51 protein-coding genes and 4 pseudogenes (1 of these 55 running past the window's edge) are annotated in these 55,866 nt (G+C 70.7%); 22 read left to right on the top strand and 33 right to left on the bottom strand.

Going from position 1 to position 55,866, the window contains the following annotated elements; translation table 11 throughout:
* The 5 genes from G3I77_RS21215 to G3I77_RS21195 all read right to left on the bottom strand — a co-directional run.
* Positions 1-942, bottom strand: the 5' end (the start) of a protein-coding gene (locus G3I77_RS21215) for a galactose oxidase-like domain-containing protein (RefSeq protein WP_248506038.1). The gene continues 1,470 nt to the left of window position 1, outside the view; the window shows 942 of its 2,412 coding nt (coding positions 1-942); it begins with the start codon at positions 940-942; the stop codon falls past the left edge of the window.
* Complete coding sequence (locus G3I77_RS21210; RefSeq protein WP_248506037.1) at positions 939-2,132, bottom strand: glycosyltransferase family 2 protein; 1,194 nt, start codon at positions 2,130-2,132, stop codon at positions 939-941. Before G3I77_RS21210 ends, G3I77_RS21215 begins: the two co-directional genes overlap by 4 nt.
* The gene (locus G3I77_RS21205) at positions 2,129-3,778 is read right to left on the bottom strand and encodes a phospholipid carrier-dependent glycosyltransferase (protein ID WP_248506036.1); all 1,650 of its coding nucleotides are present in this window, start codon (positions 3,776-3,778) and stop codon (positions 2,129-2,131) included. The genes G3I77_RS21210 and G3I77_RS21205 overlap by 4 nt, the downstream gene beginning before the upstream one ends.
* Positions 3,775-5,064: a glycosyltransferase gene (locus tag G3I77_RS21200; RefSeq protein WP_248506035.1), complete on the bottom strand. Its 1,290-nt coding sequence runs from the start codon at positions 5,062-5,064 to the stop codon at positions 3,775-3,777. The genes G3I77_RS21205 and G3I77_RS21200 overlap by 4 nt, the downstream gene beginning before the upstream one ends.
* 146 nt (positions 5,065-5,210) lie before the next feature.
* Positions 5,211-7,244, bottom strand: coding sequence for a thioredoxin domain-containing protein (locus G3I77_RS21195; RefSeq protein ID WP_248506034.1), 2,034 nt, complete (start codon positions 7,242-7,244; stop codon positions 5,211-5,213).
* A gap of 170 nt (positions 7,245-7,414) precedes the next feature.
* Between G3I77_RS21195 and G3I77_RS21190 the strand changes: the two genes are divergently transcribed.
* A complete protein-coding gene (locus tag G3I77_RS21190; RefSeq protein WP_248506033.1) occupies positions 7,415-10,612 on the top strand; it encodes a tetratricopeptide repeat protein in 3,198 nt (1,065 codons plus the stop codon).
* A gap of 224 nt (positions 10,613-10,836) precedes the next feature.
* On the opposite strand, the gene G3I77_RS21185 is transcribed toward G3I77_RS21190, so the two are convergent.
* Positions 10,837-11,130 carry a hypothetical protein gene (locus G3I77_RS21185; protein WP_248506032.1) on the bottom strand — a complete coding sequence of 98 codons (294 nt, stop codon included), beginning with the start codon at positions 11,128-11,130 and terminating at the stop codon, positions 10,837-10,839.
* Positions 11,123-12,004, bottom strand: a complete 882-nt coding sequence (gene mca / locus G3I77_RS21180; RefSeq protein WP_248506031.1) for a mycothiol conjugate amidase Mca — start codon at positions 12,002-12,004, stop codon at positions 11,123-11,125. The genes G3I77_RS21185 and mca overlap by 8 nt, the downstream gene beginning before the upstream one ends.
* A gap of 147 nt (positions 12,005-12,151) precedes the next feature.
* Between mca and G3I77_RS21175 the strand changes: the two genes are divergently transcribed.
* Positions 12,152-12,550 (top strand): DUF4307 domain-containing protein, encoded by a 399-nt coding sequence (locus G3I77_RS21175; protein WP_248506030.1) that lies wholly within the window; start codon positions 12,152-12,154, stop codon positions 12,548-12,550.
* A 178-nt stretch (positions 12,551-12,728) separates the two neighbouring features.
* On the top strand, positions 12,729-13,226 hold the full coding sequence (greA, locus tag G3I77_RS21170; RefSeq protein WP_248506029.1) for a transcription elongation factor GreA: 498 nt from the start codon (positions 12,729-12,731) through the stop codon (positions 13,224-13,226).
* Positions 13,227-13,281: 55 nt separating this feature from the next.
* On the opposite strand, the gene G3I77_RS21165 is transcribed toward greA, so the two are convergent.
* A complete protein-coding gene (locus G3I77_RS21165; protein WP_248506137.1) occupies positions 13,282-14,019 on the bottom strand; it encodes an ABC transporter permease in 738 nt (245 codons plus the stop codon).
* Between the two features lie 138 nt (positions 14,020-14,157).
* The gene (locus G3I77_RS21160) at positions 14,158-15,555 is read right to left on the bottom strand and encodes a recombinase family protein (protein ID WP_248506028.1); all 1,398 of its coding nucleotides are present in this window, start codon (positions 15,553-15,555) and stop codon (positions 14,158-14,160) included.
* A 709-nt stretch (positions 15,556-16,264) separates the two neighbouring features.
* Here G3I77_RS21160 and G3I77_RS21155 point away from each other — a divergent pair.
* Positions 16,265-16,960 carry an alpha/beta hydrolase gene (locus tag G3I77_RS21155; RefSeq protein WP_248506027.1) on the top strand — a complete coding sequence of 232 codons (696 nt, stop codon included), beginning with the start codon at positions 16,265-16,267 and terminating at the stop codon, positions 16,958-16,960.
* 39 nt (positions 16,961-16,999) lie between these two features.
* Here the strand turns inward: G3I77_RS21155 and G3I77_RS21150 are convergent.
* The 5 genes and pseudogenes from G3I77_RS21150 to ilvA all read right to left on the bottom strand — a co-directional run.
* A pseudogene (locus G3I77_RS21150) lies at positions 17,000-17,164 on the bottom strand (replication initiator); the annotation flags it as partial.
* Between the two features lie 309 nt (positions 17,165-17,473).
* A complete protein-coding gene (locus G3I77_RS21145) occupies positions 17,474-18,274 on the bottom strand; it encodes an ABC transporter permease (protein ID WP_308311408.1) in 801 nt (266 codons plus the stop codon).
* The gene (locus tag G3I77_RS21140) at positions 18,271-18,474 is read right to left on the bottom strand and encodes an integral membrane transport protein (RefSeq protein ID WP_248506026.1); all 204 of its coding nucleotides are present in this window, start codon (positions 18,472-18,474) and stop codon (positions 18,271-18,273) included. Before G3I77_RS21140 ends, G3I77_RS21145 begins: the two co-directional genes overlap by 4 nt.
* The gene (locus G3I77_RS21135) at positions 18,471-19,448 is read right to left on the bottom strand and encodes an ATP-binding cassette domain-containing protein (RefSeq protein ID WP_248506025.1); all 978 of its coding nucleotides are present in this window, start codon (positions 19,446-19,448) and stop codon (positions 18,471-18,473) included. Before G3I77_RS21135 ends, G3I77_RS21140 begins: the two co-directional genes overlap by 4 nt.
* A 151-nt stretch (positions 19,449-19,599) precedes the next feature.
* Entirely contained in the window at positions 19,600-20,829 is a 1,230-nt protein-coding gene (gene ilvA, locus G3I77_RS21130) for a threonine ammonia-lyase (RefSeq protein WP_248506024.1), read from the bottom strand.
* Between the two features lie 163 nt (positions 20,830-20,992).
* Between ilvA and G3I77_RS21125 the strand changes: the two genes are divergently transcribed.
* From G3I77_RS21125 to G3I77_RS21115, 3 genes are all read left to right on the top strand, one after another.
* Positions 20,993-21,499: a MarR family winged helix-turn-helix transcriptional regulator gene (locus tag G3I77_RS21125; protein WP_248506133.1), complete on the top strand. Its 507-nt coding sequence runs from the start codon at positions 20,993-20,995 to the stop codon at positions 21,497-21,499.
* A 184-nt stretch (positions 21,500-21,683) separates the two neighbouring features.
* Positions 21,684-22,187 (top strand): sigma factor-like helix-turn-helix DNA-binding protein, encoded by a 504-nt coding sequence (locus G3I77_RS21120; RefSeq protein ID WP_248506023.1) that lies wholly within the window; start codon positions 21,684-21,686, stop codon positions 22,185-22,187.
* A gap of 25 nt (positions 22,188-22,212) precedes the next feature.
* A complete protein-coding gene (locus tag G3I77_RS21115) occupies positions 22,213-22,461 on the top strand; it encodes a hypothetical protein (protein ID WP_248506021.1) in 249 nt (82 codons plus the stop codon).
* Positions 22,462-22,479: 18 nt separating this feature from the next.
* Here the strand turns inward: G3I77_RS21115 and G3I77_RS21110 are convergent, their stop codons facing one another.
* On the bottom strand, positions 22,480-23,634 hold the full coding sequence (locus G3I77_RS21110; RefSeq protein WP_248506018.1) for a cystathionine gamma-synthase: 1,155 nt from the start codon (positions 23,632-23,634) through the stop codon (positions 22,480-22,482).
* Positions 23,635-23,752: 118 nt separating this feature from the next.
* Here G3I77_RS21110 and G3I77_RS21105 point away from each other — a divergent pair, with 118 nt between their 5' ends.
* The 5 genes from G3I77_RS21105 (at position 23,753) to G3I77_RS21085 (ending at position 27,982) form a co-directional block, all read left to right on the top strand.
* A complete protein-coding gene (locus G3I77_RS21105; RefSeq protein ID WP_248506016.1) occupies positions 23,753-24,871 on the top strand; it encodes a hypothetical protein in 1,119 nt (372 codons plus the stop codon).
* A gap of 81 nt (positions 24,872-24,952) precedes the next feature.
* Positions 24,953-25,621, top strand: a complete 669-nt coding sequence (gene msrA / locus G3I77_RS21100; protein ID WP_248506013.1) for a peptide-methionine (S)-S-oxide reductase MsrA — start codon at positions 24,953-24,955, stop codon at positions 25,619-25,621.
* 37 nt (positions 25,622-25,658) lie between these two features.
* Positions 25,659-25,970 (top strand): hypothetical protein, encoded by a 312-nt coding sequence (locus tag G3I77_RS21095; RefSeq protein ID WP_248506011.1) that lies wholly within the window; start codon positions 25,659-25,661, stop codon positions 25,968-25,970.
* 62 nt (positions 25,971-26,032) lie between these two features.
* Positions 26,033-27,163 carry an AI-2E family transporter gene (locus G3I77_RS21090; protein ID WP_248506009.1) on the top strand — a complete coding sequence of 377 codons (1,131 nt, stop codon included), beginning with the start codon at positions 26,033-26,035 and terminating at the stop codon, positions 27,161-27,163.
* A 123-nt stretch (positions 27,164-27,286) separates the two neighbouring features.
* Complete coding sequence (locus tag G3I77_RS21085; RefSeq protein ID WP_248505987.1) at positions 27,287-27,982, top strand: DUF4389 domain-containing protein; 696 nt, start codon at positions 27,287-27,289, stop codon at positions 27,980-27,982.
* 6 nt (positions 27,983-27,988) lie between these two features.
* Here G3I77_RS21085 and G3I77_RS21080 read toward each other — a convergent pair.
* From G3I77_RS21080 to G3I77_RS21065, 4 genes and pseudogenes are all read right to left on the bottom strand, one after another.
* Positions 27,989-28,333, bottom strand: a pseudogene (locus G3I77_RS21080) (IS200/IS605 family accessory protein TnpB-related protein); the annotation flags it as partial.
* A 21-nt stretch (positions 28,334-28,354) separates the two neighbouring features.
* Positions 28,355-29,116, bottom strand: coding sequence for an SDR family oxidoreductase (locus G3I77_RS21075; RefSeq protein ID WP_248505984.1), 762 nt, complete (start codon positions 29,114-29,116; stop codon positions 28,355-28,357).
* A 91-nt stretch (positions 29,117-29,207) separates the two neighbouring features.
* Positions 29,208-29,591: a VOC family protein gene (locus G3I77_RS21070; RefSeq protein WP_248505983.1), complete on the bottom strand. Its 384-nt coding sequence runs from the start codon at positions 29,589-29,591 to the stop codon at positions 29,208-29,210.
* 146 nt (positions 29,592-29,737) lie between these two features.
* A complete protein-coding gene (locus G3I77_RS21065) occupies positions 29,738-30,778 on the bottom strand; it encodes an NAD(P)-dependent alcohol dehydrogenase (protein ID WP_248505982.1) in 1,041 nt (346 codons plus the stop codon).
* A gap of 181 nt (positions 30,779-30,959) precedes the next feature.
* On the opposite strand from G3I77_RS21065, the gene G3I77_RS21060 reads away from it, so the two are divergent.
* The gene (locus G3I77_RS21060) at positions 30,960-31,874 is read left to right on the top strand and encodes a helix-turn-helix domain-containing protein (protein ID WP_248505981.1); all 915 of its coding nucleotides are present in this window, start codon (positions 30,960-30,962) and stop codon (positions 31,872-31,874) included.
* Between the two features lie 11 nt (positions 31,875-31,885).
* Here the strand turns inward: G3I77_RS21060 and G3I77_RS21055 are convergent, their stop codons facing one another.
* The 6 genes and pseudogenes from G3I77_RS21055 to G3I77_RS21030 form a co-directional block, all read right to left on the bottom strand.
* Entirely contained in the window at positions 31,886-32,398 is a 513-nt protein-coding gene (locus tag G3I77_RS21055) for a hypothetical protein (protein ID WP_248505980.1), read from the bottom strand.
* Positions 32,399-32,469: 71 nt separating this feature from the next.
* Positions 32,470-35,724, bottom strand: coding sequence for a S8 family serine peptidase (locus G3I77_RS21050; RefSeq protein ID WP_282573620.1), 3,255 nt, complete (start codon positions 35,722-35,724; stop codon positions 32,470-32,472).
* 267 nt (positions 35,725-35,991) lie between these two features.
* Positions 35,992-36,315 (bottom strand): annotated as a pseudogene (locus G3I77_RS21045) (ATP-binding cassette domain-containing protein); the annotation flags it as partial.
* 101 nt (positions 36,316-36,416) lie between these two features.
* Positions 36,417-36,578: pseudogene (locus G3I77_RS21040) on the bottom strand (ABC transporter permease); the annotation flags it as partial.
* 134 nt (positions 36,579-36,712) lie between these two features.
* Positions 36,713-37,963 (bottom strand): Ig-like domain-containing protein, encoded by a 1,251-nt coding sequence (locus G3I77_RS21035; RefSeq protein WP_248505979.1) that lies wholly within the window; start codon positions 37,961-37,963, stop codon positions 36,713-36,715.
* Between the two features lie 262 nt (positions 37,964-38,225).
* Positions 38,226-38,555, bottom strand: coding sequence for a hypothetical protein (locus G3I77_RS21030; RefSeq protein WP_248505978.1), 330 nt, complete (start codon positions 38,553-38,555; stop codon positions 38,226-38,228).
* 130 nt (positions 38,556-38,685) lie between these two features.
* Here G3I77_RS21030 and G3I77_RS21025 point away from each other — a divergent pair, with 130 nt between their 5' ends.
* Entirely contained in the window at positions 38,686-38,979 is a 294-nt protein-coding gene (locus G3I77_RS21025; RefSeq protein WP_248506129.1) for a hypothetical protein, read from the top strand.
* Between the two features lie 46 nt (positions 38,980-39,025).
* Here the strand turns inward: G3I77_RS21025 and hutH are convergent, their stop codons facing one another.
* The 3 genes from hutH to G3I77_RS21010 form a co-directional block, all read right to left on the bottom strand.
* Positions 39,026-40,564 (bottom strand): histidine ammonia-lyase, encoded by a 1,539-nt coding sequence (hutH, locus tag G3I77_RS21020; protein ID WP_248506127.1) that lies wholly within the window; start codon positions 40,562-40,564, stop codon positions 39,026-39,028.
* Positions 40,565-40,659: 95 nt separating this feature from the next.
* A complete protein-coding gene (locus G3I77_RS21015; RefSeq protein WP_248505977.1) occupies positions 40,660-41,808 on the bottom strand; it encodes a GGDEF domain-containing protein in 1,149 nt (382 codons plus the stop codon).
* 93 nt (positions 41,809-41,901) lie between these two features.
* Positions 41,902-42,702 carry an enoyl-CoA hydratase/isomerase family protein gene (locus tag G3I77_RS21010; RefSeq protein ID WP_248505975.1) on the bottom strand — a complete coding sequence of 267 codons (801 nt, stop codon included), beginning with the start codon at positions 42,700-42,702 and terminating at the stop codon, positions 41,902-41,904.
* A 218-nt stretch (positions 42,703-42,920) separates the two neighbouring features.
* Here G3I77_RS21010 and G3I77_RS21005 point away from each other — a divergent pair, with 218 nt between their 5' ends.
* Complete coding sequence (locus tag G3I77_RS21005; RefSeq protein ID WP_248505973.1) at positions 42,921-43,601, top strand: hypothetical protein; 681 nt, start codon at positions 42,921-42,923, stop codon at positions 43,599-43,601.
* A gap of 47 nt (positions 43,602-43,648) precedes the next feature.
* Here the strand turns inward: G3I77_RS21005 and G3I77_RS21000 are convergent, their stop codons facing one another.
* Together G3I77_RS21000 and G3I77_RS20995 are read right to left on the bottom strand one after the other, a co-directional pair.
* A complete protein-coding gene (locus G3I77_RS21000) occupies positions 43,649-44,755 on the bottom strand; it encodes an adenylate/guanylate cyclase domain-containing protein (RefSeq protein WP_248505971.1) in 1,107 nt (368 codons plus the stop codon).
* 237 nt (positions 44,756-44,992) lie between these two features.
* Positions 44,993-45,859, bottom strand: coding sequence for a biotin--[acetyl-CoA-carboxylase] ligase (locus G3I77_RS20995; protein WP_248505969.1), 867 nt, complete (start codon positions 45,857-45,859; stop codon positions 44,993-44,995).
* Between the two features lie 110 nt (positions 45,860-45,969).
* Here G3I77_RS20995 and G3I77_RS20990 point away from each other — a divergent pair, with 110 nt between their 5' ends.
* The 4 genes from G3I77_RS20990 (at position 45,970) to G3I77_RS20980 (ending at position 48,702) form a co-directional block, all read left to right on the top strand.
* On the top strand, positions 45,970-47,574 hold the full coding sequence (locus G3I77_RS20990; RefSeq protein WP_248505967.1) for an acyl-CoA carboxylase subunit beta: 1,605 nt from the start codon (positions 45,970-45,972) through the stop codon (positions 47,572-47,574).
* A gap of 25 nt (positions 47,575-47,599) precedes the next feature.
* Positions 47,600-47,809: an acyl-CoA carboxylase epsilon subunit gene (locus tag G3I77_RS20985; protein WP_184908978.1), complete on the top strand. Its 210-nt coding sequence runs from the start codon at positions 47,600-47,602 to the stop codon at positions 47,807-47,809.
* A 111-nt stretch (positions 47,810-47,920) separates the two neighbouring features.
* A complete protein-coding gene (gene mmpB / locus G3I77_RS40675) occupies positions 47,921-48,049 on the top strand; it encodes a morphogenic membrane protein MmpB (RefSeq protein ID WP_086025112.1) in 129 nt (42 codons plus the stop codon).
* A gap of 32 nt (positions 48,050-48,081) precedes the next feature.
* On the top strand, positions 48,082-48,702 hold the full coding sequence (locus G3I77_RS20980) for a nucleoside triphosphate pyrophosphatase (protein WP_248505965.1): 621 nt from the start codon (positions 48,082-48,084) through the stop codon (positions 48,700-48,702).
* Here G3I77_RS20980 and G3I77_RS20975 read toward each other — a convergent pair.
* On the bottom strand, positions 48,671-49,147 hold the full coding sequence (locus G3I77_RS20975) for a hypothetical protein (protein WP_248505964.1): 477 nt from the start codon (positions 49,145-49,147) through the stop codon (positions 48,671-48,673). The genes G3I77_RS20980 and G3I77_RS20975 overlap by 32 nt on opposite strands.
* A gap of 337 nt (positions 49,148-49,484) precedes the next feature.
* Here G3I77_RS20975 and G3I77_RS20970 point away from each other — a divergent pair, with 337 nt between their 5' ends.
* On the top strand, positions 49,485-51,257 hold the full coding sequence (locus G3I77_RS20970) for a biotin carboxylase N-terminal domain-containing protein (protein WP_248505963.1): 1,773 nt from the start codon (positions 49,485-49,487) through the stop codon (positions 51,255-51,257).
* A gap of 235 nt (positions 51,258-51,492) precedes the next feature.
* Here G3I77_RS20970 and G3I77_RS20965 read toward each other — a convergent pair whose 3' ends face one another.
* Both G3I77_RS20965 and G3I77_RS20960 read right to left on the bottom strand, forming a co-directional pair.
* Entirely contained in the window at positions 51,493-52,464 is a 972-nt protein-coding gene (locus G3I77_RS20965) for a DeoR/GlpR family DNA-binding transcription regulator (protein ID WP_308311407.1), read from the bottom strand.
* 165 nt (positions 52,465-52,629) lie between these two features.
* Complete coding sequence (locus tag G3I77_RS20960) at positions 52,630-54,078, bottom strand: NAD(P)H-quinone dehydrogenase (protein ID WP_248505961.1); 1,449 nt, start codon at positions 54,076-54,078, stop codon at positions 52,630-52,632.
* A gap of 96 nt (positions 54,079-54,174) precedes the next feature.
* Here G3I77_RS20960 and G3I77_RS20955 point away from each other — a divergent pair, with 96 nt between their 5' ends.
* Entirely contained in the window at positions 54,175-54,612 is a 438-nt protein-coding gene (locus G3I77_RS20955) for a gamma-glutamylcyclotransferase (protein ID WP_248505960.1), read from the top strand.
* Between the two features lie 107 nt (positions 54,613-54,719).
* Entirely contained in the window at positions 54,720-55,544 is an 825-nt protein-coding gene (locus tag G3I77_RS20950; protein WP_104777701.1) for a purine-nucleoside phosphorylase, read from the top strand.
* Positions 55,545-55,866: the final 322 nt, after the last annotated feature.

The raw sequence follows: 55,866 nt of genomic DNA, 5'->3' as shown, positions 1-55,866 counted from the left end.
GGTCTCCGGGTCGAAGACGTACGAGTCCTTGTAGCCCTGGTAGCCGACACGGCCGTCCGCCGTCGGGTAGCCCTTGTTGCCGCTCATCACGAGCACGCGCCCGTCCTGGAGCTGCACGTGCCCCGCGCAGAACATGTCCTTCGGCGTCGGGATGACCTTGTAGGAGCCGTCCGCCGGGTCGTACACCGCCGAGGTGAAGGTGCCGGCCTCGAACATCGACTCGTCGTTGCCGGAGCCCGCGATCAGCAGCACCTTGCCGTTGTGGAGCACGACGGAGTGCATGGAGCGCACCGGGTTCTGCGTGGGCAGCACGTCCCACTTGCCGTTCGCGCACTGTTCGGCGGTGCCCGTGCACTCCGGGGGCAGGACCGGGTCGGGGACCTGGTCCATCGTGTAGTCGTCGGTGGTGGCGGAGCCGGTGCCGTAGACGGAGACGCCCCAGGAGATGCGGTCGGTGCCGGCCGGGACCTCGGGCGTGCGGACCGTGGCCTCGGTCCAGTCGCCGGCCATGTCCAGCGTCTTCAGGTCGGTCCAGTACTGCCAGCCGGCCGTCGTGTCGTGCCGGAACAGGGTGATCGCCGCGTCCGGGGTCGTCGTCTTGTACCAGAGGCCGAGGTCGTACTGCTTGCCCGGCGTCACCACCGGGGCGCACGCGGCGGACTCGGTGATCAGCGCCTTGCGGTCGCCCTCGACGCGGCGGGTCAGCTCGACCTTCATGGCCTTGGCGCCGGTGTGCGCGTCGGCCGTGGTGGTGAAGGTGAAGTCGTTGTCACCCCAGCCGGACTTCTCCCAGCAGTACGGCATGTCGTCGGCGCCGGCGGTCTCGAAACCCGGGTTCTTGATGAGGTTGGCGGCGACGGCGGGCTGGGGTGCGGTCAGCAGGAGGCCGGCCGTGAGCGCGCCCACGCCGACGAGTGCGGTTCTTCTCCGGTACTTGTTCACACGGCTCTCCTTGCGGTGCGGCTGTCGCGCACGGGCTTCTCACGACCCCGGCGCGGCAGGTAGACCAGCGCTTCGGTCCCGGCGAAGCGCAGGACGAACGTCGTCACCAGCGCGAGCGCGGTGGCCGACAGCACGCCCAGGTCGAGCTGGTGCACGAACAGGGCGATCAGCGGGATGCGCAGCACCAGATCGGCGTTGGCGAGCAGCGCGAACCGCCCGGCCCGGTCCCACCAGCGCCGGTGCCGGCGCCGCTCGCGGAACAGCAGGTGCTCGATGAGCACGAAGTTCCAGGCGACACCGAGCTGGTTGGCGAGGATCTCCGCCGGTACGTAGTGCATGCCGGCGGCGGTCAGACCCCACAGGCCGAGCAGGTTCGGCAGGAAGCCGGTGAGCCCGATCAGCCCGAACCCGACCATGCGCGCGGCCGGAGAGGCGGTGCGCAGCCCGGCCAGATGGCGCAGGAAGCGGAAGCCTTCCTGCGCGGTCGACTTGGACTCCCCCGCGAACCGGTCCTGGAAGACGAACGGCACCTCGGTGACGCGGCGCGGGCGGCTGCGGACGGCGAGTTCGAGCAGGATCTTGTAGCCGAGCGGCTGGAGGACCTCGGCCGTGACCGCGCTGCGGCGGATCGCGAAGAAGCCGCTCATCGGGTCGCTGATGCCGTGCAGCCGACGCGGGAACAGCGCCTTGGTCAGCCAGGTCGCCCCGCGCGAGACGGCCACGCGGTAGCTGCCCGCGAGTCCGGCCCGGCTGCCGCCCTTGATGTACCGGGAGGCCACGACGAGCCCGGCGTTCGCCCGCTCGCCGGTGGCGACCAGGTCGGGTACGAGGGACGGCGGGTGCTGGCAGTCGCCGTCCATGACGACGATCCAGTCCGAGGTGGCCGCCTTCAGGCCCTCGACGACCGCGCCGCCGAGCCCGCCCACCGGCTCCTCGCGGTGCAGCACGGTCACCGGGAACGGGCAGTCCTGCGCCGCCTTCTCGATGACCTGGGGCGTGTCGTCGGTGGAGTCGTCCACGAAGACGACCTCGCAGGGCAGCCGCGCCGGGACGGCCTCGGTGATCTGGTGCAGCAACTGCCGTACGTTCGCCGACTCGTTGAACGTCGGTACGACGATGGTGACGGCGCCCGGCTCGGGGATCTCAGCGGTCTCGACGACCTCGGCGGGGACGGTGGACTCCTGGCTCATCGCGCGCCTCCGGCGGACGTCTGGATCTGGCGGATCTCGATGCGGTCCTCGCCCGTACCGAAGGTGGCGACCGGGTCCGAGTGCTCCATGGCGGCCTTGACGTTGGGCAGGTCGGCCGCGTCCCGCCGCACGGTCGGCGAGGCGACGACGTAGTCGAGGTCCTTCCAGCCGCGCGGCATCGTCTTCGTCACCGCCGGGTCGAGGTCGGCCTTGTAGAACCAGATGACGCCGAGGCCCGGCCGGTAGCCCTGGTGCACGAGGTCGAGCCAGAGCGCGTCGTCCACCAGCACCCGGGTGCGCTCCGGGTCCTCGACCTCCGTGGCCAGCCACTTGGAGGCGGCCTTGTAGGGGGCGTTGGCGTCGGTGGTGACGGCCGTGCGGGCCCCGTCGTACCAGTGCGGGACGACGTAGGCACCGGCGGCCAGGGCGAGGACGGCGGCGAGCGTGTACCGGCCCGCGCTGACGTACCGGTGCTCCGCCTCGGAGCGCCAGCGGCTCAGCACCGCGTGGGCGACGGAGGCGGTGCCTCCGGCGAGGACCAGCGCGAGGAACGGCAGGGCCTGGATGACGTACATCGCGGGCAGGTAGCCGTTCGGGCGCAGGGCCAGCGCGGCGAGGATCGCCACGGCCAGGGCCGGTCCGGCCAGGGCGCGGGCGGTGACCGACCAGCGCCAGGTGACGAGGAGGAGCAGCGCGCCCGCGAGGCCCCCGAGGGGCAGGATCCGGTCGTAGTACAGCCACGACTGGAGCACGCCCCAGGAGCCGGAGCCCTGGTCGAGGATGAAGCCCGAACCGGGTCTGGTCATCTGGTACTTGACACCGTCCCACAGGGACACGTGCCCGGCGCCCGGCAGCAGCTCGCCCTTGAGCAGGGCGAACAGCGGGTACGCGAAGCCGATCAGGGCGCAGGCCGTGACGGCTCCGGTGAGGGCGAACTTGCGGGTGTCCTTGTGGCTGTGGCGCCACATGGTGAGGAACAGCGCGGGCAGGACGACGAGCATCGTCTCCTTGGTGAGCACGGCCGTGGCGGCCGCGATGCCCGCACCGAAGTGGTGCCAGAGGTGACGGCTCGGGGAGGCGGCCAGCGTGAAGGCCAGCAGCGTCCACATCACCGCGAGGTTGTCGAGGAAGATCTCCCGTTGGAGGACGACCGACAGCGGCGAGAGCCCGAATAACACCATGCCGAGCGCGGCCGCCCAGCGGGGCAGCGCGAGGCGACGGCCCAGCACGAAGATCAGGACCGCGCTGATGCCGCTGATCACCAGCATCGCGGCGCGCATGGTGCCCACCGTCATCGACTCGGGGCTGATCAGCGCGGGGATCCAGGTCAGCAGGGCGATCTGGATCCAGCCGAGCGGCGGATGGTCGTACCAGTAGGTGTAGTGGGCGAGGCCGTTGCCCTGCTGGACCGACCAGGCCTGGGCGAGGTAGGTGCCCTCGTCGTCGCTGAGGGCCGGGTAGTCGCCGATGTTCCAGCCCTGCACGACGAGGATCGCCACGAGCAGGACACCGCACAGGAGCAGGTCGGAGCGGGAGGAGCGCAGCCGGCTCGGCGGCTCCGGTCGCCGGTGCGCACCGGTGCGGGGCGCGGGCCGGCGCTGCGCGGGGACCTTCGCTGCGGTCACCGCGGGAAGGGTGGAGGTCACGCGGGAACGTCCTCTCGGGTCACGGGAACGTCCTGGCGGGTCACTGCCGCCTCGTCGAGATGCGCGCCGACATGGGACGTCAGCTCCCAGTCGTTGCGGCCGCGCTGCTCACGCCACACGGCCCGCACGGCCGCGCCGGCGAGCAGGACCTGGTAGAAGGGGCCGCCCAGGATCAGCTTCAGGTAGTGCCCGAGGCGGACGCGCAGCCCGTACTGCTTGCCGAAGTCGTGCAGTCCGACGATCTCGAAGACGAAGGTGACCAGCGCGGTGACAGCCGGCAGGAAGGTGATGAAGGCGATGCCGACGGGCACGTCCAGGAACAGGGCGATCGCCACGTTCAGCGGGATGATCAGGCCGGTGAAGGCCTGCATGAACGGCGTCATCAGGGTGTAGCGGGCGAGCAGCCGCTGCCCGAGGGTGGGCAGTTGCTTCCAGTCCTTCTTCCGGTACACCTGGAGGAACCCCTGGTTCCAGCGGGTGCGCTGCTTCAGCAGGGACATCAGCGAGCCCGGGGTCTCCTCGCGGGTCACCATGTCGGAGTCGTAGGCGACGACGACCTTCTTGCCGACGCTGGAGAGCCGGACGCCCAGGTCGCAGTCCTCGGCGAGGCAGTTCGGATCCCAGCCGTCGGCTTCCCGCAGGACGTCCGTGCGGACGAAGACGGTGTTGCCGCCGAGCGGAATGAAACCTTTCTGCGCGTGCAGGTGGAGCCGCGAGCGGAACCAGAAGAAGTACTCCAGGCAGTTGCGCAGGCTGTACCAGCTGGAGTGGAAGTTGATCAGCTGCACCCCGCCCTGGACGACGTCCGCGCCGGTGGTACGGAAGGCGTGGTCGACGTGCGCGAGGAGCTCGGGGTGGACCTGGTCCTCCGCGTCGAACACGCCGACGACGTCGCCGCGGCAGTGCGGCAGCGCCGTGTTCATGGCCTTCGGCTTGTTCTTCTTCTCGTGCGTGTCGACGACGACCCGGACCCGTGGGTCACGCGCGGCGGCCTGCTCGGCCACCGCGGTGGTCTCCGGGTCGTCGTGCCCGACGATCACGATGATCTCGAAGTCGGTGTGGCTCGACTCCAGCAGCCGCTGGATCGTGTGGTCCAGCACCGCCTGTTCGTGCCGCGCGGGCAGCAGCAGCGAGAAGGAGACGTGCTCGTCCCCGTCCGGACTGCTGAACCGGGTGGAGGCGAGCACTTCCGGCGTACGCCAGGCGTGCATCTGCCACCACAGAGTGAACGCCGCCATCCAGAACAAGGCCAGTGAAACGGCAGCGATGAAGACAGACGTCAGCAAACAGATCCCCCCAGATCCCAGAACCCCCTGTCGTGACGGTGGGCCGGTGCGGCCTCATCCGCCACGTCACTGTGCAGAGATTAGGGGGGAACTGTGAAGCCTGGGGGCTGTTCAGATAAAGACCATGTTTCCGTTGATACGTGACTTCAGCCACTCAAGACCGCACGCAGGCGGGCGAGTTCGGTCGTCGGGGCGTCGCAAGTGAAGTTACGGCAGACGTACGCGGCCGGTTCACCATCGACCAGCGGACGGTCCGCGAGCAGCGGGAACTCGTCGCTGCCCGGGGCACCCACGGCGACCACCGCACCGGGCGCGGTGCCCAGAAGTGCTGTGCGGTGCAAGGCCCTTGTGCCTTCCTCGTCCAGGGTCGGACCCACGATCGCGACCTCGCGCGGACCGTCCAGCACGGCCTCCGCCGCGGCCAGCCCCCAGCCGATGAACCGGGGCACCCGCGGGCCCAGCGCCTTCACGACGCCCAACGCCCTCTCGGCGGCGGTGCGGTGAGGCTCGGAGCCGGTGTGCGCGGCGTAACTCAGCAGGGCGTTCGCGGCAGCCGTCCAGCCTGACGGGGCCGCGTTGTCGGTCGGATCCTGCGGGCGGCGGATCAGCCGCTCGGCGTCGGCCGCGGTGTCGTACAGCGAGCCCGACTCGGGATCGGTGAAGCGGACCAGGACGTGATCGAGGAGGAACCCGGCGAACTCCAGCCAGACCCCCTCCCCGGTGACGGACGCGAGCGCGAGGAAACCCTCCGCCACATCCGCGTAGTCCTCCAGGACACCCGCGTTGGCACCGGCATGGCCGTCCTTGCTGGTGCGGGTGAGCCGGGCCTGCTCGTCCAGGTGCAGCCGGACGAGCAGGTCGGCCGCGGCGACGGCGGCCTCGACCAGATCCGGCCGGTCGAAGTAGGCACCGGTCTCGGCGAGCGCGGCGATCGCCAGGCCGTTCCAGGCGGCGACGACCTTGTCGTCCCGGCCGGGCGCTGGCCGCTCCGACCGCGCCGCCAGCAGCCGCTCGCGGATCGAGGCGATCTTCCCCGCGTCGGACAGGCCGTCCCGCACGGGCAGTTGGAGGACGGACGCGCCCTCCTCGAACGTGCCCTCCTCGGTCACACCGAAGTGCTGCGCGGCGAGGTCGGCGTCCTGCTCACCGAGAACCTCCCGCAGCTGCTCCGGCGTCCACACGTAGTACGCGCCCTCGACGTGCCTGCCCATGCCGTCGTCGCTGTCGGCGTCCAGCGCGGAGGCGAACCCGCCCTCGTTCGTGCGCAGTTCACGCACCATGAAGTCGGCGGTCTCCAGAGCGACCCGGCGTGCCGGCTCCGAGCCTGTGGACCGCCACAGGTGGGCGTACACCCGGCACAGCAGGGCGTTGTCGTACAGCATCTTCTCGAAGTGCGGCACGACCCAGTCACGGTCGACGGAGTAGCGGGCGAAGCCGCCCCCGAGCTGGTCGTACATACCGCCCCGGGCCATGCGCTCACAGGTGTCCTGCGCCATCTGCAGGGCACCCTCGGCGCCGGTCCGCGCATGGTGGCGCAGCAGGAACTCCAGCACCATGGACGGCGGGAACTTCGGCGCCCCGCCGAATCCGCCGCGCTGCGGGTCGTACTCCCGGGTGAGCCCGAGCAGCGCCTGCGCGAGCTCCTCCTCGCCGGGGGTCTGCGCGTCGCCGTAGGAGATCTCCCGCCCGGCCAGATCCCGGACGATCTTCCCGGCGACCTCGGTCACCTCGTCCCGCCGCTCGTCCCACGCCTGGTGCACACCCTGGAGCACCTGCCGGAACGACGGCATGCCCTGGCGGGGAGCGGGCGGGAAGTACGTACCGAAGTAGAACGGCTCGGCGTCCGGCGTGAGAAAGACGGTCATGGGCCAGCCGCCCTGCCCGGTCGCCGCCTGCACGGCCTCCATGTAGACGGCGTCGACGTCGGGGCGCTCTTCGCGGTCGACCTTGATGTTGACGAAGTGCTCGTTCATGACGGCGGCGGTCACCTCGTCCTGGAAGCTCTCCTTCGCGAGGACGTGGCACCAGTGGCAACTCGAGTAGCCGACACTCAGGTGCACCGGGACACCCCGTCGGCGCGCCTCCTCGAAAGCCCCTTCCGACCAGGGCCACCAGTCGACCGGGTTGTCGGCGTGCTGGAGCAGGTACGGGGACGTCTCATGAGCCAGTCGGTTCGGCATGTTTCCATCCTGCCTCACGGCGGCCACCCGGCCGGGGAACGCGCCCCTCGGGCGAGCGGGCAGCTCGCAGGTCACCGGACCGGGTCCGTTGATCGTTGCCCCCCTCGCGCTGACGCGTCCCACCAAGGACACTCGTAGGCACAGGAGTTGCCGCCGGAGGGGGACATGACATGCGGGACAGTCATCGGGCGGAGGCCGAGCGGCTGTTGGCGCGGGCCGTTGAGGAGGAGGTGCGCCGCTCCGGCGGGCGCACCGACGGGAAGGTACTGCTCGCTCGGGCGCGCGGGGCGCTCGACGCGATGGCGCGGAGCGCGTCCGAGGAGTACGAGGCCTACACGCGCGCTCTGGACGAGGCGGCGGCCGGGCAGCTGACCTTCGGGCAGCGTTATGCCCGGGAGGGCGCCGGGACGCCGCTGCTGGTGGCCGGGGTGGCGGCGGTCGCGGCCGTCGTCGCCGACATGGCGCTCGGCACGGGGACCGGGACGGCTCTCGGGGCGGGTGTGACGGTGGGTGTCGTGGGTGCGACGGCGACGGTGGTGAAGGTGGTCGGGTCGCATCTGCCGGCCGCGAGTCGTCGCGCCGGTGCCGTGAGCCAGCCGGGCGGGCCCGAGCAACTGCGGCTCCAGTGGCTGACGGCGCTGGAGGTGCGGGGCATCCGGCCGTTCCTGGATCAGCAGCGGGTGCTCGCGGCCTCGACCGGGCCGAAGAAGACGGGGCCGCGGCTGCGGGGCGCGGACAAGAGCGCGGCGGCGCGCGGGCGCAACGTGCTGGAGCAGTCCTTCAGACAGCTGCCGGAGCCGGCGGAGCCGTTCGCGGGACGGCGGCACGAGCTGGCGCAGATCCGGCAGTGGGTGCAGTCGGCCCGGGCGAGCACGGAGACCCAGCCGACCGTGGTCGTCCTGCACGGCACGCCCGGCAGCGGCCGTACGACGCTCGCGGTGCACGCCACGCACGATCTGAAGGACTACTTCCGCGGCGCCTGTGTCGTCGACCTGCGCGCCGAGGGGCCGGGCGAGTCCCCGCTGTCCACGCGCGACGCCCTGCTGCATCTGCTGAACCGGCTCGGCGCGCCTCGCGAGCAGTTGCTGTTCCGCGAGCGTTCCTCCCCCGACCAGCAGGTGAAACGGCTGAGCGAGCTGTATCACCAGCATCTGACGGGCCTGCCGGTCACGGTCGTCCTCGACGACGCCTCGGACGCGGAGCAGATCCGCTCCCTGGTCCCGGAGCGGTCCGACAGCCTGGTGCTGGTGACGGCGCGGGGCCCGCTGGAGCTGGAGGGCCTGCCCGCGCGGGTGCACCAGCTGGCGGTGGCGCCGCTGGACGCCGCCGGTGCGGAGGAGTTGCTGGGGGCGGCGGCGCAGGACCGGTCCGGGCCGTACGACGCGGAGTCCGCGGACCGGGTGCGGGAGCTGTGCGGCGGGCTGCCGCTGGCACTGCGCATCGCGGGCTCGTGCCTCGGCCCGCGCTCCCCGCGTGCGCTGGCCACGGACCTCGACGCGTACGGGCCGGTCGAGCCGGTCGAACGTGCCCTGTGGCTGCGCTACACGGACCAGTCGGAGACCGTACGGCGGTTGCTGCGCCGGCTGGCCCTGGCCGGCCGGGCCTCGCTGGGTGCCGCCGCGGCCGCCGCGCTGCTGGCCACGGACGAGGCGGAGGCGAAGCGGCATCTGCGGGTCCTGACCCGCGCCGGCCTGATCGACCACGTCCGGGGCGACCGCTACCGGCTGCACGATCTGGTCCGTTCCTTCGCGCAGGCCCGTCTTCTCGACGAGGAGGAGCCGGCCGAGCGCACGGCGGCGCAGGAGCGGCTGATCGTGAACTACGCCGAGCTGGCCGACTCGGTGCTGCGGATGGTCGACGGCAACATGTCGACCCGCACCAATCGCTTCAGCCCGTACGGCTTCCCCTCCCTCGACGAGGCGCTGCGCTGGCTGGACGACGAGTCGAGCTTCATCACGGCGGCGCTGCGGCATGCCGAGGGTGTGGACCGGGCGGCGGTGCTGAACCTGCTGGGTGCGCTGTGCGACTACTGCCTGCTGCGGGGTGACCTGTACCGCCTGGGCGAGATCAGCGAGCTGGCGCAGGCGGTGGACGAGGGCCTGCTGGTCCGCTCGGTGCAGTGGCGCACGGGTATCGCGGCGCGGCAGCTGGGCGAGCTGGACAAGGCCCGTACGACCCTCGCGTCGGTCGTGGACCTCTACCGGGAGGCACATCATGACGCGGGTGCCGCCCGCGCGCTGTGCTCCCTCGGCATCACCCTGCACCATCAGGGCAATCTGACGGAGGCGTCGGCGAAGCTCCGCGAGGCCCTCGCCCTGCAGTCCTCCCCCGAGCTGGCCACGGACCGGGCGTGGACGATGCACGCCCTGGCGGCGGTGGAGCGGGACCGGGCCAGGGTGGCGGAGGCGCTGGACCTGCTGACCGAGTCCCTGGTGCTGCATCGTGCGGGCGAGTCCGTGCACGGTCAGGCGTGGGCGCACTTCCAGCTCGGTCAGCTGGGGCTGCGCATGGGCGACGTCCCGCGAGCCGAGGGCGAGCTGCGGGCGGCCCTGGAGCTGTACGGGCGGACTCGTGACGCCCGTGGTGAGGCCTGGGCCCTGACGCAGCTGGCCCGGGCCCTGCTGGTGGCGGGTGACGCGTCGCCGGCCGTGGAGGAGCTGCGCGGGGCGGCCGCGCGGCACCGGGACAACGAGGACGCGCGCGGCGAGGCCTGGACCCTGTACTACCTGGGCCAGGCCCTGGAGGAGACGGGCAGTCTCGATCAGGCGGTCCGCGAGCTGGAACGCGCCCGCACGATGTTCTCCCGCATGCGGGACGTCTACGGTCTGGCGTGCGCCCGCCACCACTCGGCCCGCGTCACCCGCGACCAGCGGGCGGCGCAGACGGGTTCCTTGCGGAATTCAGGCTTCGCGCGGCAATTGCTGGTCGATGCCCGGGCCGACTTCCAGCGGATCGGTGTCGCCCACGGCGAGGCCTGGACGTGCCTGGAACTGGCGGTCGTGGACGCGGGCAACGCCCGCACCCAGCAGGCTCTGGCGCTGTGCGACGAGGCGGTGGAGCTCTTCGCGTCCTACGGCGACCGCCGGGGCGAGGACTGGGCCCGCTTCCTGCGCTGCACGCTCCTGCCCTATGCGGCCCCGGGCGGCATGGAGGTGGGTGCGGCGGTGGCGCAGGAGGAGCTGGCGCAGTTGTCCCGGGCGGGCCATGGGCTGCGCGACCGGAAGCTGGACGACTACCTCGACGCGTACCGGCTGCTGCTGGAGCGGGGCGTGACCCTGGAGGCGGGCTGGCAGGCCTGGCGGCTGGGCATGGTGCCGAACCGGCATGCGCGCGAGGTGATGGGCGTGGCCGTGGAGTCGAAGGCGTAGGCCCGGGGCGCGCGGGAGCCCGTCGGCGACGCTCCTGGAGGGCACGCCGGGTGCCGTCGGGATGCTCCTCGCTCCGGACACCACACTCCGGACACCACACTCCGGGCGGCGCTCCTCCAGGGGTGAGCTACCCGTCGGCGGCACTGCTCGGCGCGCGCGACGCACCCGTTGGCGGCGCTCGGTGCCGGGCCACCGACGGGTGGCGTCCCCTGGGGCTCGGGGCGTCAGCCCTGCTTCTTGCCTCCCTGGCCGGAGGGCTCCGCTTGCGCGGATTCCGGCTGGGACGGTTCCGCCGGGGACTGCTCCGGCTGTGCGGCCTCCGGGTCCGGGACCTGGGTGAAGTCGACCCGGTTCATGTGCCGGTTCATGGACTTCATCAGGGCCCACACCGCCAGGGCCATCGCCGCGAAGACGATGAAGCCGAGGACGCCGGGGGTGACCTTGTCCTCGTCGACCTCCTTGGCGAAGGAGACGAGGTGCGTCATTGCCAGGCTTGCGCTTGCGCTCATGTCAGGCATTGTCGCGGATGCCCGCAAAGAGGTCGTCCTCGGGGAGGGAGGTATCGACGAGGGCCTTCGCCAGCTCGTACTCCTCCGTCGGCCAGACCTCCTTCTGGATCTCCATGGGCACCTTGAACCAGCCCCCGTCCGGGTCGATCTGCGTGGCGTGGGCGATCAGGGCCTTGTCGCGGATCTCGTAGAACTCGGCGCAGGGGATGTGCGTGGTGAGTGTGCGCTGCTTCATGCCGAACTCTTCCCAGCGCTTGAGCCAGTCCCCGTAGGGGGACTCCATGCCGCGGTCGAGCATCGCCTGGTGCAGGGCCTCGGTGCGCGGGCGGTTGAAGCCCTGGTTGTAGTAGAGCTTCCGCGGCTGGTAGGCGGGGCCGTACTCCGCCTCCGAGTACTTCTCGGTGTCCGCCGCCCCCTCGAACGCCACCATGGAGATCTTGTGGGTCATGATGTGGTCGGGGTGCGGGTAGCCGCCGTTCTCGTCGTAGGTGGTGATCACCTGGGGGCGGAAGGCGCGGATCCTGCGCACCAGCTCACCGGCCGCGTGGTCCACGTCCTCCAGGGCGAAGCAGCCCTCCGGCAGCGGCGGCAGCGGGTCGCCCTCGGGCAGTCCGGAGTCGACGAAGCCGAGCCACTCCTGCTTGACCCCGAGGATCTCGCGGGCCTCGTCCATCTCCTTCTTGCGTACCTCGTGGATGTGCTCCTCGATGTACGCGTCGCCCTGCAGTTTCGGATTGAGGATGGAGCCGCGCTCCCCGCCCGTGCAGGTCACGACCAGCACGTCCACCCCCTCGGACACGTACTTCGCCATGGTCGCCGCGCCCTTGCTCGACTCGTCGTCGGGGTGTGCGTGAACGGCCATCAGTCGCAACTGGTCAGTCAAGACTCAATCCTCAGTAAGTCGGCGCCCTGTGTGCGTCGGCGCAGTCAGCGGCTTCTATAGTGACCGAACCGGGGGGCGAATAATTCCGGGGCCCGGTCCTGGAGCCCCTTCCGGGACCTCCGTCCCGGCCCTGCCAGGAGGACGATCATGAGTACGGTGAGCACGCGACTGCCCGAGGGCCGTTACGGCCGTTCCTCGGACGAGCGCGCCGACCGCACGCTCAAGGTCGTGGGCGCCGTCCTCGCGGTGGCGCTGCTGGGGCTCGTCGGCTGGTTCGGCTATCACTACGTCGCCCAGAACGAGATCAGCGCCGAGGTGATCAGCTTCGAGCCGGGCAAGGAGTCCGTGCAGGTGCATCTGGAGGTCCGCAAGGACGCCGGCACCGACGGCTACTGCACCGTGCGCTCGCAGGCCGAGAACGGGGCCGAGGTGGGCCGGGCCGACTTCCGCTTCGACGGGGACGGGACCCGCATCGACAAGGTCGTCACGCTCCGCACGACCTCCCCGGGGACGACGGCCGAGCTGCTGGGCTGCCACGCAGGCTGACCGCAACCTGTGTCACCTGGAATACGTAGCGGCTGACCTGCATTGACGTGAATCTGGCGGCTTATGTCCTCCCCCTTGGGCCCCTGAATTGTTAGGCTCGTGGTTTCGCCCTTCCGTGAAGGAACATTCTTCTGGGTAGGGCGATGCTTTGTATTCCCAGTACCTACGAGGAGCACCTGTGACCCAGACCAGCGAGAACGTCACCTGGCTGACCCAGGAGGCGTACAACAAGCTCAAGGCTGAGCTTGAGTACCTTACTGGTCCCGCGCGTGCGGAGATCTCGGCGAAGATCGCCGCGGCGCGCGAGGAGGGCGACCTGCGCGAGAACGGCGGGTACCACGCGGCCAAGGAGGAGCAGGGCAAGCAGGAGCTCCGCGTGCGCCAGCTCACCCAGCTCCTCGAAAGCGCCAAGGTCGGAGAGGCGCCTGCGGCGGACGGCGCGGTGGCGCCCGGCATGGTCGTCACGATCGCGTTCGACGGCGACGAGGACGACACGCTGACGTTCCTGCTCGCCTCCCGCGAGTACGCGAGCTCCGACATCGAGACGTACTCGCCGCAGTCCCCGCTGGGCACCGGCGTGATGGGCCACAAGGTCGGCGAGGACGCCGAGTACGAACTGCCGAACGGCAAGAAGGCCGCGGTGAAGATCCTCAAGGCCGAGCCGTACGAGGGCTGACCGGCCACTCGAGCCCTGATGTGCCCCCGGAGCCGCCGCGGCTCCGGGGGCATTGTCATGCCGTCGCCGAGCGGTACTTGCGCACCGCCAGGGTCCGGAAGACCACCAGGATCAGGATCGAGCAGATCAGCGAGGCCCACACGGGGTGCTGCATGGGCCAGGCGTCCGACTGGGACTGGCCCGGGTTGGCGAACAGCACCCGGCAGGCCTGGACCGTGGCGCTGAAGGGGTTCCACTCGGCGATGTGGCGCAGCCACGGGGTCATGTGGCTGGTGTCCACGAAGGCGTTCGAGATGAACGTGACCGGGAAGAGCCAGATCAGGCCGCTGGAGGTGGCCGCCTCGGGGGTCCGGACGGACATGCCGATCAGGGCGCCGATCCAGGTGAACGCGTAGCCGAGCAGGAGCAGCAGGCCGAAGGCGGCGAGGACCTTGGCGGCGTTGGTGCTGCCGTCCGACCCGACGCGCCAGCCGACCAGGAGGGCGACCACGGCGAGGACCACCAGGGTCAGGGCCGTCTGCACGGAGTCGGCGAGGGTGCGCCCGCTGAGCACCGCGCCGCGTGCCATGGGCAGGGAGCGGAAGCGGTCGATGAGGCCCTTGTGCATGTCGTCGGCGATACCGGCGCCGGAGCTGGCGGTGGCGAACGTGACGGTCTGCGCGAAGATGCCCGCCATCAGGAAGTTCTTGTAGTCGGCGGCGCTGGTGCTGTTGCCGATCTGCATGGAGCCACCGAAGACGTAGGTGAACAGCACCACGAACATGATCGGCTGGATCAGCCCGTAGATGATCATCTCGGGAGGCTTGTCCACCCGTACCGGCCAGGTTGCAACTCGGGGTAGCGCCCGCTTCTCCGTCTGAGCTGCACTTGCGATCGTGGTCGCGCTCCCCCGCCACCTGGGCAGCGGTGAACTTCGGATCAACCGCACCGGTCACCAGCATCCGAGGCAGCACATACGAAGGCGGCACAGAAACCGCCGCATAGCGACGCGGCTGCGCTCCTGAAACAGTTCCTCCTCCTGCTGCCTCAGCTCCGCCTTCAGCTCTTCGATCAGGGCAGCATCATCCTCGTCGTCCTCAGCGGAGGCCAGGAGCAATGCGATCTTGCGCTTACGGCTCGACCGCTTCTTCTCAAGCTGCTCGTCCAGCTCGGCCAGTCGACGCCGGTAGGAAGCAGCTCGTTCGGGAACGCTGCCCAGCCACTCGGCGATCAGCCTGTGAAGCTTCGTCTTGTCTTCCAGCAGGCCTTCAATCTCGGACCAGACAGCCGCGTCGACGTCCGCAACCGGTAGCTCCCAGCAATCCTCATGGCTCTGAGATGCTCCGCCTTCGACGCGACCGCCCATGCAGCGGTAGTAACGGCCGCTGGCGATGCTGCTGCCGGTCCGGTGCGCCCCGCACACGCTGATGAGGCGGTTGGACAGCAGGTACCGAGAGTGCGCGCCCTTGACACGCTTGCCTCGATTGATGGCAACGCGCAGTTGCTCGATGCGTTCCTCGGGCAGCGGCTTCGGGACATCGATTCGGAAGGTCGTGGTGATCGGGTCGCCATCCTCGTTCTCGCCCGTGAAAACGAACTCGACGTAGCCGCGAAGGCTGGCCTCGATGCGCCGACCGAGGTTGCCTCCTACCCACGGCTTGCCGTTGCGCTGGGTGTAACCGAGTGCGTTGAGGTGGCGGGCCCCGTCCCCCTGCGTCACGGGTTCAGGCGAATCAATCATGAAGTCGGCGTACGCCTCGATCTGCCTGACCTCATCGGGATTGAGCACAGGGTTTCCGTCCGAGTCGAGCATGATGCCGAAGGGCGGCTCACCCAGTGGCCAGCCCCCAGCGGCAGCCTTCTGCATCCGACCGCCCATGGTGCGTTCGAGAATCAAGGCGTGCTCAACCTCGGCCATGTAGGCGAGGAGGGAGAGTTGGATGCCGAACATCTCGTCGTCGGAGTCGATACGGCCGTCAGCAGTGGCGACACGGACGCCGCGGTCAGTGACGTCGTAGACCCAACGATGGATGTTCTTCATCGTGCGGCCGATGCGGTCGAGCTTGCCGAAGACGACCAAGTCAACCTTGCCGCCCATGATGTCGGCGGTCAGACGGTCAAGGTCGTCACGATTGGCGAGCTTTCCTGAAACGCCACCGTCAATGTACACATCAGCAACGACGTATTTCTGTCCACGCATGGCGTAGGCAAGCCAGGCCCGGCACTGATCTTCCTGGACCTTCAGGCCGTAACCTTCAAGCTGCTGCATCGTGGAAACGCGCAGATAGATTGCGACGCGGATAACACCGTGTCCACTCCGGCGCCCGCGCATGACGGTACCCTTCCCCATGTCAGCCCCTCCGTGACTGGCAGGCTGGTCCGCGACGGCCTGGCCCCAGGGGGCGGCCACCCCCTGGGGTCTCCATGTGATGCCCCCTCAGCTTAGCGTTCCTAAACGCTACTCGACAGGTGATCTAGAAGAAATCATGCTTCTCTCATCTCTGTTGGACAGGCGCCCAAACAATATGTCAGCAAGACGCTGCTGTTCGTTTTCTCCCCACTCAACAGCACGCCAGCGAGAGACCACTTCACCAGACTGAAGTTGCTTCTTCTTCGGGCAGCTCATGCGCACCGCCCCTGTTCCTGCACGGCCTCGCGAGCGAACTCCCGGTTTTGCGTGAGATCTTCCGCAATTCCGGCGGTAAGTTGGGCAGCACCAGGAGTATGACCGGATCCGACGTAGCGCCGGCGCCTATCGGTGACCGTGTTAGCAAGAAACGCGGTCCGCGCGGCGGCCGGCCGCCGAAGTTCGACCCGCACGACTACAAGGCTCGGCACGCGGTCGAGTGCGGCATCAATCACCTCAAAAGGAACCGGGCTGTGGCCACGAGGTACGACAAGCTCGCGGTCCGCTACGAGGCCACCGTCCTCGTAGCTGCCATCAACGAATGGTTGTGAACGGCCGTGCTCTGGCGGCACGTGAGCTTCTTCGAAGCGAAGCGTTCTGCTGTCGGCCAAGACTGTCGCGCCTCCGATGGCATGGGCGACAGGATCGTCACATGCAGCCGATCTTCGTTCTCGTGCACAGTCCGTCCGTAGGCCCCTCGACCTGGCATGCTGTAGCCGAACACCTGACGACGGCGGGATACCAGGTACGGGTCCCCTCCCTGTTACACATAGGCGCCGGCGCTCCCCCCTTCTGGCCCCGCATCGTCGATGCCGTCCGCGACGACCTCCGGCAGCTCCCGGCCGACAGTCCCGTCACGTTGGTGGCACACAGCAACGCGGGCCTGTTTCTCCCGGCGATCCGCTCGGGCCTCGACCATCCGGTGGTCAGCTCCATCTTCGTCGATGCCGCGCTGCCAGCCCGGACCGGACCGACCCCTGTCGCCACCCCCGACTTGCTGGAGTTCCTCCGCCCGATGGCGGTGAACGGCAGGCTGCCGCGCTGGACCGACTGGTGGGACGAGGCAGACATCGCACCCATGTTCACCGATCCGACGATGCGGCAGACAGTCATCGAGGAGCAGCCCGCCCTGCCGCTGTCCTACTACGAGCAGCACATCCCGGTCCCCGACGGCTGGGATGACCATCCTTGCTCCTACTTGCTGTTCGGCCCTCCGTATGACGACCTCGCCGACCAGGCGGGCGAACGCGGCTGGCGCGTGGCACACCTGCCTGGCGCACACCTCCATCAGATCATCGACCCTGTTGGCACAGCCCGGCACCTCGCCGAGCTCGCCGCTACAACTTGATCCACTTTCGATACACGCGCTAGGCGCGTCGACGTGGCCCTTGTGGTGTGCCCGGTCAGCGCGAAGCGCCGCGTACGTGGTCGAGTAGGCACGGGACTTCGTCAGGACGTGGCCCCGGTAGCCCAGGGTGTGAGCCCAAGCGTGGAGGCGTAGATTCAGCTCAGCTCCTGTGTCGTTGAGCCCAGCAGCCCGGCACGCAGCCCCCGCTACCCGCGCAGCCGCCGACGACGTGAACCCCTCTTCCGATCGAGCAGCGTCAACCGCCGTGCCCGTACCAGCTCCCCTAGTCGCGCGCGATCAACCAGCACACGCCCAGGGTGACCAACCCCGCATGCACCGGACACGACCAAGACCGTACCCAGCGAAGCCAGCCGTAACGAGCCGCAGAGGCATAGAAGGAACCCCCTCCATCTCCTTGGAGGGGGCTTCGACGTGGGTTGTTTCGCCTTGTCAATGAGGCTCGTAGGCCAGCTGAAGCCTGACCACTTTGGCGAACAGGATTCGGCGGAGCGTTCAACCGGCCGCCCGGCGGTACTTACGGACCGCGAGTGAACGGAAGATCAGGATGATCACGACCGACCAGATCAGCGAGGCCCACACGGGGTGCTGCATGGGCCAGGCGTCGGGCGTCTGGAAGCCCGGGGGGAGGTTGCCGAACAGTTCGCGGCACGCCTGCACAGTGGCGCTGAACGGGTTCCACTCCGCGATGTGCCGCAGGAAGGTCGGCATCTGGTTCGCGTCCACGAACGCGTTCGAGATGAACGTCAGCGGGAACAGCCAGATCAGGCCACCCGAGGTCGCCGCTTCAGGAGTGCGCACGGACAGCCCGATGAGCGCGCCAATCCACGAGAACGCGTATCCGAGCAGCAGAAGCAGGCCGAATCCGACGAGTACCTTGCCGAAGTTCTCGTGCGTACGCCAGCCGACCAGCACGGCGACGACCGCGAGGACGAGCAGGGTCAGCCCTGTTTGGACCAGGTCGGCTAGGGTGCGCCCCGTCAGGACCGCGCCGCGCGCCATGGGCAGGGAGCGGAAGCGGTCGACGAGGCCCTTGTGCATGTCGTCGGCGATGCCCGCACCAGCACCCGCCGTAGCGAACGTGACGGTCTGGGCGAAGATGCCAGCCATCAGGAACTCGCGGTAGGCCTGGGTGGAACTGGACGTGCCGACCTGGATCGAGCCGCCGAAAACGTAAGTGAACAGCACCACGAACATGATGGGTTGGAGTAGCCCAAAAACTAGCATTTCGGGAATCCGGCCCATGCGAATCAGATTCCTACGGGCGATGACCGCGGAATCGCTGATGGCGCTCACTTCACCTGCTCCTTCGAGGTGTCGGTGCGCCGGTCTTGGGTGCGCAGCGAGATGGATCCTGGCCGATACGAGCGAACAGGATTCGGGATCCGGGACATGCGGATCAGGTTGCGCTGGGCGACGACCATCGAGTCCCTGATCGACTGGCTGACCGGGTTCGTGGCCGGTGCGACCCGCACGGTGTCGGTGACGGCGCTCACTGGGCGGCCTCCTTGTCGTTCTCCACGTCCTTGGCCTCGGCCACGTGTCCCGTGAGGGACAGGAAGACGTCGTCGAGGGTCGGCCGGCGCAGGCCGATGTCGTCGATCTCGATGCCCCGGGTGTCCAGTTCGCGGATGACCTCGGCGAGGAGCTTGGCGCCGCCGGTCACGGGGGCGGTGAGCTTGCGCATGTGCTCCTCGACGGTGGTCTCGCCCTTGCCGAAGCCGGCGAGGACCTCGGAGGCGGCCTGGATGTGCTCGCGCTGGTGCACCACGACCTCGACGCGCTCGCCGCCGGTGCGGGCCTTGAGCTGGTCGGAGGTGCCCTGGGCGATGACCTTGCCGTGGTCGACCACCGCGATGTCGTGGGCCAGGTGGTCGGCCTCCTCCAGGTACTGCGTGGTCAGCAGCAGCGTCGTACCGCCGGAGACCAGTTGCTTGATGACCTCCCACAGCTGCTGGCGGTTGCGGGGGTCGAGGCCGGTCGTCGGCTCGTCCATGAACATCACGGGCGGCGAGACGACCAGGGCCGCCGCGAGGTCGAGGCGGCGGCGCATGCCGCCCGAGTAGGTCTTGGTGGGGCGGTCCGCGGCGTCCGTGAGGTGGAACTGCTCCAGCAGCTCGGCCGCGCGCTCCTTCGCCGCCTTCGCCCGTATCTGGTAGAGCCGGCCGACCATCTGGAGGTTCTCCCGGCCGGTCAGGTATTCGTCGACCGCCGCGAACTGGCCGGACAGGCCGATGGAGCGGCGGACCGCGTCGGGCTGTTCGAGCACGTCGATTCCCGCGACCACCGCCCGGCCGCTGTCGGGCCGCAGCAGGGTGGTCAGGCAGCGGACGGTGGTGGTCTTGCCCGCGCCGTTCGGCCCGAGCAGGCCGAGGACCGTGCCCTCGGGCACGTCGAGGTCGACGCCGTCCAAGGCCTTGACGTCACCGAAGGTCTTGACCAGACCTTCGGCGTAGATGGCGCCTGGCATATGAGTCTCCACGTCTTCGGGGATGACCGGACAGACGTCCGGTGAGGTTTCTCACCGACACACCATAACGCGATGTATCGCGTCTCACAATGAGTTTCTCCGCGTTGCGCTCCGTGAGACGAAAGGATCTTCGAACGGCGCGGGAGCCGGGTCAGCCGATGACCGTGTAGCCCGCCTCGCGCAGCGCCTGCCCCACCTCGGCGCAGTGCGCCGGGCCCTTCGTCTCCAGGTGCAGCTCGACCTCCGCCTCCGTGAGCCCGAGCCGTGGGTCGGTTCGCACATGGCTCACATCGAGGACGTTAGCGTCGACCACTGACAACGCGCCCAGAAGAGTGGCGAGAGCACCGGGCCGGTCCGTCAGCCGCAGCCGGACCGCCAGGTAGCGGCCCTGCGCGGCCATGCCGTGCCGCAGCACCCGCTCCATCAGCACCGGGTCGACGTTGCCGCCGGACAGCACCGCGACGACCGGGCCCTCGAAGGCGCCGGGCTCGCTCAGCAGCGCCGCGACCGGGCTCGCCCCGGCCGGTTCCACGACCAGCTTGGCCCGCTCCAGGCACAGCAGCAGCGCGGCGGACAGCTCGTCCTCGCTGACCGTGCGCACCTCGTCGACCAGCTCGCCGATGATGCCGAACGGCACGTCACCCGGCCGCCCGACCTTGATGCCGTCGGCCATCGTCGCCGGGTTCTCGACCGACACCGGCCGGCCCGCCGCCAGCGAGGGCGGGTAGGCCGCCGCGCCCGCCGCCTGCACACCCACGACCCTCACCTCCGGCCGCAGGGACTTCACCGCCACCGCGATCCCGGCGGCCAGCCCGCCCCCGCCGATGCCGACGAGGATCGTGCGCGCCTCGGGGCACTGCTCCAGGATCTCCAGGCCCACCGTGCCCTGGCCCGCGATGATGTCGGGGTGGTCGAAGGGGTGGATGAACACCGCGCCCGTCTCGGCCGCGTACTCCTGAGCGGCGGCCAGCGTCTCGTCGACCACCTGGCCGTGCAGCCGCACCTCCGCCCCGTAGTCCCGGGTGGCGCTGACCTTCGGCAGCGGGGCGCCCTTCGGCATGAACACCGTGGAGCGCACGCCGAGCAGGGAGGACGCGAGGGCGACGCCCTGCGCGTGGTTGCCGGCGCTCGCGGCGACGACACCGGCGGCGCGCTCCTCCGGCAGCAGACCGGCGATCCGGACGTAGGCGCCACGCAGCTTGAACGAGCCCGTCCGCTGGAGGTTCTCGCACTTGAGATGCACCGGCGCACCGACCATCTGGGACAGGTGCCTGCTGCCCTCCATCGCGCTCACCCGCGCCACACCCGCGAGCATCTTCTGCGCTCCGCGCACATCGTCGAGGGTGACGGGCCGAAAGGAGTCAGCCGTGCTGTAGCTCATGACTCCAGCATCGCAGTTCACAGGCGGGAACGACCGTAGTGACCAACCTCCGAGACCCGCTTTGCACAGCGCCGGTACGACCTGCCTTCCGGCCGCGTACCCTGTCCCCCAATCTGCCAGCCCTCCACGAAGTGAGCCCCCGGCGATGCCCACAACACCTGAAATGTCGATGGACATGACGACCGTCGGTGACACCGGTCTTCTCGACACGCTGCAGCACGAGGTGGCGCTGTTCGCCCGCCGTGCCGAACAGACCCGGCTCGGCGGAGTCGGGCAGGTGCGCAACTCCATGGACCGCGCCGCGTACCTGCTGCTCAACCGCCTCGACAAGGAAGGCCCGATGGGCGTCAAGGCGCTCGCCGCGAGCATGGGGATCGACTCGTCGACGGTCACCCGGCAGGTGGCTCCGCTCGTCGACACCGGCCTGGTCAAGCGCACCTCGCACCCCGAGGACGGGCGCGCGGTGGTGCTGCAACTGTCCCCGCGCGGGCAGGCCCGCCTGGAGGAAGTGCGCTCCTCCCGGCGCCAGTTGATGGCCGAGCTGACCCACGACTGGGAGCCCGAGGAGCGCGAGGCGTTCTGCGACCTCCTCACGCGCTTCAACACCGCGCTGTCCTCCCGGATGGCGGCGCAGGGGGTGCCGGGGCCGGAGGCACAGTCGGCATCCTGACCGCCCGGCGGCCGGGCCCTGCCGCCGTACGGCACGACGACCGCGGCCCCACGCGTGCGTGGCGCCACCCGAACCGTGCGCGGCTCTTGACCTCGGGGCCGTCGCCGGCCTGATATGAGACCGGGCCCCCGTCGCGCGCGTCCGGGGCCCGCATCCTCAGGGTCGCCGTCAGGCGGGAGGCGCGGTGCTGGAGCGGCATGCGTCCCGGGCAACCCGTCGCGCCCGGGAGTTCGAGGCGTTCGTCGCGGGCGCGGCCGGGCGGCTGCTGCATGCCGCCACGCTGCTCACCGCGGAGGCCCCCGACGACAACCCCCGCGCGCGGCGCCTGCTGACGCTGGCCCTGGCGCACACGTACGCGCGCTGGGACCGGCTGCACGGCGAGGACCCGTACGACCGCACCCGCTCGTACCTGGCGACCCGCTTCGCGCGCGGCGCGTGGCACCACCACGGCGCACTCGGCCGCTCCCGGCCGCACCCCGCGAGCCCTCTGGCCCCGCTGACCCCGCAGGAACGGCTGATCCTGGTGCTCAGGCTCCACGAAGGCGTCGCCGAGGAGCAGACGGCGGCCCTGCTCGGCCTGTCCCCGGAGCGGGTCCGGGCGGTCTGCCACCGGGCGACGTCGGCCCTGCTGCACCGGCCGCGGGGCCCGGCGCCCGCGGTGACGGCCGCGAAGACGGTGCCGTCATGAGCCCGGCCGGCGAGCGGAGGGCGGCATGAGCGGGAACGACCGCGACGCGGCCGTACGCCGCCTCCTGGAGCAGGCGCCACGGCCCCTGCCGCCCGAGATCCACACGGAGGCGGTGCGCCGCGGCGGCCGCATGCTGCGACGCAGGACGCTCGCCCGCCGCGCGATGTGGCTGCTGCTGTGCGCGGCGGCCGTGGCGTTCGCGGTGTGGGCGCTGACGGCCCGCCCGTGGGTGGAGCCGCCGTCCGACACGACTCCACCCCTCACCGGCTGGTGACCCTGCGCAGGCCCAGGCCTAGCCGAGCGCCTGCTGGAGGTCCTCCAGCAGGTCGTCGGCGTTCTCGATGCCCACCGACAGCCGCACCAGGTCGGCGGGGACCTCGAGGGCCGAGCCGGCCACGGAGGCGTGCGTCATGCGGCCGGGGTGCTCGATCAGCGACTCGACGCCGCCCAGGGACTCGCCCAGCGTGAAGATCTTGGCGCGGTTGCAGACCTCGACGGCCGCCTCCTCGCCGCCCTCGACGCGGAAGGAGACCATGCCGCCGAACGCCTTCATCTGCTTGGCGGCGACCTCGTGACCGGGGTGCTCCGGCAGGCCCGGGTACAGCACGCTCGTCACGCGCGCGTGCCGGGTGAGCATGTCGGCGACCTTGACGGCGTTCTCGCTGTGCCGGTCCATGCGCACGGAGAGGGTCTTGGTGCCGCGCAGCACCAGCCAGGAGTCGAAGGGCCCGGCGACCGCGCCCATCGCGTTCTGGTGGAAGGCCAGTTCCTCGCCCAGGCCGGCGTCGCCGGTGATCAGGGCGCCGCCGACGACGTCGGAGTGGCCGCCCATGTACTTGGTCAGCGAGTGCACGACGATGTCCGCGCCCAGCGCCAGGGGCTGCTGGAGGTAGGGCGTGGCGAAGGTGTTGTCGACGACGAGGCGGGCGCCCGCGTCCCGCGCGACCTGGGCGACGGCGGCGATGTCGGTGATGCCGAGGAGCGGGTTGGAGGGGGTCTCCACCCAGACGACCTTGGTCTTCGGGGTGACGGCGGCCCGCACGGCGGCCGGATCGCTCGTGTCGGCGACCGACCACTCCACACCCCAGCGTGCGACGACCTTGGCGAACAGGCGGAACGTGCCGCCGTACGCGTCGTTCGGGATGACCACGTGGTCACCGGGGCTGAGCAGCGTACGCAGCAGGCAGTCCTCGGCCGCCAGCCCGGACGCGAACGCGAGACCGCGGCGGCCGCCCTCCAGGGCGGCGAGGTTCTCCTCCAGCGCGGTCCTGGTGGGATTGGCGCTGCGGCTGTACTCGTAGCCGCCGCGCAACCCGCCGACGCCGTCCTGCTTGTAGGTCGAGACCTGGTAGATCGGCGGGACGACCGCGCCCGTCAAGGGGTCGGCGGTATTGCCCGCGTGGATCGCGAGCGTCTCGAAGTGCTGACTGATGTGCCTGTCGCTCATGGGCACCGAGGGTAGTGCGCCGACGCGAAGAGTGCCGGGGGACGGGACAGCGCGGGGTTTTCCACAGGTTCCGGGAGCAGGTTGGCCAATTGTCGGCGCGGTCTGGTTCGCTTGTCGCATGGAGATTCTCTGGGTCCTGATCGCGCTGGTCATGCTGGGCTTCGTGCTGCTCCCCTTCCTGCGGCGCAGGCGCGGTGCGATAGGGCTGGTCTCGCCCGACCACCCGGACGCGGCGGACCCGGCGAACTACGGCTTCGTCCTCGAGGAGGAGCTCGACATCCGCATGCCCGGCCCCGACCAGGACCTGATGGACGTCCTGGACGTGGTGCAGCGCACGCAGGACTACCGCGCCGCGCAGCAGCTCCTGGCGGGCACCGAGTCGGAGGGCGAGCGGCGCTGGCAGCGCGTGCAGGCCTTCGCGGGCGCTGCCTCGCTGGAGCTCTCGCGGCGGCCCGGCGGGGTGGGCGAGACGCCGGGCGGGCAGTGGCTGCGCGTGTGGCGGGCCGAGGCGCCCAAGGACGCGGGCGGTGCGGCGGTGCACGCCGAGTTCCTGGTGCAGCAGGCCTGGCGGACGGCGACACCGGGGACGGACGAGTTCCAGATCATCATGGAGGAGGCGAGGACGGCGTGCGGCGAGGCGGCGCTGCTCGCCCCCGGTGACCCGATCCCGTACATCGTCGAGCTGTCGGTGGCCCGCGGTCTCGGCTACTCCCAGAAGGACTTCGAGCAGATCTGGCTGAAGATCCTGGACCGCGCCCCGGCCCACATGGGGGCGCACCTGGCCGCGCTGCACTACTGGTGCGAGAAGTGGCACGGCTCGCGCGCGGAGGCGTACTCGTTCGCCGAGGCCGCGGCGGCCCGGGCGCCCCGGGGCTCCCTCCTCTCGGCGATGCCTCTCTTCGCGGTGTTCGAGCACCTCCCCGAGGTGACCCTCGTCGCGAACTTCTGGCAGAGCGAGGTCGTCACGAAGGCGGTGCACGGCGCGCTGCACGCGGTGCACTCGGCCCGCCCCGACGACCCGATGCTGGCGCATGTGCGGCACATGCTGGTGTTCTTCCTGGTCCGCGGCGAGCGCTGGTCGGAGGCCATGAGCCAGCTGGTACACATCGACGGCCACGTGGGTGCCCTGCCCTGGACCCTGTCCGCCGACCCGGCGGCGGAGTTCGCGGTGTACCGGGCGCTGGCGGTGGCGGGCTACGAGGCGAACGGCGGCAGCCCGGCGAGCCTTCCGCACTGAGCCCCGCCCGGGTCGCGGGCCCCGCCGGAATTCCGGGACGTCCCGGCACGTTGAAAGGGCGTCGCGCCGATTGGAGACCGCATGTTCCTGAACAGCCACAGGCCCCAGCTGCCCACCCCCGAGCAGGCGCTCCCCGGCCGCCCGGAGCCGGCGTTCACGGTCCCGGACCGCCACACCGTCCTCGGCAACCCCCTCCTCGGCCCCTACCCCGAGGGCCTGGAGACCGCCGACTTCGGCCTGGGCTGCTTCTGGGGCGCCGAGCGCATGTTCTGGCAGCTCCCGGCCGGTGTCTGGACGACCCTCGTCGGCTACCAGGGCGGCCACACCGAGAACCCGACGTACGAGGAGGTCTGCTCGGGCCTGACCGGCCACACCGAGGTCGTGCGCGTGGTCTTCGACCCGGAGCAGATCTCGTACGAGCGCCTCCTGAAGACGTTCTGGGAGTCCCACGACCCCACGCAGGGCTTCCGCCAGGGCAACGACATGGGCACGCAGTACCGCTCGGCGATCTACACCCACACCCCCGGGCAGGCGGCCACCGCCACGTCCTCCCGCGCGTCGTACCAGAAGGTCCTCGCGTCCTCCGGCTACGGCGACATCACCACGGAGATCGTCCCGACCGAGGGCCGCCCCTTCTACCCGGCGGAGGGCTACCACCAGCAGTACCTGGACAAGAACCCCGCGGGCTACTGCGGCATCGGCGGCACGGGAGTGTCCTGCCCGATCGGTGTGGCCCGGGCCGGTGGGTGAACCTCCGGGCCCTGCCGCGGCCTTGGGCGGGGGCTGGATGTTCGAAGAGAATCTGCGGCCGTTCTGCGAGTCGGTCGCGGAATTCTGCGGCTACGGCTTCGACGACTCGGACTGGCAGGCCATCGAGAACGCCCTCCCCGGCACGGACGTGGAGAGGCCCGGCGGCTGGTACGACTACCCGCCGGCGGGCCGGACACCGATGACCCTGCTGGTCGCGGACGACCCCGGCTCGTCCGTCGTCTTCGTCCGGCTCACGGGGGAACCCGATGACCGCACGCGGGCGCAGATCGAAGCGGCACTGCACATCTTCTCCCTGTACCGCGTCCGCTGTCTCGGCAGCCGGGGGTGACGGCCGGGTTCGGAGGGGGGCGGGGCTGCTGCCGGTGTGCTCTCAGCCCATAGGGTGCCTGCGTGACTGCGCCCCTGAATTCCGAGAGATCCCGTGCCGCGTTGCGGATATCCGCGCGGGTTTCCGCCGAGTTGCTGCTGGTGTTCGCCTTGTCGGCCGTGGCGTTGTGGTTGCTGGGCCGGATGTGGTCGGTGGTGTGGCCGCTCGTGGTCGGGCTGCTGCTGACCACGCTGACCTGGCCCGCGGCCCGGTTCCTGCGCCGGCGCGGGTGGGCGCCGGCGCTGGCCGCGTCGGTCGTGACCGTGACGTTCCTGGTGGTCGCCGCGGGTGTGGTGGCGCTGATCGCCGTGCCGGTGGCGTCCCAGTCCGGGGAGCTGACCGACGGAGTCGTGGAGGGCATCCAGCGGCTGCGCGAGTGGGCCGCCGGGCCGCCGTTGAACATCGGGGACGCGCAGATCAACAAGGCCTTCGACAGCGCGGTCTCCCGCGCCCAGGAGGGCGTCGGCAGCATGGTGGGCGCTGTCGTCACGGGTGTCAGCACCGTGGTGAACGGCGTCGTCACCGCCGTCCTCGCGCTCTTCCTGATGTTCTTCTTCCTCAAGGACGGCCCTCGGTTCCTGCCGTGGCTGTCCCGTCAGCTGCCCGGCCGGTTCGCCACCGACGTCCCGGTCGTGTTCACGCGGGGCTGGACCACCCTGGGCTCCTTCGTGCGGTCCCAGGCGGCCGTCGGCCTGCTCGACGCCGTTCTGATCGGCCTGGGCCTGTGGATCCTGGGCATCCCGCTGGTGCTTCCGCTGGCCGTGCTGACCTTCGTCTCGGCGTTCGTGCCGATCGTCGGCGCCCTGTTCGCCGGTTTCGTCGCGGTCCTCATCGCCCTGGTCTACAACGGCCTGACGGACGCGCTGATCGTGCTGGCGATCATCATCGTGGTGCAGCAGCTGGAGGGCAACGTCTTCCAGCCCATGATCCAGAGCCGCGGGCTCGGCCTGCACGCGGCCGTGGTGCTGCTGGCGGTGACCCTGGGCGGCAGCCTGGCCGGCATCGTGGGCAGCCTGCTCGCCGTGCCCCTCGCCGCGCTGATCGCGGTGGTCTGGAACTACGTGCGCGAGCAGCTCGTCGATCCACCGGGCGCACCAGGGGCCGGCGAACCGGGGGCCGACGAGCCGGACCCGGGAGCCGCCGTCCCGTCGTAGCGGCAACGCCGTAGCGGCACCGTCGTAGCGGCTCCGTGGCGGCACCCGACGCGCGAACGGCCCCGCTCAGGTCGCGGGGCTTCGCCTCGCTTGCGAGTCTGCAGGCGAAAGGAGAGCCGCCCCATGATTCCTGTCGCCGCGTCACCCGTGCGTCTCGAGGCGTCTGTCGATTCCCGTCTGTCCCGGTGGATGTGGCTGGTGAAGTGGCTGCTCGCCATCCCGCACTACATCGTGCTGGTGTTCCTGTGGATCGCGTTCGCCGTCGTGACCGTGATCGCCTTCTTCGCCATCCTGTTCACCGCCCGCTACCCCCGCGCCCTCTTCGACTTCAACGTCGGCGTGCTGCGCTGGAACTGGCGGGTCAGCTACTACGCGCACACCGCGCTCGGCACCGACCGTTACCCGCCGTTCACCCTCGCCGACGTGCCCGACTACCCGGCGCACTTCGACGTCGCCTACCCCGAGCGGCTGTCCCGCGGACTGGTCCTGGTGAAGTGGTGGCTGCTGGCCATCCCGCAGTACATCGTCGTCGCGATCTTCACCGGGGGCGGCTGGGACGACGATGGCGACTGGCGCGGCGGCGGGCTGATGCCGTTTCTCTCCCTCGTCGCCGTCGTCATCCTGCTCTTCACCGCCCGCTACCCGCGCCACCTCTTCGACTTCCTGATCGGCCTCGCCCGCTGGGCGGCCCGGGTGACGGCCTACGCCACCCTGCTGACGGACCAGTACCCGCCGTTCCGGCTCGACATGGGCGGGCAGGAGCCCCCACCGGCGTCACCGCCCGCATCGCCGCCGGTCTCCCCGCTGACCAAGACCTGACCGTTCCTAATCAGTGAGCAGGAGTGAGTCTTGGACCCATTCCTGGTCACTGCGGACATCCCGAACGGTTGTGGATGTCCTGGTTGCCCGCGTACTCGCCGCGTCCGGCGGCACGGATCGTGTCCGTGGTCCGGGGACGCGGGGGCGGGGTCCCTCACGTCCAGGGGCACGCCGGTCGGCCTGGATGGTCCGATGCCCGTGCACATCGCTCTGGTGTGAACGGGGCGGTGTCGTCCGTCGCCGGATCGGGTGCCCTTGGGCGCGTCGTCCGATCGCGATGCTCGCCGCATCGTGCCGGGTGGTCTTACGGTTGGGGCCGGCCATCGGCTTTTGCCAGTGCTGGGCGCCCCACTACGGGCCGGAGCAGGACTCCTAGCCCAGCCTCTCCCGCAGGAACTCCTCCCAGGTCCGCTTCGCTGCCTCCGCCCCCTCCAGCGTCAGGTTCGCCCCGGCCCGGTACGCCCGCCCCGCCTTCCCGGGGATGCGCACCGGCAGCATGAGGCGGCGCCTGCCGCGCAGGCGGAGGTAGGGGCGGGCCAGGGCGGCGAGGTCGTAGAGGTGCGGCCCGGTCAGGGCCGGGACCAGGCCGGACGGGGCGCCAAGGGTCAGTTCCGCGAGGCGGGCGGCGACCTCGCGCGAGTCCACCGGCTGGAGCCGCATGCCGCCCGGGACCGGGAAGACCGGCAGCTTCGCCATCTTCTCGACCATGGTCAGCACGAGGTCGTGGAACTGGGCCGCGCGCAGGGTCGTCCACGGGATGCCCGAGTCCGCGACGGCTCGCTCCGCCTCGAGTTTCGTCCGCATCCAGGCCAGCGGCACCCGGTCCGCGCCGATCACCGAGATGTGGACCAGGTGCCGTACGCCGGCCCCGGACGCGGCCCGTACCAGGGCGCGGGTCGCCTCGTCGTCGCCCTTGGGGCCGCCCGCCAGGTGCAGCACGGTCTGCGCGCCGTCGACGGCGGCCTCGACACCCTCGCCCGTCAGCAGGTCGCCGGTGACGTACTCGATGCCGTCCGCGGCGGGGCGGGCGTGCCGGGTGAGGATCCGCACGTCGTGGCCGGAGGCGCGCAGCAGCGGGACCACGCGGGCGCCGAGGGTGCCCGTGCCGCCGGTGACCAGGATCGGTGATGTCATGGCTGTTCCCCGGTTCTTCGTCGTGTGATGTCGCCTTCGCCGGTATGACGCGCGGCGGCACGACGATGTGACGAGCGGGGGTGCGGACGGTTCAGCGGCCGCTGCCGTAGGGCCTCGTGATGATCTCCAGGCGGTGGCCGTCGGGGTCGTCGAAGTAGGCCCCACGGCCGCCGTCGTTGTGGTTGATCTCGCCGGGGCGGCTGTGGAACGGGTCCGCCCAGTACGTCAGGCCGGCCTCCTGGATACGGCCGAAGATCTCGTCGAACTCGTCCTCCGAGACGAGGAAGGCGTAGTGCTGCGGCGTGATGGCACCCGGGATGTCCATGAAGTCGAGGGTCACGCCGTTGGGGAGCTCGACCGGGAGGAACGGGCCGTAGGGCGGACTGACGTCGAGCCCCAGGAGGTCGGCGAGGAACCGGGCCGAGGCGCGCTTGTCATGGGCGACGACGATGGTGTGGTTCAGCTGCACGGTCATGGTGGGCCTCCCCTGGCGTACCTGGCGAACCCCCCTGCTGCACTCCCTCGTGTACCCCGCGTGCACCCGGTCGTGCATCACGAGAGTGCCCTGGGGGCCCCGGCGCACGGCCGGGGCCCCCAGGACTGCTGCACAAAGGCCGGTTGTCAGATCGTCGCCGTGTCGATCACGAACCGGTAGCGCACGTCGCTGGCCTGGACCCGGTCATACGCCTCGTTGATCTGGTCGCCGCTGATCAGCTCGATCTCGGCGCCGAGGCCGTGCTCGGCGCAGAAGTCCAGCATCTCCTGGGTCTCCGCGATACCGCCGATCATGGAACCGGCGAGGGTCTTGCCGCCGCCGATCACCGAGAAGAGGTTGAGGGAGACGGGCTCCTCGGGGGCGCCGACGTTGGCCAGCGTGCCCTCGGTCTTCAGCAGCGACAGGTAGGCGTTGAAGTCCAGCGGGGCGGAGACCGTGGACACGATCAGGTCGAACGTGCCGGCCAGCTCCTCGAAGGTCTTCGGGTCGCTGGTGGCGTAGTAGTGGTCCGCGCCCAGCCGCCGGCCGTCCTCCTGCTTGCGCAGGGACTGCGACAGCACGGTCACCTCGGCGCCGAGCGCGTGGGCGATCTTCACGCCCATGTGGCCGAGGCCGCCCAGGCCGACGATCGCGACCTTCTTGCCGGGGCCGGCACCGAAGCGCCGCAGCGGGGAGTAGAGGGTGATGCCGGCGCACAGCAGCGGGGCGGCGACGTCGAGCGACAGGCCGTCGGGGATGCGGACGACGAAGTTCTCGTCGACGACGACGGTCTGCGCGTAGCCGCCGTAGGTGGGCTCGCCGTCCTTGCCGATGCCGTTGTAGGTCTGGACGTTGCCCTGGACGCAGTACTGCTCCCGGCCGGCCTTGCAGTTCTCGCACTCGCGGCAGGAGTCGACCATGCATCCGACGCCCACGCGGTCGCCGACGGCGAACGTCGTGACGCCCGAGCCGACCGCGGAGACGACACCGGCTATCTCGTGGCCGGGAACCATCGGGAAGATCGCCTCGCCCCAGCCCTCCTGGACCTGGTGGATGTCCGAGTGACAGATGCCGGCGAACTTGATGTCGATCAGGACGTCGAACTCGCCGACCTCGCGGCGCTCGATGGTGGTGCGCTCCAGCGGAGCCTTGGGAGCGGGAGCGGCGTACGCAGCAACAGTGGTCATGCCGGGGGTTCTCCTAGCGGGGGTTGTGTGCCCGGCTGCCTTCTGGATCTTCTGACCGGGCACGATCACCAGCGTGCCCGATCCGCGAGGGCTCACCCAGACCACGCTTTTGCGTACGCACACGGTGCGTACCACTGGTGGGGTCAGGCTCGTGTGCGTACGACCGTGAATACTGGACCGCATGGACGAACAGCCCGAACCCGCACAGACGGCCGGTGGCGGCCTGGACCGGCGTGCCGAGCTCAGTGAGTTCCTGCGCACCCGGCGGGCCCGGCTGAAGCCCGAGGACGTGGGGCTGCCCGACTTCGGGCGGCGGCGGGTGCCCGGGCTGCGCCGCGAGGAGCTGGCGCAGCTGGCCGGGGTGTCCGTGGCGTACTACACGCGGCTGGAGCAGGGCAACGGCCGCAACGTCTCGGCGGAGGTGCTGGACGCGATCGCGCGCGCCCTGCGGCTGAGCGACGCCGAGCACGCGCACCTGATGCATCTGGCGAAGCCGAAGCAGCACAAGAAGAAGCCGGTGGGGCGCAGCCAGCAGGTGCGGCCGGCGCTGCGGCACCTGCTGGACTCGATCGACAGCGTCCCCGCGTACATCGTCGGGCGCCGCTCCGACATCCTGGCCTGGAACCGGATGGCCGCGGCCCTCTTCGGCGACTGGGCGGAATTGCCGGCACCGGAGCGGAACTGGGCACGGCTGGTGTTCCTGCGGCCCGAGTACCGCGAGCTGTTCGTGGAGTGGGACCAGAAGGCGGCCGACATCGTCGGCTACCTGCGCATGGACGCGGGCTGCCACCCGGACGACCCGCGGCTGTCGGCCCTGGTGGGCGAGCTCTCCGTGAAGAGCGAGGAGTTCCGCCGCCTCTGGGCCGCCCATGACGTCAAGGAGAAGAGCTACGGCGTCAAGCGCATGCGCCATCCCCTGGTCGGCGATCTGACGCTGTCCTTCGAGACGTTCCGCCTGGTCGACGACGGCGAGCAGTCCCTGGTCACGTACCACGCGGAGTCGGGCACCCCGTCGGCGGAGGCCCTGCGCCTGCTGGCGAGCTGGGGGGCGGACGCGACCCGCTCCGGATCCAGGGCGTCGACACCGTCGGAGTGAGCGGCCGCGCCTCAGTCGACGACGCCGAGGTCCTCCCGCATGAGCCTGCGCATCGCGGACAGCCGCGGCTCGGCCTCCTTCAGCTCGAGCAGGGCGTCCTCGGCGCTCTCGCCTTCCCGGGCCACGCCACGGTCGAGCCGCTTGACCGCCGCGTCGATGCCCGCGAGGACCTCGTTGACGGACCGCGAGGCCTCGAGGATCCGCTCCGGCACGATCATCTGGGCCTGCGCGTATTGGTCCCGGTAGTCGCGCCGGGTCTCTTCGAGCTGGTCGCGCTCGGCATCGCCGTAGACTCCGTCGCGAAGGCGGTGCAGGGCGTCCTTCAGGAGTGTGTGGAACTGGCGTGAGGCCCTGTTCATCGCCGTGTACGCGTCTCTGCGCTCCTCGAACCGCCGTCGCTGCTCGTCGGCCCGGGTCTCCTCGTCCCGCTGCCGTGCGGAGAGCCGCTGGCCGAGCACCGGCGCGAAGAGCGTACCGAGGACGCCCACGACAGCGGTGATCATGGCGGTCACTGCGGCGGTCATGCCAGGACCATACGGCAGACCCGCCGGGAGCAGGAGCTCCCGGCGGGCCGTCAACGCGCTTGCGCTACCGCTTACTTGCCGTAGTACGCGTTGTAGATCGAGATCGTCGACTTGTTGCCCTTCTTGTCGGCGATCTTGGCGTGGAAGGAGATGGCCTTCCCCTTCGCCGGGTTCTTGACGCTCACCTTGCCGCCCTTGACGGTGAGCTTCTTCCAGGTCTTGCCGTAGTCGTACGACACGTACACCGACAGCGACTTCAGGTTGCCGCCCTTGGCCGCGCCCTCGACGGTGACCGGGACCTTGACGGTCTTGCCGGCCGGGACCTTGCTGTCCAGCCCCGTGGTGGCGCCGAAGCGGGCCGTGGAGGCGGGCAGCTTCGTGATGTCGCTGGTCTTCTTCGAGCGGAACGTCCAGCTGGCGTCGATGCGGGTGGAGGCCGCCGCGACCTTGACGCTGCGCTTGACCGACGTCGTCAGCTTGTACTGGGCGTCACCGGCCGGCACCTTGAACTGCTTCTCGCCGAACAGCGGGTCGTCGTTGCTGCCGACCTTGGTGCCGTTGCGGTAGAGGGTCGTGTTGACCGCGGAGAACTTCGAGTAGCCCACGTTGCCCTTACCGTCGGCGAACAGCGGCAGTGAACCGTAGAGCTCGTTGCCCTCGCGGAAGACGCCGAAGTCGGCGGTGAGGCGCGGCCCGAAGACAGCCGTGTTGACGGTCTTGGAGTAGCTCTTGCCGGCCGCGTACTTCTGCGTGCCCATCGAGTAGGCGGCGTCGTCGACCGGGAAGCCGTCCGCGTCCACACCGCCGTACTGGGCGAACTCGAGATCCCACTGCACGCCGCCCTGGGCGGACAGGTGCAGCGTCCGCGTGCCGGGCAGGACCTGCGGGATGCCGATCGAGGAGGCGCTGGAGCTCCACGGCATCCAGCCCACGGCGTTGATCGCGCCCTTCTTGCCACCGGCCGCGGCACCGAGGCCGGCCTTCACCGTGGCGAGCTCGCTCGCCTTGTAGTGCTTGGTGAAACCGGTGGCGAGCTTCTTGACCGGGCCGCCGGCGATGACGTTGTACTCCTCCTTGCCGCCCTTGGACCAGTGGCCGTCCCACTGCTGGGTCACCGAACCGTCGGTGATCTGCGGGCCGACGTGGGCGCTGCGGAACGCGTCGTAGGAGTCCAGCCACCAGCCGAAGCCGTAGCTGCTGTCACCGGCCTCCACCGTGAAGTCGGCCGAGGCGAACTCCGACTTGACGCCTGCGGCCGGGACGGTGATGTCCACCGGCTTGGCCTTGCGGGCGTCCAGCGTGATCGTCGTGTTCTTGGTGACGTTCAGCTTGGGCTGGGCCAGCCAGTCGACGCCCTCGAACTTCTCCGGGTCGTCGCCCACGAAGATGTTCGTGTTGAGGATGTAGGTGCCCTTGGGCACACGGGTGGTGACGGTGCCGTCCTCCTCGTACGGCATGGCCCCCTTGCCCTTGCCCAGGCCGGCTATGCCGGTCAGGTCGGCGCTGTAGTTCTTCGCCGCCTTGCCGTCGCGGTCGAGGAACTTCAGCGTCACGTCGTACGACTCGACCTCGCGCTGCACCGCCGCCGCCGTGCGGACGCTCTGGCCGCCGCCGGTCGCCGTCACGTATGCCGAGTAGGCGCCGTCGACCGTGCCGCCCAGCTTGGTGTTGACGGTGAACGGCACGGAGGCCTTGCCGCCGGCCGGGACCGTCACCGAGGTGGCGCCGAGCTTGAAGAAGCCGGCCGGAACGGCCTGGCCCTTCGGGTTGGTGGCCGTCGACGCCAGCTTCAGCGTGACGTCCTTCGTGCCGAGGTTGCGGTACGTCAGCTCCTTGGTGACCGGCTTGTCGTCGGTGTGCGGCCACTGCTGCACCCCGAAGCTCACCGAGGCCGGCTCGGCGATCACGGACTGCTTGATGGCCTTGTCGACCTGGATCCGGCCCGAACCCTGCTGGAACGGGGTGTACTTGCCGCCCTTGGTGGAGCCGGTGAGGGCGCCCTTGAGCTCGGGGTACTTCCACTCCGGGTGCTGCTGCTTGAGGATCGCCGCCGCGCCCGCGACATGCGGGGTCGCCATCGACGTACCGGAGATCGTCATGTAGCCGGCCGGCTTCTCGCCGACCTCCTGGGCTATCAGGTTGCCCTTGGCGGAGGCCGCGGTGCTGTCCACGCCGGGCGCGGTCACGTCGGGCTTGAGGGCGCCGTCCATGCCGGGGCCGCGGCTGGAGAAGTCGGCGAGCTTGTCCTTGTCGTCGACCGCGCCGACGGTCAGGGCCGCGGCGGCGCTGCCCGGGGAGCCGACGGTCTGCTCGCCGAAGTCGCCCTCGTTGCCGGCGGCGATGGCGAACAGGACGCCCTTCTCGTCGGACAGCTTGTTCACCGCCGCTTCCAGCGGGTCGATCGCGGGCGTGTCGCCGCCGCCCAGGCTCATGTTGATGACGTCGGCGCCCTCGGCGGCCGCCCACTCCATGCCGGCGAGGACCTCGGAGTCGCTGCCGAAGCCGCTGTCGTCGAGGACCTTGCCGTTGAGGATCTTCGCGCCGGGCGCGACGCCCTTGTACTTGCCGCCGGACTTCTTGCCGGTGCCGGCCGCGATGGAGGCGACGTGCGTGCCGTGTCCGACCTTGTCGGAGGTGTCGGGCGAGGTGGTGAAGTTCTTGGCGCCGATCACCTGACCCTTGAGGTCGTCGTGGGTGGCGTCGACACCGGTGTCCAGGACGGCGATCTTGACGCCCTTGCCGTCGTAGCCGGCCGACCACGCCTTGGGCGCGCCGATCTGCGGGACGGACTTGTCGAGGCTGGCCTTGCGGACGCCGTCGAGCCAGACGTGCGCGATGCCGGAGGCGGTCTTCTCGCCGTCGGTGACCGCGTCCCAGAGCTCGGGCGTGTCCTTCTGCGGCGTCTGCACCGCGTCCGCGTTCACGGACTTCAGCGTGTGGCGCAGGGTGCCGGCGTCGCGGACGTCGGCCTTGGTGGCCGCGGCGCTGCCCTGGTAGCCGACGATGACCTTCAGGCCCTTCTTCTGGGCCTTGCGGGTCGTGGACTTGTTGAGCTCGGTGATGTCGAAGAGCCGCTGGTCGAGCTTGCCGGTGGCGACCAGGCGGGCCGCGTCGGCCGGGATGACGAGGGTATGCCCGTCGACCTTGCGGACCTGGACGGGTACGTTCTCACGGCCCTTGGCGTGCTCCAGGCCGATGACACGGCCCTTGGCGTCCAGGACGACGCGGTCGCCGGTGATCAGTGTGATGCGGTGCTTGGCGGTAAGGGACGCCGGCTTGGCGGCTGTTGCCGCCTGCTCGCCGTTGGCCGACGCCGGGCTGGTCATACCCGCCGCCAGGGCCACGGCCGCCGCTGTGGCGACTGTGGCCGCGTACGCCCTTTTCACTTGTCTGTGCAAGTTTCCCCCTTGCAGAAGAACCGGGCGAATTCCCCGTTCACCCGGCCGGGGGTGGTCTCGTACGCATGGACGTACACCCCCCGGAATACGCAGTATGCCGAGGGGCGATCAGGCGCTCAATAGATGAGAGGACGGTAAGAAATCCGTCGGCCGACTGTTACACGGCCGACGGAACTCCGTTACAGAGCCGGGGGGTTACGCACGCGCGTTCTCCTTGACACTGATCCGGCCCTTGCGGATCGTCGCCAGGCGCGGGGCCTTCTTCGCTATCGCCGAGTCGTGGGTGACCATCACGAAGGTGAGGCCGAGTTCCTCCCACATGCGTTCGAGAACGTCCATGATCTCGTCGCGCATCGATTCGTCGAGATTTCCGGTGGGTTCGTCGGCGAGGAGCACCTTCGGCTGTTTCACGAGGGCCCGGGCGATGGCCACGCGCTGCTGCTGACCGCCCGACATCTCGCCGGGCAGATGCGCGAGGCGCAGACCGACCGACTTCAGGGCCTCGGCGGCCTGTTCACGGCCCCGCCGCCTCGCGGCCGCCCGGGCCGCCCCGGAAGCCCCCGAAGCCGCCGCCCGCGGCCCCGCCGCCCCCGCCGCCCCCGCCCAACTGCGCCTGCAGCTCCGTACAGTGACTGGAGGACCTTGTCCTGCGCCCTGCCCATGCCGGCGGACACGGACGTGACGACGATGACCAGGGCGATACCCAGCGCGAGTCCGGAGGCGACGACAAGGGCCGCCCTTCTGCGGCGGCGCAGCTCGCGCCTCAGGTAGGTGAAGAACATGGCCGCAAGCTAGGGACGGTCTGTGATGAGGACTTGAGCCGCGCATAAGAGCTGGATGAGAAGAGCCGAAAGGCCGCCGCCCACCCCTCGTCCGGGGTGGGCGGCGGCCTTTCGTCAGTGAAGCCGGCGAACCGTCAGAGCTCCGAGCCGGCCTTCCAGTCGGCCCAGCTCATGTTCCAGCCGTTGAGGCCGTTGTCCGGCGCGACCGTCTTGTCGCCGGTGTTCTCGACGACCACCACGTCACCGAGCATCGAGTTCTTGAAGAACCACGCGCCCGGGGTGTTCGGGTCGTCGGCGCCCTTGGCGTCCTGGAGGCCGACGCAGCCGTGGCTCGTGTTCACGTTGCCGAAGATGGACTTCGCGCCCCAGTAGTTGCCGTGGATGAACGTGCCGGAGCTGGAGAGGCGGATGGCGTGCGGCACGTCCTTGATGTCGTACTCGCCCTTGCCGTCGTCGTCCGTGAAGCCCACGGTCGCGCCGTTCATGCGCGTCTCCTTGAACTTCTCGGACATCACCATGATGCCCTCGTAGGTCTTGTTCTCGGGCGAGCCGGCGGAGATCGGGATCGTGCGGACGACCTTGCCGTCCTGCGTGATCTTCATCTGCTTGGTCTTCGCGTCGACGTACGAGACCTGGTTGCGGCCGATCTTGAAGGTGACCGTCTTCTGCTGGACGCCGAAGACGCCCTCGGCTCCCTCGACACCGTCGAGCGCGAGCTTCAGCGTGACGGTGGAGCCTTCCTTCCAGTAGTCCTCGGGCCGGCAGTCCATGCGGTTGGCGTTGAACCAGTGACAGGCGACCTCCTGGCCGCCGGTCGTGCTGACCTTGATGCCCTTCTGGACGGCGGCCTTGTTGGTGATCGCCTTGTCGAAGTTGATCGAGACCGGCATGCCGACGCCCACGGTGGTGCCGTCGTCCGGCGTGAAGTTGCCGATGAAGCTGTTGTCCGGGGAGACCGTGGTGAACGAGGCGTTCTCGTGGGCGACGCGACCGTCGGAGTCCTTCGCCTCGGCCGCCAGCTTGTAGGTGGTGGACCGCTCCAGCTGCGTGCTGGGCTTCCAGCTGGTCTTGTCGGCGGATATCTGGCCGCTGACCTCGTTGCCGTCGGCCGTCGTCATCTTCACGTCCGTGAGCGTGCCCTTGCTCACGGTGACGGCGGCGGAGTTGTTGATCGAGGCGTTGTCCGAGCCGTCCTTGGGCGTGATCTTGATCTGGGCCTCGGAGGTCTTCTTGGCTGCGGCCTCGTCGACCTTCGACTGGGAACTGTCGCCTCCGTCGCCCCCGGAAGCGTTGTCGTCGCCTCCGGAGCACGCCGAGAGCATCAGCACTCCGCCGAGCAGTGCGGACGCGACCGTCAGGCCCTTGCGCCGCTTACTGACCGTCATCACACGCTTCTCCATCGTTGCCGATTCCCCAAACCCCGAGTGTCCCCGTCAAAGCTGAGTGCCCCCGTCGGGACCCGTGAGTCCTCATCCCGATCTTTCAACGCTACGACCGGCACGTCCGGTTCCCCAGGTCGCGCAGGTGTGGGGATCACCACGTCCGTGACGGACGGTGCCGGTCGATACGGGTGCGGTCGGTGCGCCGCTTGAGACGCGAAAACCCCGGGCGGCGGTTGCCGCCCGGGGTCACGATTTCCCGAACAGCTCAGCCGTCGTTGTCGTCGCCATCATCCTCGTCGAGGTCCCAGTCCGGCGAATCGGGGTCGTAGTCGATCCGCTCGCTGCTCCAGGACGCCTGCTGGAGCTCCACCCCCGGCACCTGGCTGACCAGGTCGAACGGATCGACGAGGTACGCGAGGGCCTCCGCGGTGTCTTCCGTCACAGCGCCCTCGGCGTGGGCCCGTTCCGCAGCCGGCAACTCCGCCTCGCCGGCGATCCGGCTCAGTGCGGACTTGGTGACCGCGTCCGCGTCGTCGACCTCGAGAACGAGTTCCACCCGAAGCCGTACAAAACGTGATGTCTCTGGAGTGCTCATGGCGGGAGCGTACGTCCAGGCCCTCCCGTGACTTTCCCGTGACCCGCGACTTTCACTAACATCGCCCCACACGGCCAATTCGCCGACGTCACAAGGGGATCGATATTCCGTGTCATCCGCTCGCCGTCCGTTGCTGACCGCCACCGCCGCGGCCTCCCTGCTGGGCGCCATGTGGTTCGTCCCGTCCGCCAACGCGACGTCGGACAGCCCGGTGAGAGACGCGGTCTCGGCGAGTCCGTCGCCGCAGGTCACAGAGCAGGCGCGGATCGCGGCCACGACCGCGGACACCTCCGTCACCGGCACCCGGCTCGCCGACACCGGCAGCTTCGACAGCACGCCGTACGTGATCGGCGGGACCTTCTTCCTCACGCTGGGCGCCGGGTTCGTCGTGTACTCCGTGCGCCGGGAACGGCTCGGTTTCTGACGGTTGTTGACGCGGAGCCCCGCCGGACGACGGGGCCCCTGCCGCCCTACTGGAGCGGCCCGGTCACCTTCTCCACCGCGGCCAGCAGCCGCCCGTCGCGCACGAACGCGTCCGCCGCGGCCAGGTCGGGCGCGAGGAACCGGTCCGGCCCGGGCCCCTGGACCCCCGCCTCCCGTGCGGCGTCGATGACCGCCTGCGAGGCGGGCGCCGGGGTCAGACCCTCACGCAACTCGACGGCGCGCGTGGCGGCGTAGAGCTCGATGGCGATCACGCGGATGAGGTTGTCGACGGCCGTGCGCAGCTTGCGCGCCGCCGACCAGCCCATCGAGACGTGGTCCTCCTGCATGGCGGAGGACGGGATCGAGTCGGCCGACGCCGGTACGGCGAGCCGCTTCAGCTCGCTCACCAGCGCGGCCTGCGTGTACTGAGCGATCATCAGGCCCGAGTCCACACCGGCGTCGTCGGCGAGGAACGGCGGCAGGCCGTGGCTGCGGTTCTTGTCGAGCAGCCGGTCGGTGCGCCGCTCGGCGATGGAGCCGAGGTCGGCGGCGGCGATGGCGAGGAAGTCCAGGACGTAGGCGACGGGCGCCCCGTGGAAGTTGCCGTTGGACTCGACCCGGCCGTCGGGCAGGACGACGGGGTTGTCCACGGCCGCGGCCAGCTCGCGGTCGGCGACCAGCCGGGCGTGGGTCATGGTGTCGCGCCCGGCGCCGGCGACCTGCGGGGCGCAGCGCACCGAGTAGGCGTCCTGGACGCGCGGGGCGTCGTCCTGGTGGTGCCCGGTCAGGCCCGACCCCTTCAGCACGGCCAGCATGTTGGCGGCGCTGGCGGCCTGCCCCGGATGCGGCCGGATGGCGTGCAGTTCGGGAGCGAGGACCTTGTCGGTGCCGAGCAGGGCCTCCAGGGACAGCGCGGCGGTGACGTCGGCGGACCGGTAGAGCGTCTCCAGGTCGGCCAGGGCCATCACCAGCATGCCGAGCATGCCGTCGGTGCCGTTGAGGAGGGCGAGACCCTCCTTCTCGCGCAGTTCGACCGGCCGGATGCCGTGCGCGGCGAGGAGTTCGGCGGCCGGGCGTACGACACCGTCGGGGCCTTCGGCGTCGCCCTCCCCCATGAGCGCGAGGGCGCAGTGGGACAGCGGGGCGAGGTCGCCGGAGCAGCCGAGGGAGCCGTACTCGTGCACGACCGGGGTGATCCCGGCGTTGAGGAGGTCGGCCATGGTCTGCGCGACCTCGGGCCGTACGCCGGTGTGCCCGGAGCAGACGGTCTTCAGGCGCAGGAACATCAGGGCGCGGACGACTTCCCGCTCCACGGCCGGACCCATCCCGGCGGCGTGCGAGCGGACGATGTTGCGCTGGAGCTGTGCGCGCAGCTCCGGGCTGATGTGCCGGGTCGCCAGGGCGCCGAAGCCGGTGCTCACGCCGTACACGGGGTCCGGCTTGGCCGCCAGCGCGTCCACGATCTCGCGGGCCGCGGCGAGGGCGGCCACGGCCTCCCCGGAGAGCTCGACGCGGGCGCCGCCGCGCGCCACGGCGAGCACGTCGGACGCGGTCACCCCGGCTGTCCCCACCACCACAGTGTGCATATCCATATTCAGGAGCGTACGCAGTGAATTCGATGATGTCACCACTGGGGGCGCCGTTCACCCCTTACCGAATACGTCACACCGCCGGACCCGGGTCAGGGCGCGTGCCGGCCCCGGAACCGCCGGCGCTCACCGCCGGCCTCCTTGGACGGCTCGTCCGCGAGCCGCACGACGGGATCGTCGGGCCCGGCCCGACCCGCCACCACCGGCTTGTTCGCCCGCTCGGCCTTGGCCCGGTACTGGGCGGCGTCGGCGAGCCGGAACAGGCGCCGCGCCGAGCGCACCGGACCGATCGGGTCCTCGGTGGACGCGACCCCGCAGGCCACCCCGTCCCCGAGCTCCAATTCGGCGGCCCTGCGACACAGTTCATGGGCCGCCTTCACGACCTGGTCGGCGGGCGGCCCGACCGCGAGCAGACAGAACTCGTCCCCGCCGAGCCGCGCGGCCAGCGCCCCGGGCAGCATGGCCCCGCACAGCGACAGCACCGACCCGAACCGCTCCAGGAGCCGGTCGCCCGCGGCGTGCCCATGGGTGTCGTTGACCCGCTTGAGCCCGTTCAGATCGCAGACGACGAGACTGACGACGGCGTCGTCCCGGCGGTGCCGCTCGATCGCCCGCTCCAGGCGTACGTCCACGGCACGGCGGTTGGCCAGCCCGGTGAGGGAGTCGGTGAAGGCCAGCCGCCGGGCCTCCTCCAGCCGCTCGGTCTGGGCGATGCCGGCGGCCACGACCGAGGCCAGGACGGTGGCGAAGTCGGCGTCACCCCGCCCGAAGACGGCCTCACCGGCCGGGCGGGCGACATACAGCTCGCCCCAGGCCCGCCCGTGCAGCACGATGGGCGCGACCACACAGCAGCCGCGGCCCCGGCGCCGCAGGGCGGCGACCCGCTGATGGCAGTACCCGGGCTGCCCGGCGGCGGGCCCCTCGGCGGTCTCCACCCAGGCGTCCGGCTCCCCACCTCCGGCCCACTGCTCGTGCAGGAACTCGGTGATCTCCGCGAACTGGTGCACCGGGTAGGCCTCGTCCTCAGGGAACTCCTCCTCCCCCTCGGCCAGCTCGCCGACGTTCACGAGGACCCTCAGCCGTCCGAGCTCCCGCTCCCACACCGACAGCGCGGCGAAACTCCCACCCAGCGCCCGGCACGCCCCGGCGGCCGCGGCACGCCACGCCTCACGCGACCCTTGCGCGGCCGCCATCCCCTGAGCCAACGCGACGACGGCCGCCAGCCGTCTGTCCTCACCCATCACTCCAGGCTAGGGAGTTTCCAGCCAGACTGACCTGTTTACGACGCGAACGGGGACGACTGATATCACCCGGATACGCTCCGGCCCCTGCCCCTACTCCCCCGGCCACTCCGGCTTGCGCCGCTCGTTGAACGCCGCGACGCCCTCCGCCCGGTCCCCCGAGAACGCCGTGGCCCGCCACGCCGCGTCCTCGACCTCGAGCCCGGCCCGCAGATCCAGCCCCTGCCCGAGCCGCAGCGCCCGCTTCGCCGCCCGCAACCCCACCGGCGAGTTCCCGGCGATCCGCCCCGCCAGCGCCAGGGCCTCCGCCCGGTCCCGGCCCTCCTCCACCACCTGGTCGACCAGCCCCAACTCCCCCGCCTCCGCGGCCTCCACCCGCCGCGCGGAGAAGATCAGCTCGGCCGCCCGGGCCGCCCCGACCCGCCGCGGCAGCAGCTGCGTACCCCCGCCCCCGGGGATCACCCCGACCGACACCTCCGGCAGCCCCACCACCGCGGTGCGGTCCGCCACGATCACGTCACAGGCCAGCGCCAGCTCGAACCCGCCCCCGAGGGCGAACCCGTGCACCGCGGCCACCGTCGGCACCGGCAGCTCCAGCACCCCGGTGTACGCCCCCCGGGTCACCGGCCGCTGCCGCAGCAGATCCGCGTCGCTGAACGAGTTCCGCTCCTTCAGATCCGCCCCGACACAGAACGCCCGCTCATGCGTCGAGGTCAGCACGACCGCCCGTACGTCCCGGTCCTCCCCCAGTGAGGTGCACGCCCCGGCGATGGACCGCGCCATCTGAGTCGACACCGCGTTCATGGCCTTCGGCCGGTCGAGGACGAGCTCCGCGACATGCCCCTGCTCATGCCGCCGCACCAGCACGAACTCCCCGAACCGTTCCTCACTCATGACACCCTCCGGTTAACGCGGGTTAACAAGGTCGACGCTCAGATCATCGCAGCCGCACCCCACCCGCGAAAGGCCGGACGCGTCCGGTTCCCCCCACCACCCCCCGCCCACCCGTTCGAGTGACATCCCCCCAACTCCGGCCCAACCGCCCATGGGAGCGCATAGCGTGCGTCCCCCACGGCGCACAGGGGGCGCATGTGCATCGGGGAGGGACCGGGATGACGACGAACACGACGGCGAGACCGCAACGGGACACCGGGACCGCCACGGCGCCCCGCCGGCGGGAGCCGCCCGCGCCCCGCGAGCCGGCCCCGGCCGAAACCGGCCTCTTCGCCCCCCGTGTCCGGGGCCGCCACCGCAAGCCCCGCCCCCGCAAGGTCCTGCTCGCCGCCGGCGGCCTCGTCCTCGCCGCGGGCGCCCTGAGCCTCCTGCGCCTGACCTCCGGCCCGGGCACCGACACCGGCACCGTGGAGGCCGAGCCCCGCCCGGACCCGGTCACCACCGCCGCGGACGACGCCACCGACCCCGCCCCGACCTTCCCGGCGGCCCCGGACGTGAGCCCCTCGTCGCCCACGGCCCTGGGCGGCCTGACCCCGTCGCCGGTCACCAAGGGCGCGCGGCCGTCCCCGTCCACCCGGACCGGCACCCCGATGACCTCCACGGCCGCCGACGCCGCGCCCACGACCATCCCCGACACCCCGAACAAGCCCGCCCCGGCCCCGGCGCCGGCGGCCTCGGGCGGCGACGCCCCGCGCCCGGCCCCGGCCTCACCCGCACCACGGAGCCGGACCGCACCGGCCCCGGCGCCCACGCCCGAGAAGCCGGAGAAGCCGCTCGACCCGGGCCTGTGCGTACCGGTCATCGGCCTGTGCGTGGACTCGCCGACAGGCCGCCGCTGACCCCCCACCGGCGCCCGGCCACGGCACCCCGTCCCGCGGACGACCGGCTACGGCGCCCCGTCCCGCCGGGTGAGCAGCCACGGCTCCACGACGCCCAGGCCACGCACCGGCCGCTGCCACATCGGCTGGAGCCCGAACCGGTACACCGGGGGCTCCTCGCCCTCCTTCTCCGCCGCCGCGGCCTCCTCGGCCGCCTCCGCCTCCGAGCTCGGGGCGTCCTGCGTACGGATCAGCTCCTGGGCGAAGGCGGTGTCGACCAGGACGGCGTCCTTCGGAGCTATCGAGGTGAGCCGGGAGGCCAGGTTCACGGTCGTACCGAACACATCACCCATTCGGGTGGTCACCGTGCCGAACGCCATGCCGACGCGCAGCTCGGGCATCGTCTCGTCGTGCGCCATGGTCTCGATCAGCCGCAGGGCGATCTCGGCGGCCGTGCCCGCGTCGTCGGCGGCGTAGAGCACCTCGTCGCCGAGGGTCTTGATCAGCCGCCCGCCGTTGGCGGCCACCAGGTCGGCGGCCGTGGTCTCGAAGGCCTCGACCAGCTCGCCGAGCTCCTCCTCCTCCATGCGGCGGGTCAGCCGCGTGAATCCGACCAGGTCGGCGAAGCCGACGGCGAGGCGCCGGTCCACCATCTCCTCGTCGTCGGCCGCCTGGACGACCCGTCCGGCCGAGGCGGCGAGCTGCCGGCGCCAGACGTAGACCAGGAACTCCTCCAGCTCGGGCAGGAGCAGTTCGACGATCGGGTACGTCACCTCGGTGCGCGTCATACCCGGCTCGGGCGGCTCGGTCAGCCCCTCCAGGAAGGAGTCGATCTGCCACTCGGCGAGCCGCGCGGTGGTCTGCCCCGTGGACCGGGCGACCTGTACGGCCATCGCCTCGCTCAGCAGGCCCGCCTCGACGAGACCGGCGAGGCGCCGCAGGGCGAGGACATCGGCCTCGGTGAGGGCCTTGGCCTGGCCTATGTCGGCGAAGCCCATGGCCCGCCAGAAGCGGGAGGCCAGTTCCATGGAGACACCGGCGCTGCGGGCCGCCTGAAACGGGGTGTAGCGGCGCTCGGCGCCCAGGATGAGCCCTTCGAGGCGCAGGGCGAGCGGATCCTCGCCGGAGTCGGCGCCCTGCGCGTCCTCGCCGGAACCCGAGTCGTCGACGGTCACGCGTGTTGCCCTTCCGATCTGTCACGGTCATGTATCGACCGGCCTCAACTCTACGGCAGGTGTGCGCCAGCTCACTCCGTGAGGTGCGGCCGAGGGGTGGGGTGCCCGGCGTTCGGCTCGGTACTCGGCGTTGGTGCGAGGCCCCCTGGGGGCTGCCGCCTGAACGGCCTCGTCCTCAGTCGCCGGACGGGCCGGGAAGTCCGAAGCCGCCGGGTTGCGGGACGCCCCTGCCCCGGCTCACGCCGGCCTCAGGTGCACGATGTCCCCGGCCCCGACCGGCTCCTGCACGCCCTCCTCCGTCGCCAGTACCAACCGCCCGTCCCCGTCCACAGCCACCGCTTCCCCGACCACGGCCCGGTCTCCCGGCAGCTCCGCCCGCACCACCCGCCCGAGCGTCGCGCACCCGGCCGCATATGCCTCCTGCAACCCGCACACGCCCGGGTCGCCCTCGGCCTCGCGCCACTTCCCGTACCACTCCTCCAGGGAGCGCAGCATCCCCCGCAGCAGCGGATCCCGGTCCGTGCTCACCGCCCCGGCCAGCCCCAGCGACCCCGCCGTGGGCACGGGCAGCTCGTCCTCCTTCAGCGAGACGTTGATGCCGACCCCGATGACGATCCCGTCGTCGCCGGCCCGCTCGGCCAGGATCCCCCCGGCCTTGCGTTCCGCTCCCCCCACCGTGACCAGTACGTCGTTCGGCCACTTCAGGGCCGTGTCGACGCCCCCCGCCCGGGACAGCCCCGTCGCCACCGCGACCCCTGTGAGCAGCGGCAGCCACCCCCATCGCGCCACCGGCACCTCGCTCGGCGCGAGCAGTACGGAGAAGAAGAGGCCGGAGCGGGGCGGCGCCGTCCACTGGCGGTCGAGTCGGCCGCGGCCCGCCGTCTGCTCCTCGGCGACCAGCACCGCGCCCTCGGCCACCTCGCCCTTCGCCGCCCGGGCCACGAGGTCGGAGTTGGTGGAGCCGGTGCGCTGCACCACGTCCACCTCCGACCACAGCCCTCCCTGCCGCACCAGACCCCGGCGCAGGGTGGTGACGTTGAGGGGCGGACGGTCCAGGTCCGACCAACGGCTTCCGTTCGGCTCTGAGGCATCGTGCGGCGTCATGCAACCCACCCTAGGTGTGGTAAACGCCGCACTGCCGATGCGGAGGCACCCCACTACTCTACGGATGAGTAACCGTCCCCCCTTTTGAGCAGGCAGGGAGCCGTATCCCGATGTCCGAGCCGGAAGAGCAGCAGCAGCCCGACATTCATACGACCGCGGGCAAGCTCGCGGATCTGCAGCGACGCATCGAGGAAGCGACACACGCCGGCTCCGCTCGTGCAGTCGAGAAGCAGCACGCCAAGGGCAAGCTGACGGCCCGTGAGCGGATCGAGCTCCTGCTCGACGAGGGCTCCTTCGTCGAACTCGACGAGTTCGCCCGGCACCGCTCCACCAACTTCGGCCTCGACAAGAACCGCCCGTACGGCGACGGGGTCGTCACCGGGTACGGCACCGTCGACGGCCGCCCGGTCGCCGTGTTCTCGCAGGACTTCACCGTCTTCGGCGGTGCCCTCGGCGAGGTCTACGGCCAGAAGATCGTCAAGGTCATGGACTTCGCCCTGAAGACCGGCTGCCCGGTCATCGGGATCAACGACTCCGGTGGCGCCCGCATCCAGGAGGGTGTGGCCTCGCTGGGCGCGTACGGCGAGATCTTCCGCCGCAACACCCACGCCTCCGGAGTGATCCCGCAGATCAGCCTGGTCGTCGGGCCGTGCGCGGGTGGCGCGGTCTACTCCCCGGCCATCACCGACTTCACGGTCATGGTCGACCAGACGTCGCACATGTTCATCACCGGCCCCGACGTCATCAAGACCGTCACCGGCGAGGACGTCGGCTTCGAGGAGCTGGGCGGCGCCAGGACCCACAACGCGACCTCCGGAGTCGCCCACCACATGGCGGGCGACGAGAAGGACGCCATCGAGTACATCAAGCAGCTGCTGTCGTACCTGCCGTCCAACAACCTCTCCGAGGCACCGGCCTTCCCCGAGGAGGCCGACCTCGAGGTCGGCGACGAGGACCGCGAGCTGGACGTGATCGTCCCGGACAGCGCGAACCAGCCGTACGACATGCACGCGGTGATCGAGCACGTCCTGGACGACGCCGAGTTCTTCGAGACGCAGCCGCTGTACGCGCCGAACATCGTCACCGGCTTCGGCCGGGTCGAGGGCCACCCCGTCGGCATCGTCGCCAACCAGCCGATGCAGTTCGCCGGCTGCCTGGACATCAAGGCCAGCGAGAAGGCCGCCCGCTTCGTGCGGACCTGCGACGCCTTCAACGTCCCGGTCATCACGTTCGTCGACGTCCCCGGCTTCCTGCCCGGCGTCGACCAGGAGCACGACGGCATCATCCGCCGCGGTGCCAAGCTGATCTACGCCTACGCCGAGGCGACCGTCCCGCTCATCACGATCATCACCCGCAAGGCCTTCGGCGGCGCCTACGACGTCATGGGCTCCAAGCACCTGGGCGCCGATCTCAACCTCGCCTGGCCGACCGCCCAGATCGCCGTCATGGGCGCCCAGGGCGCGGTCAACATCCTGCACCGCCGCACCATCGCCGAGGCCGAGGCGGCCGGGGAGGACCTGGAAGCGGTCCGGGCGCGGCTGATCCAGGAGTACGAGGACGCCCTCCTCAACCCCTACGTCGCGGCCGAGCGCGGCTACATCGACGCCGTGATCATGCCGTCCGAGACCCGCCGGCACGTCGTACGGGGTCTGCGTCAACTGCGTACGAAGCGGGAATCCCTGCCTCCGAAGAAGCACGGCAACATCCCCCTCTAGCCCGCAGCGAGCCCAGGAGGCCCACATGACGATCAAGGTCGTACGGGGCAACCCGACCCCGGAGGAGCTGGCCGCCGCCCTGGCGGTGGTCAGGGCGCGCGCCGCGGCGGCGGCAGCCGCCCCGCCCGGCGCGCCGGCGTCCCGCGATTCCTGGTCCGACCCGTCCCGCATCGCGGCCCACCGGCTGCCCCAGCCGGGGCCGGCGGCGTGGGGCCGTACCTATTGGCCAGGGTGAGATCAGCTTCTCCAGGGGCGCGGGGAACCGCGCACTGCGGAACAACGCGGGGCGCCGATTTGAGTACGCCTACTCAGGCGCCCCGCTCCGGGAAGCCGCACGCTGATGTACATGCTGTGGTCCGACCCTGAGAACGAGCCGCCCGAAGAACTGCGTGACATGCAGGACATGCTGCGGCGGCTGAGCGTTCTCCTGGCTCTGGCCATGGTGCTCGTGATGATCGTGATCGGAGTGAGGTGAGCCGGCCCCGCTCGGGTGACTAACCTGACGGCATGACCGCTCAGCGCCGCAGGCGACTCGTCCTCGCCTCCCAGTCCCCCGCCCGGCTCGGCCTGCTCCGCCAGGCCGGCCTCGCCCCCGAGGTGATCGTGAGCGGCGTCGACGAGGATGCCGTCACCGCCCCCACCCCCGCCGACCTGGCCCTCGCCCTGGCCGAGGCGAAGGCCTCCGTCGTGGCGGCCCGCCCGGAGGCCAAGGGCGCGCTCGTGATCGGCTGCGACTCGGTGCTCGACCTGGACGGACAGGCCCTCGGCAAGCCCGCGGACGCCGAGGAGGCCACGGCCCGCTGGAAGTCGATGCGCGGCCGGGCCGGCACCCTCCAGACCGGCCACTGCGTCTACGACACGGTCACCGGCCGCTATGTCTCCGCGACCGCGTCCACGGTCGTCCACTTCGGCGAGCCCACCGACGAGGAGATCGCCGCCTACGTCGCCTCGGGTGAACCCCTCTACGTCGCCGGGGCGTTCACACTGGACGGCCGCTCGGCCCCGTTCATCGACGGCATCGACGGCGACCACGGCAACGTCATCGGCATCAGCCTGCCCCTGCTCCGGCGGCTCCTCGCCCAACTGGACGTGGGCATCACGGAGTTGTGGGCGCCGGCGGAGAAGTGACCGGGGACCCGTCGCCGCCCTTGCCGCCCTCGGGCGCGGCGTCGGCGGGCTCGGCCGGGCGGTCGTACGTCATCAGCAGCAGCACGATCAGGGCGAGCACCAGCACCATGAGCAGGAACGCCGTCCAGCCGACGAGCCCCACGGTGAACGCGCCCAGCAGCCCGTGCACGACGGCCGCGCTGATCAGCAGCACGCGCCCGAAGCCCGCCGGGGGCCGGTCCCGCAGTGCCACGAGCAGGGCCACCAGGCCGCACAGCGCGAAGTAGAGGCCGAAGACGATCCCGCCGATCTTCGACGACACCGACATCATGTGCGGGTCCAGCCCGGCCAGCGACATGTCCTGCCGGTCGACGACGACCCCCAGGAACCAGTTGAGCACCGCGACGCCGAACGCCTCTGCGAACAACACCACCGCCACGACCCACGCCACCGGCCTGCGTATCACCGGGCCCACCCTCTTCCCTCTGAAGACACCGCGAACGCTACTAACGGGTAAACCGGGGGACAAGGGCCCGGCAGCGGGCAAAGAATCATTGGGCCATTCGTAGGGACTCCACAAAGAAACAGAGTGGCCCGCAGCACGTGATGACAGAGACCTTGGCCACAGGAGAGGGCTAGGGTTTCCCGGAGGAGTACTGCGTACCGCGGTGCGACAAGGGATTTCGCGGGTCGAGCGAGCCTCGCATCACGCTCCGTGTGGGCAAGCTCACCACTGGGGACGGGTCGAAGTGTCGTGTCGGCAGTCCCTAAACTCGGCTTGTTTCAAGGAGGGAGCCTCAATCGTGCGCAAGGTGCTCATCGCCAACCGTGGCGAAATCGCTGTCCGCGTGGCCCGGGCCTGCCGGGATGCCGGTATCGCGAGCGTGGCCGTCTACGCCGACCCGGACCGGGACGCTCTGCATGTCCGCGCCGCGGATGAGGCGTTCGCCCTGGGCGGTGACACGCCGGGCACCAGCTACCTCGACATCGAGAAGGTGCTCAACGCCGCCCGCGAGTCCGGCGCGGACGCGATCCACCCCGGCTACGGCTTCCTCTCCGAGAACGCCGAGTTCGCTCAGGCGGTCCTGGACGCGGGCCTGATCTGGATCGGCCCGCCGCCGCAGGCGATCCGCGACCTCGGCGACAAGGTCGCCGCCCGGCACATCGCGCAGCGCGCGGGTGCCCCGCTGGTGGCCGGTACGCCCGACCCGGTGTCCGGTGCGGACGAGGTCGTCGCGTTCGCCGAGCAGCACGGCCTGCCGATCGCGATCAAGGCCGCCTTCGGTGGCGGCGGTCGTGGTCTGAAGGTCGCCCGCACCCTCGAAGAGGTGCCGGAGCTGTACGACTCGGCGGTCCGTGAGGCCGTCGCCGCCTTCGGCCGGGGCGAGTGCTTCGTCGAGCGGTACCTGGACAAGCCGCGGCACGTGGAGACCCAGTGCCTCGCCGACCAGCACGGCAACGTGGTCGTCGTCTCCACCCGTGACTGCTCCCTCCAGCGCCGCCACCAGAAGCTGGTGGAGGAGGCCCCGGCCCCCTTCCTGTCCGACGCGCAGGTCGAGGAGCTGTACTCCGCCTCGAAGGCGATCCTGAAGGAGGCGGGCTACGTCGGCGCCGGCACGGTCGAGTTCCTCGTCGGCCTCGACGGCACGATCTCCTTCCTGGAGGTCAACACCCGTCTGCAGGTGGAGCACCCGGTCACCGAGGAGGTCGCCGGTATCGACCTCGTGCGCGAGATGTTCCGTATCGCCGACGGCGAGGAACTCGGCTACGGCGACCCGGAGCTGCGCGGCCACTCCTTCGAGTTCCGCATCAACGGCGAGGACCCGGGCCGCAACTTCCTCCCGGCTCCCGGCACGGTCACGACGTTCGCCCCGCCGTCCGGCCCGGGTGTCCGTCTGGACGCGGGCGTGGAGTCCGGCTCGGTCATCGGCCCGGCGTGGGACTCCCTGCTGGCCAAGCTGATCGTCACCGGCCGCACCCGCAAGGAGGCCCTCCAGCGGGCCGCCCGGGCGCTGGAGGAGTTCCAGGTCGAGGGCATGGCGACGGCGATCCCGTTCCACCGTGCGGTGGTGAGGGACCCGGCGTTCGCGCCCGAGCTCACGGACTCGTCCGACCCGTTCACGGTGCACACGCGCTGGATCGAGACGGAGTTCGTCAACGAGATCAAGCCGTTCGCCGCGCCGGCCGATGCGGACGTGGACGAGGAGCCGGGCCGCGAGACGGTCGTCGTCGAGGTCGGCGGCAAGCGCCTCGAGGTCTCCCTGCCGTCCTCGCTGGGCATGTCCCTGGCCCGTACGGGTCTCGCGGCGGGTGCCAAGCCGAAGCGCCGCGCGGCGAAGAAGTCGGGCCCCATGGCCTCCGGCGACACCCTCGCCTCCCCGATGCAGGGCACCATCGTCAAGGTCGCCGTCGAAGAGGGCCAGGAGGTCAAGGAGGGCGACCTGATCGTCGTCCTGGAGGCCATGAAGATGGAGCAGCCCCTGAACGCGCACCGGTCGGGCACGATCAAGGGCCTGAGCGCGGAGATCGGCGCGTCGGTGACGTCGGGCGCGGCGATCTGCGAGATCAAGGACTGAGTCCCGGCTGACGAACGCCTCCGGCGCTGCCCCGAGTCGGGGCAGCGCCGGAGGCGGGTGCGGGCTCGCCCGCCTGCGGGCATGCGTGCCGCCTGGGGCGGCACGGGTGGGCGCTGGGGGTACCCCCTGCTCGAAGAGCTTGGGGGAGGCACCCCGCTCAGCCGGGCTGCGGATCCACCCGGCCTCGGCAACAACGCCGAGCACCTGGCAGGCAACAGCTCCGCATCCAGGCCGTCTAGCGCCGCCGCAGATCCGCCACCCGCGCCCGCTCCGCCGCGGGACTCTGCTCGCCCAGCATCGAGGCGGACCGCAACTGCCCCCCGGCCCCCGGCACCTGCCGCCGAGGCCCGGGCAACGGCACATCCCGGCGCTGCTGACGCCCCGGGACAGAATCACCCCCCGGGCCTCCCGCACCCGACCCTCCTTGTCCCCCGGCCACGGCGATCTGGACGCCCTGGTCGGCCAGCGCCTGGAGTTCCGTGGCCGCACGGTCGTCGTGGGCGGGCGGCTCGTCCGTGACGAGGCGGGTGATGAGATCCGTGGGCACGGTCTGGAACATGGTGTCGGTACCGAGCTTCGTGTGGTCGGCAAGCACGACCACCTCCGCCGCGGCCTGCACCAGCGCCCGGTCGACGGACGCCGACAGCATGTTGGACGTGGACAGCCCGCGCTCGGCGGTCAACCCGCTCCCGGACAGGAACGCCCGCGACACCCGCAGCCCGTGCAGGGACTGCTCGGCACCGCTCCCGACCAGGGCATAGTTCGAACCGCGGAGCGTACCGCCGGTCATCACGACCTCGACCCGGTTGGCATGGGCCAACGCCTGGGCGACGAGGAGGGAGTTGGTGACGACGGTGAGCCCGGGCACCCGGGCGAGCCGGCGGGCCAGCTCCTGGGTCGTCGTACCCGCCCCGACCACGATCGCCTCCCCCTCTTCCACGAGGTTCGCGGCGAGGTCGGCGATGGCGGTCTTCTCGGCGGTCGCGAGATGAGACTTCTGCGGAAAGCCGGACTCCCGCGTGAAACCGCCCGGCAGTACCGCACCGCCGTGCCGGCGGTCGAGGAGTCCTTCTGCCTCCAGCGCGCGCACGTCCCGCCGTACGGTCACTTCGGAGGTCTGGACGACGCGGGCGAGCTCACGGAGCGACACGGCCCCGTTCGCTCGCACCATTTCGAGGATCAATTGGCGACGTTCTGCAGCGAACACGAAACTGACAGTAACGCCAGCGACCGTCTGCTTTCAGCAGTTTGCGCTGAATAGCAGAAGATGTTCGCACCGAGCAGCAGGGAGTGGTATAAGGCCTAGTCCCGCCGCCTATGCCGTCCGCATGGGCGAGCACTCCCCGTGACCAGGGAGGAGTCGGTTTCGGCCTCAGCCCTCGCCGTTCTCCTTGCGGGTGTGCAACTGCCGTGCCACCTCGGCGATCGAGCCAGACAGAGACGGGTAGACGGTGAAGGCCTTCGCGATCTGTTCGACCGTCAGATTGTTGTCGACCGCGATCGAGATGGGGTGGATCAGCTCCGAGGCGCGCGGCGCCACGACGACACCGCCCACCACGATGCCCGTGCCCGGCCGGCAGAAGATCTTGACGAAGCCGTCGCGGATGCCCTGCATCTTGGCGCGCGGGTTGCGCAGCAACGGCAGCTTCACGACCCGGGCGTCGATCTTCCCGCCGTCGACGTCGGCCTGGGTGTAGCCGACGGTGGCGATCTCCGGGTCGGTGAAGACGTTCGACGAGACGGTCTTCAGGTTCAGCGGGGCCACGGCATCGCCCAGGAAGTGGTACATGGCGATACGGCCCTGCATGGCGGCCACGGAGGCGAGTGCGAACACGCCGGTCACGTCACCGGCCGCGTACACGCCCGGAGCGGTCGTACGCGAGACCTTGTCGGTCCAGATGTGTCCGGACTCGCGCAGCCGGACGCCGGCGTCCTCCAGCCCCATGCCCGCGCTGTTGGGCACGGCACCGACGGCCATGAGGCAGTGCGAGCCGGTGATGACCCGCCCGTCGGCGAGGGTCACCTCGACCCGGTCCCCGGCCCGCTTGGCGGACTGCGCCCGGGAACGCCCCATGACGTTCATGCCGCGCCGCCGGAAGACGTCCTCCAGCACGGCGGCCGCGTCCGGGTCCTCGCCGGGCAGCACGCGGTCGCGCGAGGACACGAGCGTCACCTTCGACCCCAGCGCCTGGTAGGCGCCGGCGAACTCGGCACCGGTCACACCCGACCCGACCACGATCAGCTCCTCGGGGAGCTCGTCGAGGTCGTACACCTGGGTCCAGTTCAGGATCCGCTCACCGTCGGGCAGGGCGTCGGGCAGCTCCCGGGGGTGCCCGCCGGTGGCGATGAGGACCGCGTCAGCCGTGAGGGTCTCCTCACTCCCGTCGGCGGCGCGCACCACGACCTTGCGCGACCCGTCGAGCGCCTGCATGCCCTCCAGGCGCCCGCGCCCGCGCATGACACGCGCCCCGGCCCGCGTCACGGAGGCGGTGATGTCGTGCGACTGGGCGAGCGCCAGCCGCTTCACACGCCGGTTGACCTTGCCCAGGTCGACGCCCACCACCCGGGCGGCCTGCTCGATGTGCGGGGTGTCGTCGGCGACGATGATCCCCAGCTCCTCGTACGAGGAGTCGAAGGTGGTCATCACCTCGGCCGTGGCGATCAGGGTCTTCGACGGCACGCAGTCGGTGAGCACCGACGCCCCGCCCAGACCGTCGCTGTCGACGACGGTCACCTCCGCGCCGAGTTGAGCGGCCACCAGCGCCGCTTCGTATCCGCCGGGTCCGCCACCGATGATCACGATCCGAGTCACGTACCCCATTGTCCCGCACCCGTCACCGTGCCACCGCCCCGGGGCCCCGCCGATGCGGCTCCGTTACGACAGTGACGCACGGGCCGCCTGCCGTACCCTTCCCCCATGTCGCTCTACGCCGCGTACGCCGGCAACCTCGACGCGCGGCTGATGTCCCGCCGCGCCCCGCACTCGCCGCTGCGCGCCACCGGCTGGCTGAACGGATGGCGACTGACCTTCGGGGGCGAGCACATGGGCTGGGAGGGCGCACTGCCGACGATCGTGGAGGACCCGCTCTCCCAGGTCTTCGTCTCCCTGTACGACATCGCCCCGATGGACGAGGAGTCACTCGACCGCTGGGAGGGCGTGGGCCTCGACATCTACCGTCGTACCCGCGTACGGGTCCACACCCTGGAGGGCGAGGACTTCGCCTGGGCCTTCGCCCTGAACGCGTACGAGGGCGGCCTGCCCTCCGCCCGCTACCTGGGCGAGATCGCCGACGCGGCCGAGTCGGCCGGCGCTCCCCACGACTACGTGATGGAGCTCCGCAAGCGCCCCTGCTGACGGACGCGCCGCGCGAGCCCCTTCGTCGGAAACGACAAGACAACGATCGCCACCCCGTGAGCTCTGCCATCTACGCGCGTAGGCATTCACCGGCTACCCTCGTCGGCGTGAACGCATCTCTTCTTCCGGACGACATCCAGGGCGACCCCCACGCGGCCGCCGACGCCGCCGCGGCCCGCCTGCGCGAACTCACGGGCGCCGAGACCCACGACGTCGCCCTCGTGATGGGCTCCGGCTGGGCCCCGGCCGTGGATGCCCTGGGCGCCCCCGAGGCCGAGTTCCAGGTCACCGAGCTCCCCGGCTTCCCGCCGCCGGCGGTGGAGGGCCACGGAGGCAAGATCCGCTCGTACCGGATCGGCAACAAGCGCGCCCTGGTCTTCCTGGGCCGGACGCACTACTACGAGGGCCGCGGGGTGGCCGCGGTCGCCCACGGTGTCCGCACCGCGGTCTCGGCCGGCTGCAAGACGGTCGTCCTCACCAACGGCTGCGGCGGCCTGCGCGAGGGCATGCGCCCCGGCCAGCCGGTCCTCATCAGCGACCACATCAACCTCACCGCCACCTCCCCCATCATCGGCGCGAACTTCGTCGACCTCACCGACCTGTACTCCCCGCGGCTGCGGGCCCTGTGCAAGGAGGTCGACGCCACGCTGGAGGAGGGCGTCTACGCCCAGTTCCCCGGCCCGCACTACGAGACTCCGGCCGAGATCCGTATGGCCCGGGTCATCGGTGCGGACCTGGTGGGCATGTCGACGGTCCTCGAGGCGATCGCCGCGCGTGAGGCGGGCGCCGAGGTCCTGGGCATCTCCCTGGTGACGAACCTCGCGGCCGGCATGACGGGCGAGCCCCTGAACCACGAAGAGGTCCTCCAGGCGGGCCGCGACTCCGCGACGCGCATGGGCTCGCTGCTGACGCAGGTCCTGGGCCGCCTGTAAGCAGATCGCGGCTGCGGGTCCGTGGTGGCTGGTCGCGCAGTTCCCCGCGCCCCTGGGGAGTTGCAGCCGGGGCCACCACAACAGCAAGGGAATGTGCCCGCACCCGCGTACGGCGAGAAGGGGCCGTGTCGGGGGGGTGTCCGCCCGCAGCGGTTGGCGCGTCAACGGACGGTTAGTCGGTACGCAACCCCATCGCGCCGTTCCGAGGACGGACACCCCCCGGCGCGACCCCGACCCACACCCCACGCGAAGGCGAAGCGCACGCGCACCCCCACCGGCGTGAAGGCAGGCCCCCCGCCCCACCGCCGGAGGCACCCGCACC

It is taken from the genome of Streptomyces sp. D2-8 (assembly GCF_023184515.1).
Taxonomy (GTDB): domain Bacteria; phylum Actinomycetota; class Actinomycetes; order Streptomycetales; family Streptomycetaceae; genus Streptomyces.
This window is presented reverse-complemented; position numbering and strand designations above follow the sequence as displayed.

Bases quoted from the DNA above. Each gene is read 5' to 3' on its own strand.
- G3I77_RS21210 (WP_248506037.1), bottom strand. From the start codon at position 2,132: ATGAGCCAGGAGTCCACCGTCCCCGCCGAGGTCGTCGAGACCGCTGAG.
- G3I77_RS21195 (WP_248506034.1), bottom strand. From the start codon at position 7,244: ATGCCGAACCGACTGGCTCATGAGACGTCCCCGTACCTGCTCCAGCAC.
- G3I77_RS21190 (WP_248506033.1), top strand. From the start codon at position 7,415: ATGCGGGACAGTCATCGGGCGGAGGCCGAGCGGCTGTTGGCGCGGGCC.
- G3I77_RS21185 (WP_248506032.1), bottom strand. From the start codon at position 11,130: ATGCCTGACATGAGCGCAAGCGCAAGCCTGGCAATGACGCACCTCGTC.
- G3I77_RS21175 (WP_248506030.1), top strand. From the start codon at position 12,152: ATGAGTACGGTGAGCACGCGACTGCCCGAGGGCCGTTACGGCCGTTCC.
- G3I77_RS21165 (WP_248506137.1), bottom strand. From the start codon at position 14,019: ATGATCATCTACGGGCTGATCCAGCCGATCATGTTCGTGGTGCTGTTC.
- G3I77_RS21160 (WP_248506028.1), bottom strand. From the start codon at position 15,555: ATGGGGAAGGGTACCGTCATGCGCGGGCGCCGGAGTGGACACGGTGTT.
- G3I77_RS21155 (WP_248506027.1), top strand. From the start codon at position 16,265: ATGCAGCCGATCTTCGTTCTCGTGCACAGTCCGTCCGTAGGCCCCTCG.
- G3I77_RS21135 (WP_248506025.1), bottom strand. From the start codon at position 19,448: ATGCCAGGCGCCATCTACGCCGAAGGTCTGGTCAAGACCTTCGGTGAC.
- ilvA (WP_248506024.1), bottom strand. From the start codon at position 20,829: ATGAGCTACAGCACGGCTGACTCCTTTCGGCCCGTCACCCTCGACGAT.
- G3I77_RS21125 (WP_248506133.1), top strand. From the start codon at position 20,993: ATGTCGATGGACATGACGACCGTCGGTGACACCGGTCTTCTCGACACG.
- G3I77_RS21115 (WP_248506021.1), top strand. From the start codon at position 22,213: ATGAGCGGGAACGACCGCGACGCGGCCGTACGCCGCCTCCTGGAGCAG.
- G3I77_RS21110 (WP_248506018.1), bottom strand. From the start codon at position 23,634: ATGAGCGACAGGCACATCAGTCAGCACTTCGAGACGCTCGCGATCCAC.
- G3I77_RS21105 (WP_248506016.1), top strand. From the start codon at position 23,753: ATGGAGATTCTCTGGGTCCTGATCGCGCTGGTCATGCTGGGCTTCGTG.
- msrA (WP_248506013.1), top strand. From the start codon at position 24,953: ATGTTCCTGAACAGCCACAGGCCCCAGCTGCCCACCCCCGAGCAGGCG.
- G3I77_RS21095 (WP_248506011.1), top strand. From the start codon at position 25,659: ATGTTCGAAGAGAATCTGCGGCCGTTCTGCGAGTCGGTCGCGGAATTC.
- G3I77_RS21085 (WP_248505987.1), top strand. From the start codon at position 27,287: ATGATTCCTGTCGCCGCGTCACCCGTGCGTCTCGAGGCGTCTGTCGAT.
- G3I77_RS21075 (WP_248505984.1), bottom strand. From the start codon at position 29,116: ATGACATCACCGATCCTGGTCACCGGCGGCACGGGCACCCTCGGCGCC.
- G3I77_RS21070 (WP_248505983.1), bottom strand. From the start codon at position 29,591: ATGACCGTGCAGCTGAACCACACCATCGTCGTCGCCCATGACAAGCGC.
- G3I77_RS21065 (WP_248505982.1), bottom strand. From the start codon at position 30,778: ATGACCACTGTTGCTGCGTACGCCGCTCCCGCTCCCAAGGCTCCGCTG.
- G3I77_RS21060 (WP_248505981.1), top strand. From the start codon at position 30,960: ATGGACGAACAGCCCGAACCCGCACAGACGGCCGGTGGCGGCCTGGAC.
- G3I77_RS21055 (WP_248505980.1), bottom strand. From the start codon at position 32,398: ATGACCGCCGCAGTGACCGCCATGATCACCGCTGTCGTGGGCGTCCTC.
- G3I77_RS21050 (WP_282573620.1), bottom strand. From the start codon at position 35,724: ATGACCAGCCCGGCGTCGGCCAACGGCGAGCAGGCGGCAACAGCCGCC.
- G3I77_RS21035 (WP_248505979.1), bottom strand. From the start codon at position 37,963: ATGACGGTCAGTAAGCGGCGCAAGGGCCTGACGGTCGCGTCCGCACTG.
- G3I77_RS21030 (WP_248505978.1), bottom strand. From the start codon at position 38,555: ATGAGCACTCCAGAGACATCACGTTTTGTACGGCTTCGGGTGGAACTC.
- hutH (WP_248506127.1), bottom strand. From the start codon at position 40,564: ATGCACACTGTGGTGGTGGGGACAGCCGGGGTGACCGCGTCCGACGTG.
- G3I77_RS21015 (WP_248505977.1), bottom strand. From the start codon at position 41,808: ATGGGTGAGGACAGACGGCTGGCGGCCGTCGTCGCGTTGGCTCAGGGG.
- G3I77_RS21010 (WP_248505975.1), bottom strand. From the start codon at position 42,702: ATGAGTGAGGAACGGTTCGGGGAGTTCGTGCTGGTGCGGCGGCATGAG.
- G3I77_RS21005 (WP_248505973.1), top strand. From the start codon at position 42,921: ATGACGACGAACACGACGGCGAGACCGCAACGGGACACCGGGACCGCC.
- G3I77_RS20995 (WP_248505969.1), bottom strand. From the start codon at position 45,859: ATGACGCCGCACGATGCCTCAGAGCCGAACGGAAGCCGTTGGTCGGAC.
- G3I77_RS20990 (WP_248505967.1), top strand. From the start codon at position 45,970: ATGTCCGAGCCGGAAGAGCAGCAGCAGCCCGACATTCATACGACCGCG.
- G3I77_RS20985 (WP_184908978.1), top strand. From the start codon at position 47,600: ATGACGATCAAGGTCGTACGGGGCAACCCGACCCCGGAGGAGCTGGCC.
- mmpB (WP_086025112.1), top strand. From the start codon at position 47,921: ATGCTGTGGTCCGACCCTGAGAACGAGCCGCCCGAAGAACTGCGTGAC.
- G3I77_RS20980 (WP_248505965.1), top strand. From the start codon at position 48,082: ATGACCGCTCAGCGCCGCAGGCGACTCGTCCTCGCCTCCCAGTCCCCC.
- G3I77_RS20960 (WP_248505961.1), bottom strand. From the start codon at position 54,078: ATGGGGTACGTGACTCGGATCGTGATCATCGGTGGCGGACCCGGCGGA.
- G3I77_RS20955 (WP_248505960.1), top strand. From the start codon at position 54,175: ATGTCGCTCTACGCCGCGTACGCCGGCAACCTCGACGCGCGGCTGATG.